This is a genomic window from Mucilaginibacter sp. P4_D1 (genome assembly GCF_056401935.1).
In genome coordinates this window covers 1-57671 of sequence record NZ_JBFUIJ010000031.1, presented here as the reverse complement: position 1 = coordinate 57671, position 57671 = coordinate 1, and the positions used below count along the sequence as shown (strand labels likewise).

At 42.9% G+C, this 57671-nt stretch carries 53 protein-coding genes (1 of these 53 running past the window's edge); 31 read left to right on the top strand and 22 right to left on the bottom strand.

The window, feature by feature from the left end:
- From rlmF to AC1DV1_RS22030, 4 genes are all read left to right on the top strand, one after another.
- Positions 1-345, top strand: partial view of a 23S rRNA (adenine(1618)-N(6))-methyltransferase RlmF gene (gene rlmF, locus AC1DV1_RS22045; RefSeq protein WP_477363507.1) — the final stretch only. The gene continues 615 nt to the left of window position 1, outside the view; the window shows 345 of its 960 coding nt (coding positions 616-960); its start codon lies beyond the left edge, outside the window; its stop codon occupies positions 343-345.
- 755 nt (positions 346-1100) lie between these two features.
- Positions 1101-3191: a hypothetical protein gene (locus tag AC1DV1_RS22040; protein ID WP_477363504.1), complete on the top strand. Its 2091-nt coding sequence runs from the start codon at positions 1101-1103 to the stop codon at positions 3189-3191.
- Between the two features lie 57 nt (positions 3192-3248).
- Positions 3249-4421, top strand: a complete 1173-nt coding sequence (locus AC1DV1_RS22035) for an acyltransferase family protein (protein ID WP_477363501.1) — start codon at positions 3249-3251, stop codon at positions 4419-4421.
- Positions 4422-4612: 191 nt separating this feature from the next.
- Positions 4613-5257 carry an START domain-containing protein gene (locus AC1DV1_RS22030; RefSeq protein ID WP_477363498.1) on the top strand — a complete coding sequence of 215 codons (645 nt, stop codon included), beginning with the start codon at positions 4613-4615 and terminating at the stop codon, positions 5255-5257.
- 170 nt (positions 5258-5427) lie between these two features.
- Here the strand turns inward: AC1DV1_RS22030 and AC1DV1_RS22025 are convergent, their stop codons facing one another.
- Both AC1DV1_RS22025 and AC1DV1_RS22020 read right to left on the bottom strand, forming a co-directional pair.
- Positions 5428-6213 (bottom strand): hypothetical protein, encoded by a 786-nt coding sequence (locus AC1DV1_RS22025; protein WP_477363495.1) that lies wholly within the window; start codon positions 6211-6213, stop codon positions 5428-5430.
- Positions 6214-6374: 161 nt separating this feature from the next.
- Positions 6375-6950 carry a C40 family peptidase gene (locus AC1DV1_RS22020; protein WP_477363492.1) on the bottom strand — a complete coding sequence of 192 codons (576 nt, stop codon included), beginning with the start codon at positions 6948-6950 and terminating at the stop codon, positions 6375-6377.
- A 250-nt stretch (positions 6951-7200) separates the two neighbouring features.
- Here AC1DV1_RS22020 and AC1DV1_RS22015 point away from each other — a divergent pair, with 250 nt between their 5' ends.
- Together AC1DV1_RS22015 and AC1DV1_RS22010 are read left to right on the top strand one after the other, a co-directional pair.
- Positions 7201-7839 carry a TNT domain-containing protein gene (locus AC1DV1_RS22015; RefSeq protein WP_477363489.1) on the top strand — a complete coding sequence of 213 codons (639 nt, stop codon included), beginning with the start codon at positions 7201-7203 and terminating at the stop codon, positions 7837-7839.
- Entirely contained in the window at positions 7836-8195 is a 360-nt protein-coding gene (locus AC1DV1_RS22010) for a hypothetical protein (RefSeq protein WP_477363486.1), read from the top strand. The genes AC1DV1_RS22015 and AC1DV1_RS22010 overlap by 4 nt, the downstream gene beginning before the upstream one ends.
- 272 nt (positions 8196-8467) lie before the next feature.
- Here the strand turns inward: AC1DV1_RS22010 and AC1DV1_RS22005 are convergent, their stop codons facing one another.
- Positions 8468-9019: an inclusion body family protein gene (locus AC1DV1_RS22005; protein WP_477363483.1), complete on the bottom strand. Its 552-nt coding sequence runs from the start codon at positions 9017-9019 to the stop codon at positions 8468-8470.
- A 343-nt stretch (positions 9020-9362) separates the two neighbouring features.
- Between AC1DV1_RS22005 and AC1DV1_RS22000 the strand changes: the two genes are divergently transcribed.
- The 4 genes from AC1DV1_RS22000 to AC1DV1_RS21985 are packed head-to-tail and all read left to right on the top strand — an operon-like array spanning position 9363 to position 12104.
- The gene (locus tag AC1DV1_RS22000; protein WP_477363480.1) at positions 9363-9920 is read left to right on the top strand and encodes a hypothetical protein; all 558 of its coding nucleotides are present in this window, start codon (positions 9363-9365) and stop codon (positions 9918-9920) included.
- A 13-nt stretch (positions 9921-9933) separates the two neighbouring features.
- Entirely contained in the window at positions 9934-10599 is a 666-nt protein-coding gene (locus AC1DV1_RS21995; RefSeq protein WP_477363477.1) for a hypothetical protein, read from the top strand.
- Positions 10583-11392 carry a sensor histidine kinase gene (locus tag AC1DV1_RS21990; RefSeq protein ID WP_477363474.1) on the top strand — a complete coding sequence of 270 codons (810 nt, stop codon included), beginning with the start codon at positions 10583-10585 and terminating at the stop codon, positions 11390-11392. The genes AC1DV1_RS21995 and AC1DV1_RS21990 overlap by 17 nt, the downstream gene beginning before the upstream one ends.
- Positions 11393-11450: 58 nt before the next feature.
- The gene (locus AC1DV1_RS21985; protein WP_477363471.1) at positions 11451-12104 is read left to right on the top strand and encodes a response regulator; all 654 of its coding nucleotides are present in this window, start codon (positions 11451-11453) and stop codon (positions 12102-12104) included.
- 16 nt (positions 12105-12120) lie between these two features.
- Here AC1DV1_RS21985 and AC1DV1_RS21980 read toward each other — a convergent pair whose 3' ends face one another.
- The 6 genes from AC1DV1_RS21980 to AC1DV1_RS21955 form a co-directional block, all read right to left on the bottom strand.
- Positions 12121-13416, bottom strand: a complete 1296-nt coding sequence (locus AC1DV1_RS21980; protein WP_477363468.1) for an NRAMP family divalent metal transporter — start codon at positions 13414-13416, stop codon at positions 12121-12123.
- Positions 13417-13553: 137 nt separating this feature from the next.
- A complete protein-coding gene (gene map, locus AC1DV1_RS21975) occupies positions 13554-14318 on the bottom strand; it encodes a type I methionyl aminopeptidase (protein ID WP_477363464.1) in 765 nt (254 codons plus the stop codon).
- A gap of 151 nt (positions 14319-14469) precedes the next feature.
- Positions 14470-15150: a response regulator gene (locus tag AC1DV1_RS21970; RefSeq protein ID WP_477363461.1), complete on the bottom strand. Its 681-nt coding sequence runs from the start codon at positions 15148-15150 to the stop codon at positions 14470-14472.
- 25 nt (positions 15151-15175) lie between these two features.
- Positions 15176-15838: a sensor histidine kinase gene (locus AC1DV1_RS21965; RefSeq protein WP_477363456.1), complete on the bottom strand. Its 663-nt coding sequence runs from the start codon at positions 15836-15838 to the stop codon at positions 15176-15178.
- A gap of 107 nt (positions 15839-15945) precedes the next feature.
- Positions 15946-16497, bottom strand: coding sequence for a hypothetical protein (locus tag AC1DV1_RS21960; RefSeq protein WP_477363453.1), 552 nt, complete (start codon positions 16495-16497; stop codon positions 15946-15948).
- A gap of 174 nt (positions 16498-16671) precedes the next feature.
- A complete protein-coding gene (locus tag AC1DV1_RS21955; RefSeq protein WP_477363450.1) occupies positions 16672-17121 on the bottom strand; it encodes a hypothetical protein in 450 nt (149 codons plus the stop codon).
- A 227-nt stretch (positions 17122-17348) separates the two neighbouring features.
- Between AC1DV1_RS21955 and AC1DV1_RS21950 the strand changes: the two genes are divergently transcribed.
- The 6 genes from AC1DV1_RS21950 to AC1DV1_RS21925 all read left to right on the top strand — a co-directional run bounded on the left by AC1DV1_RS21950 (position 17349) and on the right by AC1DV1_RS21925 (position 23074).
- The gene (locus tag AC1DV1_RS21950; protein ID WP_477363447.1) at positions 17349-18341 is read left to right on the top strand and encodes a caspase family protein; all 993 of its coding nucleotides are present in this window, start codon (positions 17349-17351) and stop codon (positions 18339-18341) included.
- 102 nt (positions 18342-18443) lie between these two features.
- Positions 18444-18800 carry a hypothetical protein gene (locus AC1DV1_RS21945; RefSeq protein WP_477363444.1) on the top strand — a complete coding sequence of 119 codons (357 nt, stop codon included), beginning with the start codon at positions 18444-18446 and terminating at the stop codon, positions 18798-18800.
- Positions 18801-18848: 48 nt separating this feature from the next.
- Complete coding sequence (locus tag AC1DV1_RS21940) at positions 18849-19814, top strand: STING domain-containing protein (RefSeq protein WP_477363441.1); 966 nt, start codon at positions 18849-18851, stop codon at positions 19812-19814.
- A 150-nt stretch (positions 19815-19964) separates the two neighbouring features.
- Complete coding sequence (locus tag AC1DV1_RS21935) at positions 19965-20384, top strand: hypothetical protein (RefSeq protein WP_477363437.1); 420 nt, start codon at positions 19965-19967, stop codon at positions 20382-20384.
- A gap of 21 nt (positions 20385-20405) precedes the next feature.
- On the top strand, positions 20406-21428 hold the full coding sequence (locus AC1DV1_RS21930; RefSeq protein WP_477363433.1) for a DUF4407 domain-containing protein: 1023 nt from the start codon (positions 20406-20408) through the stop codon (positions 21426-21428).
- Positions 21429-21814: 386 nt separating this feature from the next.
- A complete protein-coding gene (locus AC1DV1_RS21925) occupies positions 21815-23074 on the top strand; it encodes a glycosyltransferase (protein WP_477363430.1) in 1260 nt (419 codons plus the stop codon).
- Positions 23075-23213: 139 nt separating this feature from the next.
- Here AC1DV1_RS21925 and AC1DV1_RS21920 read toward each other — a convergent pair whose 3' ends face one another.
- The 6 genes from AC1DV1_RS21920 to AC1DV1_RS21895 all read right to left on the bottom strand — a co-directional run bounded on the left by AC1DV1_RS21920 (position 23214) and on the right by AC1DV1_RS21895 (position 28653).
- Complete coding sequence (locus tag AC1DV1_RS21920) at positions 23214-24308, bottom strand: bile acid:sodium symporter family protein (protein WP_477363427.1); 1095 nt, start codon at positions 24306-24308, stop codon at positions 23214-23216.
- Positions 24309-24449: 141 nt separating this feature from the next.
- Complete coding sequence (locus AC1DV1_RS21915; protein ID WP_477363424.1) at positions 24450-25379, bottom strand: RraA family protein; 930 nt, start codon at positions 25377-25379, stop codon at positions 24450-24452.
- A 28-nt stretch (positions 25380-25407) separates the two neighbouring features.
- Positions 25408-26700, bottom strand: coding sequence for an amidohydrolase/deacetylase family metallohydrolase (locus tag AC1DV1_RS21910; protein WP_477363421.1), 1293 nt, complete (start codon positions 26698-26700; stop codon positions 25408-25410).
- A gap of 82 nt (positions 26701-26782) precedes the next feature.
- Positions 26783-27988: an aminotransferase class V-fold PLP-dependent enzyme gene (locus AC1DV1_RS21905; RefSeq protein WP_477363418.1), complete on the bottom strand. Its 1206-nt coding sequence runs from the start codon at positions 27986-27988 to the stop codon at positions 26783-26785.
- A gap of 10 nt (positions 27989-27998) precedes the next feature.
- A complete protein-coding gene (locus tag AC1DV1_RS21900; protein WP_477363415.1) occupies positions 27999-28460 on the bottom strand; it encodes a RidA family protein in 462 nt (153 codons plus the stop codon).
- 46 nt (positions 28461-28506) lie between these two features.
- Positions 28507-28653, bottom strand: coding sequence for a hypothetical protein (locus AC1DV1_RS21895; RefSeq protein ID WP_477363411.1), 147 nt, complete (start codon positions 28651-28653; stop codon positions 28507-28509).
- Between the two features lie 282 nt (positions 28654-28935).
- Here AC1DV1_RS21895 and AC1DV1_RS21890 point away from each other — a divergent pair, with 282 nt between their 5' ends.
- The 3 genes from AC1DV1_RS21890 to AC1DV1_RS21880 all read left to right on the top strand — a co-directional run bounded on the left by AC1DV1_RS21890 (position 28936) and on the right by AC1DV1_RS21880 (position 31864).
- Positions 28936-29301, top strand: a complete 366-nt coding sequence (locus AC1DV1_RS21890; RefSeq protein WP_090643767.1) for a GntR family transcriptional regulator — start codon at positions 28936-28938, stop codon at positions 29299-29301.
- Position 29302: 1 nt separating this feature from the next.
- A complete protein-coding gene (locus tag AC1DV1_RS21885; protein WP_477363408.1) occupies positions 29303-30199 on the top strand; it encodes a slipin family protein in 897 nt (298 codons plus the stop codon).
- A 207-nt stretch (positions 30200-30406) separates the two neighbouring features.
- Positions 30407-31864 (top strand): SIR2 family protein, encoded by a 1458-nt coding sequence (locus AC1DV1_RS21880; RefSeq protein WP_477363405.1) that lies wholly within the window; start codon positions 30407-30409, stop codon positions 31862-31864.
- Between the two features lie 139 nt (positions 31865-32003).
- On the opposite strand, the gene AC1DV1_RS21875 is transcribed toward AC1DV1_RS21880, so the two are convergent.
- Positions 32004-32981: a GlxA family transcriptional regulator gene (locus tag AC1DV1_RS21875; protein WP_477363402.1), complete on the bottom strand. Its 978-nt coding sequence runs from the start codon at positions 32979-32981 to the stop codon at positions 32004-32006.
- A 132-nt stretch (positions 32982-33113) separates the two neighbouring features.
- Here AC1DV1_RS21875 and AC1DV1_RS21870 point away from each other — a divergent pair, with 132 nt between their 5' ends.
- Positions 33114-33524, top strand: a complete 411-nt coding sequence (locus AC1DV1_RS21870; protein WP_477363400.1) for a DoxX family protein — start codon at positions 33114-33116, stop codon at positions 33522-33524.
- A gap of 159 nt (positions 33525-33683) precedes the next feature.
- The gene (locus AC1DV1_RS21865; protein WP_477363397.1) at positions 33684-34295 is read left to right on the top strand and encodes a dihydrofolate reductase family protein; all 612 of its coding nucleotides are present in this window, start codon (positions 33684-33686) and stop codon (positions 34293-34295) included.
- Positions 34296-34661: 366 nt separating this feature from the next.
- On the opposite strand, the gene AC1DV1_RS21860 is transcribed toward AC1DV1_RS21865, so the two are convergent.
- The 3 genes from AC1DV1_RS21860 to AC1DV1_RS21850 all read right to left on the bottom strand — a co-directional run bounded on the left by AC1DV1_RS21860 (position 34662) and on the right by AC1DV1_RS21850 (position 39171).
- On the bottom strand, positions 34662-35324 hold the full coding sequence (locus AC1DV1_RS21860) for a hypothetical protein (RefSeq protein WP_477363394.1): 663 nt from the start codon (positions 35322-35324) through the stop codon (positions 34662-34664).
- Between the two features lie 12 nt (positions 35325-35336).
- Entirely contained in the window at positions 35337-37952 is a 2616-nt protein-coding gene (locus AC1DV1_RS21855) for an ATP-binding protein (RefSeq protein WP_477363391.1), read from the bottom strand.
- A gap of 667 nt (positions 37953-38619) precedes the next feature.
- Positions 38620-39171: a dihydrofolate reductase family protein gene (locus AC1DV1_RS21850; protein ID WP_477363388.1), complete on the bottom strand. Its 552-nt coding sequence runs from the start codon at positions 39169-39171 to the stop codon at positions 38620-38622.
- 685 nt (positions 39172-39856) lie between these two features.
- On the opposite strand from AC1DV1_RS21850, the gene AC1DV1_RS21845 reads away from it, so the two are divergent.
- The gene (locus tag AC1DV1_RS21845) at positions 39857-41098 is read left to right on the top strand and encodes a glycoside hydrolase family 76 protein (protein ID WP_477363385.1); all 1242 of its coding nucleotides are present in this window, start codon (positions 39857-39859) and stop codon (positions 41096-41098) included.
- Positions 41099-41872: 774 nt separating this feature from the next.
- Here AC1DV1_RS21845 and AC1DV1_RS21840 read toward each other — a convergent pair.
- Both AC1DV1_RS21840 and AC1DV1_RS21835 read right to left on the bottom strand, forming a co-directional pair.
- Entirely contained in the window at positions 41873-42853 is a 981-nt protein-coding gene (locus tag AC1DV1_RS21840) for a DUF1028 domain-containing protein (protein WP_477363381.1), read from the bottom strand.
- A gap of 318 nt (positions 42854-43171) precedes the next feature.
- Positions 43172-43573, bottom strand: a complete 402-nt coding sequence (locus AC1DV1_RS21835; RefSeq protein WP_477363378.1) for a LiaF transmembrane domain-containing protein — start codon at positions 43571-43573, stop codon at positions 43172-43174.
- Positions 43574-43774: 201 nt separating this feature from the next.
- On the opposite strand from AC1DV1_RS21835, the gene AC1DV1_RS21830 reads away from it, so the two are divergent.
- From AC1DV1_RS21830 to AC1DV1_RS21790, 9 genes are all read left to right on the top strand, one after another.
- Entirely contained in the window at positions 43775-45082 is a 1308-nt protein-coding gene (locus tag AC1DV1_RS21830; RefSeq protein ID WP_477363375.1) for a flavin monoamine oxidase family protein, read from the top strand.
- 105 nt (positions 45083-45187) lie between these two features.
- Positions 45188-45889, top strand: coding sequence for a L,D-transpeptidase family protein (locus AC1DV1_RS21825; RefSeq protein WP_477363372.1), 702 nt, complete (start codon positions 45188-45190; stop codon positions 45887-45889).
- Positions 45890-46075: 186 nt separating this feature from the next.
- Positions 46076-47938 (top strand): alpha-amylase family glycosyl hydrolase, encoded by a 1863-nt coding sequence (locus AC1DV1_RS21820; protein WP_477363369.1) that lies wholly within the window; start codon positions 46076-46078, stop codon positions 47936-47938.
- A 45-nt stretch (positions 47939-47983) separates the two neighbouring features.
- Positions 47984-48631 (top strand): beta-phosphoglucomutase, encoded by a 648-nt coding sequence (pgmB, locus tag AC1DV1_RS21815; RefSeq protein WP_477363366.1) that lies wholly within the window; start codon positions 47984-47986, stop codon positions 48629-48631.
- A 100-nt stretch (positions 48632-48731) separates the two neighbouring features.
- A complete protein-coding gene (locus AC1DV1_RS21810) occupies positions 48732-51041 on the top strand; it encodes a glycoside hydrolase family 65 protein (protein WP_477363363.1) in 2310 nt (769 codons plus the stop codon).
- Complete coding sequence (locus AC1DV1_RS21805; protein WP_477363360.1) at positions 51041-51409, top strand: hypothetical protein; 369 nt, start codon at positions 51041-51043, stop codon at positions 51407-51409. The genes AC1DV1_RS21810 and AC1DV1_RS21805 overlap by 1 nt, the downstream gene beginning before the upstream one ends.
- A complete protein-coding gene (locus AC1DV1_RS21800; RefSeq protein WP_477363357.1) occupies positions 51406-53214 on the top strand; it encodes an alpha-amylase family glycosyl hydrolase in 1809 nt (602 codons plus the stop codon). Before AC1DV1_RS21805 ends, AC1DV1_RS21800 begins: the two co-directional genes overlap by 4 nt.
- 250 nt (positions 53215-53464) lie before the next feature.
- Positions 53465-54826: an MFS transporter gene (locus tag AC1DV1_RS21795; protein ID WP_477363354.1), complete on the top strand. Its 1362-nt coding sequence runs from the start codon at positions 53465-53467 to the stop codon at positions 54824-54826.
- Positions 54827-54938: 112 nt separating this feature from the next.
- Entirely contained in the window at positions 54939-57419 is a 2481-nt protein-coding gene (locus tag AC1DV1_RS21790; protein WP_477363351.1) for a glycoside hydrolase family 31 protein, read from the top strand.
- A 137-nt stretch (positions 57420-57556) separates the two neighbouring features.
- Here the strand turns inward: AC1DV1_RS21790 and AC1DV1_RS21785 are convergent.
- Positions 57557-57671 (bottom strand): transposase (locus tag AC1DV1_RS21785; RefSeq protein WP_477361339.1); only part of this gene is annotated, 115 nt, incomplete at its 5' end.

Here is a 57671-nt window from a genome sequence, read left to right as displayed (position 1 = left end):
GCCGAAGGATCCAAACGCAAATGGAATAACCTTGGCCTTAAAACAGGGAGGGAAGAACCCGTATTGAACTTTGGCGGTCAGAATATGGAGTTATGGTATCCCGGTGGCGAGGCTGCGTTTTTAAAACAAATGGCTACCCAAAGTACCCGTGTTGCCAAACAATGCCTGTGGTTTACCACCCTGGTATCAAAAAAAGAGAACTTGCGTATTTTGTATAACGCCCTGCAAAAAGCCGGCGCAGTTGAGATACAAACCATCAACATGTCGCAAGGCCAAAAGGCCAGTCGCATAATGGCCTGGACTTACTTTACCCCAGAAGAGCAAAAGGAGTGGGTGAAGAAATAGTTCATTGGTACTGTGTTTTGGTTCATTAGTTGAATCGTTCATTATAGTTCACTTGTTTATTGGTTTTTCCTGACGGTTCGTTCTGTAAAGTACAGCGGGCGAAAGACCTACGATGTTTTAAAAACTTAAGTCTGGGATTCCACTATAGCAAAGGGATATTACGACAGATATTTTAATAAGGCAGGCATTTAGCTTGCCTTATTTTATTTTTATGCCATCCTCATACAAATTTGGCGATAAAAAGCAGGTAACTTTAAATATCGTTAACCATGCTTAAACCGTGAAAATATTCCTGCTTACTTTACTCATCTGTTTTGCTTTTGGAGGCAGCCACGCCCAAAGTAAAAAGGTGGTGGCGCATAAGAAGGTAGTTCCAATATCACAGCGACACATTTACGAATCTGTTGAAGAAATGCCAATGCCAGCAGGCGGATTAGATAAACTTATTGGCGCCATTGCCAGGAAGGATAATTATTGCCTTTGTTGTCGAGGCAGACGGAACAATTGATAACGAAACCGTTGTAAGAGATCCCTGCGGTAAAGATCATTTACTTTCGAGCAGATTGTTTGATATAGTCAAAAAAAAAAGTGGACACCTGGCAAGATGAATGGCAAATTTGTAGCTACAAGATATCATCTCCCGATATGCCTCATGCCAAGCTATCGGTAGATGATTAATTTCTCCTCAATTCAGCTTATTTTCTGATATTGCACCATAACGTAAAACGTACAACGTAATACGTATCACTTATAATATGCTATTTCTATTTTCACTTACATGGGGTTCGGTTTCGGGATGGTGGGTGCCCGCCTGTTTGCTGTTAGGAATTGTATATGCCTGGCTGCTTTACCGGCAACCGGTAAACCTTGGTAAATATTTCAGGTATGGGCTGTCGGTTATCCGAATGGTGGTGGTATTTTTTATCGCGATGCTGCTGGTATCTCCATTGGTTAAATCCATCAAATACGATCCTCAGAAACCGTTGGTATTGATAGCGCAGGATAATTCATCATCCGTAAATACATTTAAAGCTCCGGGTTTTAATGCCGGTAAACTGATGACTGATCTTGCAAAACTTAAAGAACAGCTGGGCGATAAATACGATGTGCAGGAGTTTAATTTTGATAAAGACCTGAACAATGGTCTATCCAATAAATTCAACGGTAGGCAAACCGATTTAGCAAATGCCCTGCACCAGCTAAACAACAAATTTGTTAACCAAAACATTGGCGCGCTGGTTTTAGCCACCGATGGTTTATACAACCAGGGTAACGATCCGCAATACGAGGCCAAAAACATCAAGACGAGTATTTATACCATTGCCCTTGGCGATACGGTAGCCAAACGCGACCTGTTGATTGGCAATGTAAACTATAATAAAACCGCCTTTTTAGGTAACGATTTTGAGGTAGAGGTATTAACTGCCGCCTACCAAAGCAAAGGCGAAAACATCCATTTAACCGTTGCCGAAGATGGTAAACAGGTTTTTTCGCAAACTATCCCGGTAACCGGTGCCGATTTTAAAAAGCTTGTACCTGTTAAGTTAACCGCCGATAAAAAAGGCGTTCGTAAATTTACCATCAGCATAGCACCGGTTAAAAACGAACTATCAACCCAAAATAACACCGAAGTTATTTATGTAGATGTTTTGGATGCCCGCCAAAAGGTATTGGTGCTTTATCAAAGTGCGCACCCTGATATAACGGTCATAAAACAAGCCATCGAGACAAATAAAAATTACGAGGTAAAAACAGCGCTGCTGGCCGATATGAGCGGAATTAAATTGCCCGATTACAGCCTTATCGTATTATATCAAATTAGTGCAGGTACCCTTGCGCCGGTGAAAAAAATCGTCGCCCAAAGCAAAACCCCGGTTTGGTATATTTTAGGCTCACAAAGCGACCTGCCTGCATTTAATGCCGAGCAAAGCGTGGTAAAAATAAGCGCCGGCCGTAGTGAAACGCAGGAAGTTTATGCCTTGCCCGAAGCTGGTTTTGCCGCTTTTACTCTGTCCGACTCGTCGCGTAAAAAAATCAGCAATTTGCCGCCATTACTGGCCCCGTTTGGTAGCTACGGAACGGCAGCAGGCACCACCATTTTATTAAAGCAAAAAATTGGCGCCATTGGTACAAGCTACCCCTTATTGGCTTTTGGCGATGAAGGGGGCCACCGCACGGCGGTTTTAACAGGTGAAGGAATCTGGCGCTGGCAGCTATCCGAGTTTCAAAACTTTGGCAACCGTAATGCAACAGATGAGTTGCTGAGCCAAACAGTACAGTATTTAACGGCCAATACCAACCGCCAGCGCTTCCGTGTTTACCTGGCTCGTAATGTGTTTGACGAGGGCGAAAACGTAATCCTGAACGCTGAGTTATACAATGACGCGCTTGAATTGATTAACACCCCCGATGTAAAAATCGACCTGAAAAGCAGCACAGGCAAAAGCTACAGCTTCCTTTTCAGCCGCAGCGGCCCCAGTTACCAATTAGATGCCGGAACCTTACCTGTTGGCGAGTATAGCTATACCGCATCAACCCAAAACGGAAAAAGCCAGTTTAAGGCAGCGGGGCAGCTTACCGTTAAAGCGTTAAACCTGGAAACCCGCCAAAGCGCAGCAAATCATCAGTTGTTAAAAGCACTTGCCCAACAAAGCGGCGGGCAAATGCTGGGACCTGACCAGATCGGCCAGCTTGCAGATATGATCCGCAAGAACGACAATATCAAAACCGTAGTGTATGAAGATAAACACTATAGTGACATCATTGATGTAAAATGGTTGTTTGTACTAACCCTGCTGCTGCTAAGTACCGAATGGTTTTTGAGAAAACGGGAAGGGGAAATATAGAGTCAAGAGGTTAGAGTCAAGAATCAAGATAGAAAAATATAAGGGTAAACGCCACTAATGTCATCTCCCGAAACTATTCCGTTAAATATATCAGATAAGCACAAACTGTTAGGGTTAGATCATTTGAGGGCCCTGGCTATTACCTACGTTTTATTGTTCCATTACCAGATTTTTGCACACCCGGATTGGGTGAACAAAGTGGGCAGTTTCGGCTGGACAGGTGTCGACCTGTTTTTTGTTTTGAGTGGCTTTTTGATAGCAGGACAACTTTTTAGTACAGTTGCAAAAGGGAACGCCATTTCAATGCGGGAGTTTTTTGCCAAACGCTTTTTCAGGATAATCCCGCCTTACCTGTTAATATTGGGCTTGTATGCAGTTTTTCCGGTTTTACGCGAGCGGGAGCAAATGGCGCCGCTTTGGAAATACCTCACTTTTACGTTTAATTTCGGATTAGATTATCGTTACACCGGAACATTTACCCACTCCTGGTCGTTATGTGTTGAGGAGCAATTTTACCTGGTGCTGCCACTAATGTTCTGGTTGTTTGGCTATTTTAAGGGTGGGCAGAAAGCCATATACCTGCTCGCCGCTTTATTTTTGGCGGGTTTCGCTATCCGTTATTTCAATTGGCACTACTTTGTTGAACCAGCATCAACGTCCGATCATTTCGGAGCTTTTTTTAATAAATACATCTATTATTCAACCGTAAACCGGCTGGATGGCTTGCTGGTCGGGGTAAGTATTGCAGGATTGTACACCTTTTATCCAACTGTTAAATCAGCAATAAATAAATATGCTAACATGGTTATGTTGGCAGGGGTATTGGTTTTGGTTGTAGCATATTTTGTTTGCACGCCACAGGCTGCCTTTAGTACCGCCATTTGGGGCTATCCTTTAATTGCCTTAGGATATGGGCTGATAGTGGCGGCCATAGTTTGCCCCGGAAATTTTTTGTACCATGTCAAATCTAAAGTAACATCACAAATTGCAACCTTTTCTTACGGCATATATCTTAGCCATAAATTGATCATACACGCCACCCAGGCCCTTTTGGAGAAGGCTGGAGTGGATAAAAATGGCAACCTGATGATGTTGTGTTGCTTTTGCGCATGTGTTGCCGGGGCTTTGATATTGAGGTATGTTGTTGAAAGGCCATCAATGAGGTTGAGGGATAGCGTGTTGCAGAGATGGAAAACACAGCAAAAAGCACGGGAACGCGCGAGTCCCTAATGAGGGGAGTTTTTAGATGTATTGTTTGCATCATATTTGTTTATCCAATCCTGCTGCCCCGGCCGTGATTAAGCGAATTGCCATCGCAATTTCACATTTATATTAACCCCAAGGCAAATGACCTTGTACTGACAAGCAAAATAAATAAGCCTTATAGTTTTGATGTAACGGATCCTGTAACCCGTAACAGCATGAAAAAAAAATTGACCTTGCTACTTTTGTTGGTTGTGAATTTTGCCTTTGCAAACCCCGACGGTAGTTGGACCCTTGATAAAAACGACGATGGTATTAAAGTTTATACCCGCAACGTTGCTGCTTCAAAAGTTAAAGCTATCAAAGTAGAGTGCAGCCTGGATGCCACCCCATCACAATTGGTGGCGGTTTTAATGGATATCAGCAATGGTGACGGTTGGGTATACCATACTGCTTCCAGCTATGTTATCAAGCAAGTATCGCCGTCTGAGTTATATTATTATTCGCTGGTAAATGTGCCCTGGCCGGTTCATAACCGCGATTTTATTGCCCACATAAAAGTTACGCAAGACCCTGTTACCAAAGTAATAACTGTAGATGCGCCCTGCATAGCCGATATGGTGCCCCGCAAGGCCAATACCGTACGGATAGAAGAATCAACAGGGAAATGGATTATCAGCCCAACCGGCGATGGCAAGGTGAAAATAGAGTACACCCTGCATGCCGATCCCGGAGGCAATATTCCCTCCTGGCTGGTAAATATGTTTGTAACGCAAGGGCCCATAGAAAGCTTCAAAAAGCTGAAGCTGCAACTACAAAAGCCAGCCTACAAAAATGTGAAGCTGGCTTATATAGTTGATTAGATGTGCAGATTTCAGATCTGCAAATTTCAGATGAGTTGATTTTTGAGTAATAGGTAAGTTTTTGGATCGCCAGGTGCGAATAGCTATGGATTTTCTGATTCAAAAAACCTTGATACTTGCGGCCCGCCACTTATTTTCGTAAATCTTGATTCTTAACTCTTGACTCTTCTTTAATTTTTATGCACCCCGTACCCCAAACCCAGCACGAGGGTTAAAAATACCCCGTTTGGTTTGCTGTCGGGGCCGGTTGTAAGTTTGTGGTCGTCTACTTTCCAATCGCTGTTGTTGGCGGCAATGTAGTAGCCGGCGCGGATACCTATCGGGATGGTACGATCGACGGTTACACAATCCATTTGTTTTGATTTGAGGTGTATCACGTAGTCAAAGCCACCGCCAAGCTCGATGCCAAAGGTATGCTGGTTAAGCGTTTTGCTTGACGAGCTTTGGGTAATCTCCTGCCCAAAATCGGTAGTGCTGTTAATATTGGCATTGTCTTTCACCTTCAGAAACGAGTTTTGGAAATTAAGGCCCACAGTGGGGTAAAAACGATAAGCTGTGTTGGTAGATAGGTTGTACCCTGCCCCAATCTGGATTTGTCCTCTGAAAATAGACACCTTTACATCATTAGCCGTTACCGACTCGGGCGCTGTTCCACCAATGCCCAGCGTTGTAATAAAGCGGTTATTATACATCCTGGTCATGGATAGGTTAAACCAGGTGCTGTTATTGGCCAGCAGCGGGAACCCTTTTGGGGCTAAATAGGCATTAATATCACGTACGTTGTTTTTGCGGTACTCGGCTTGCAGTTCAATGCCGCCGGTCATGTCTTTATGCCAGCTGCCTTGTGTCCAGTTTTTAGTTTTTACGGTATCGGCGTTTTGCGCCTTCGCCAGAGTAGGGGCAAGGCAAATGGTAACTAACAGTAGTTGTACTGTTTTAGTAAATATCTTTTTCATAGTTTCAGTATTTTCAATACAAACGTTGTTTTTACATAAATAGTTCTTGCCGGGCAAAAAACTTAACCGAAGTTTAAATTTGTTGAACTGTCGGATGTTTGTACTATTATACTTATAGCCCTATCATATCTTCGAAAAAAAATCTTGGTACTTGCTACTATCTACTTGCTACTATCTTCAAACACCCTGATTGTTTTCAAATACCGGCTATTATAATATGGGCTAAATGGTGTTTCGGTAACGCCCTTAGCTTTGCCCGAGGTGGAATGGATAAACACCACAGGTTGGCCGGGTTTTACAATTAAAATACCCATATGGCCAGGCACACGGTCGGTACTATCGGTACCGGTAAACAACACAAGGTCGCCCGTTTTGGCCTGGCTTAACAGAATCTGGTTGTGCATATGGTCAAAATCCATTGATCGGCGGGGCACCGCTATCTTAAAATGATTAAATACGTAAGTAATAAAACCTGAACAATCAAACCCCTGCGCCGGATCGGTAGAGGCATACAGGTAGGGGACACCCCGAAGGCTTTGGGCAAAAGCCACCAGGCTATCAGCATTCGTACCTACGGTGTTTATCCTGGTAACAAATTCCGCGCTATCCGGGGCCGGCGGCGGCAGCGTATCCCGGCGCAGCAACGTTTGCCCGTTAATTACCACCGCCTCGTGGCTGCAGCCACGGCAACCGCTAAATGTCAATAAGATAAGGAGATACAGAGGGATGGAATACATATACAGTATACATGAGTGGGGCGCAAATGTTTTTGGCAATAAAGGGTTAGTGCAGGTAAGTTAATAGCAAGAATCGGCGCAGTTTGAGATTATTATTTAATTGTTTCGGTTTTGCCGCCTGATTCCAAAATGTACCGCTTTAATATTTTAATTATACCAACATATTATTTAAAATAAATATGCTTGTTTGCATTGATAAAGTATTTACATATATTAACTTTAACCAATAATAAACCAAACATCTTGTCGTATGAAAACAATTAGAATACTGCTGTTGGCAGTACTGCTGCCTTTTGTTGCCAGCGCGCAAACAGAGCACTCCCAAAAACACAAACACGTAGCCGGTTCGGTAAGAGAACATCAAAAAAATGACAGCCTTGTACGCGGTGTTTCGTACAGCGTTTTTGTAGCCTCAGTTGCTGATTTTGCCGACACTACCAAAAAAACGCTTGCTAAAACTGCCTGGCAACTATGGAAGCACGAAAAATGGGCCGAATTGGAACAGTTTTTCAGCACAAACAACCTTAATGGCGGCTGGCCTCCAAACCGCGGCGCCCTTTCGTTAAAAATGATTACGCTGCAGGCCGGCCTGTTGGTTGATAGGTACGGAGGTTATTACGATGCCGATAGTGTTTTCCAGGACAAGGGAACCTTTGTATCATTTGTAGGTGTTCCGTTCCCGCAACGCGCTCTGCCCGATAAAACCTTACAGTCGCCTTATAGGGTTTACAAAATTGTAAAACCCATTGATAGCGTCAAACGCGGACAAATTATCCCCTGGTTTAATAAGCCCGGTTTGGGCATCCAGTTTGAATTGCCTTATAATATCAACGATCTGAAAAAAGGCGGGTATATTGCCGAACAAAAAGATAAAGAACGCCCCAAATGATAACCAATTACAAAAAGGCAAAGTTGCTCATATTTGACGGCCCCGAACAGGATATACTGCACAGCTCATTTGATTTGAACCCTGAAACCGCCCTGGGCGTAGCCATTAAACTGAATGACTTTGCCAATAATACATTTGAAGACCTGCAAGGAATTATCAGTAGCCCCGACTTTGAATTCATAGTAAAATCCGGGGCTTTTGTTACTGATGGCGGCTTCCTGAATTTATATAAGGGCAGCAATAACCTAAGGCTGTATTACCATAAAAAGGGTAACACTATAATTGTTTTTGCCTACGGCGAGTTTCAACCCGGCCGTTATATGCTTTACCTGGAGGGTTTTTGGACAATAGCTTAGCTGTGCACGTAAAGGCAGCGTCACAAAACAAACATTAATCAGGAATCTATAGGTTGGCTTCAATGCTTCAATTGATCCGGTAGCCCAAAAAAATCTTGATACCTGATACTTGCGACTTGATAATATTTGTAAAATAGCCAACCTGTTTTATGCGTAACAATTCACAGGTCGGCTATCTGCGGTTCAACCGCGTAAGGCTTACAAAAGGACAGATAATTTGTAGTGGAAACCACTAAAGTTGTTAACCATGCAGCCTTTTACGGCGCCTTGGTTTAAAACTGAATGGTAAGCGTTGGATCCCACCAAAAGTAGCCGAATAATACCGGCTCTGCCTGGTCCCTCGTGTGGCGGTAAAGTGCAAAACTGATACTGTAATTTTCTGTTCCGCTTTTAAGGATGGTTGCGCTGTTAAACCAGTAATTCTGTAACGAAAATGTAATGGGGAATGTAGTCCTGTCGGTTGGTAAAATGCCTGTTCTGGCAAAAACATTAAAATCAACTGCACTGAATACATCATCGCTGCTGTCATATCTTGCAATTTTGTAAATGGCTACGGCGGTGTCAAAGTTGCCATTTTCAGATACTGCGTACCAACGGACAACATCGCCGGTAATGGCTTTTACGTTAAGGTCTGCCGTTCCTTCAGATTGTGGAGTAAATACATTGCCCCTGGTGGCTACCATGTACATATAATTATGCGCCAGGCCGGTTGGGCTATCTGCATTAGTGCTTGGCGCAGGGTTATCGGCTATAATAGCTTCTGTGTCGATAACTATCTGGATATACACGATTTCATTGGAATCGCTTGCTGGTGAAATTGCCATAAGTAGTAAAATTTAAAAGTTAAATAAATGGTCTCTACTCTTTAAAAGGATTTTCGAGTTAACTCCTGCTCCTGGGGCGTATGACCGAAGCTTCTTAACCGGTATCGTATGCCCTTATTGCGATACAAATATTGCCCTGAAACAGAAATTAGGGAAGAGTAGAAATACCGAAAAAAATAAATAAGTATTTATACGTAGAAATTAGGCGTTTGCGAAAAAAAAATGTATATTATTATATTAATTATTAAAACAATATACTTAACTTAACCTTAGTTAATTTGACCAGCCTTTAAAGTCGTTAACTGTTAAGCTACGCATCGCAAACCTTGTAAATCAATTTATTATGAAACAACAACCCTTTGGCAATTTTACCAGATTGCTTCACCCTGTACTTATTTTTTGTGTATTTTTATTTGTAACAGCCTGTAAGCCATCGGCAGGCGGGGCCATTAAATTTGCCTCGTTAAAATATACTTCGGGGCAGGTTACCCATTGGCTCGATTCGACCAAAACCAACAATTTCGTTTTTCAGTTTTATACACCCGCTGCTGAGAGCGAAAAGCGGCCTTACCAGCTTATCTCGTACATTATTGATACGGCTGGAAATTATTTAAATGCAGCCAGCCCCGATACCTTATTATTGGCAAAAGATAGTTTAACTACGCTAAATGGTAAAGCCATATTGGGTAACTCCTATATTTCCAAAAAAACTATCCTCGATATGTTAAAAGATTCGGGGGGAAAAAAACGGGATTTTGATTATCTTCTCCTTACCCCTATAATACTGCCGGCCAATCAGCATGTGGTGTACCAGGTTCAAATTATTAAAGGGGAGGTTGTTTTAAAATGCGGCACCGGCGATGTAAACTCAAACCCTTCGCCACCGGCCACCATGCAATAAACACATAAAGGCTGTGCAAAATATTCTTAAAAACATTCTCGATTGGTCGGAGGTTTGGGCATTGCTCATACCTTTGACTTTTCTTTACATCCGCAAAAAACAACCGGCCTTTAATAGGCCCGTAGTGATATATGTTTGGATAGCGCTGATACTAAATATTGCTATCGACCTGACCTGGAAATTCAGAACGAAGCTGCCTGTTCAATTTCAGTCGAATAATTATTTGTATAATATCCATTCCATAGTAAGGTTTGTGTTGTTCAGTTCCTATTTTATCCGGCTTAAGCAACCGTTTCTTACCACCACAAAAAAGGTTATTCAACTTGTTTTTGCAGTGTTTGTAATTATAAATTTTAGTATTTATCAGCATTTTTTTGACTATTGGCATTTTAGTAGCCTGTTGTTATCGGTTGAGGCGGCACTGCTGTTGTTTTATTGTATTCAATATTATTTATTCAGGATAAGCGACGACGAAGAAATAAGCAAAAAACAGCCCGATTTATGGATTGTTACCGGCCTGGGGATTTATGTTGCTGTAAATTTTTTCATATTTCTGTTATATAACAAGCTCACGGTGCATTTGCAAAATTTTGCGGTAAGCTTATGGAATATCCATAATATCACCTTTATCATCTTCTGTGTTTTTATAGCCAAAGCCTTTTATGAGTCAGAATTATAAAGAAATAAAGCTTTTTTTGTTTATGGGGATAGCAGTGATGCTTTTTCTGTTTGCGAGTGTTTTATTGATTTTTATATTTTTTCAGCGAAAGAAATTTCAGTACCAAAAAAACATTCAAAATTTACGCGAAAATCAGCAAAACCAGTTAATTGAAGCCGCGGTGCGCAGCGAGGAAGCCGTACGGCACCGCATTGCGGAGGATTTACATGACGAGGTTGGCGCTATATTATCCTCATCAAAACTGCATTTCCAGGGGATAAAAATTAACGTTTTTGACGAAAAAAACAACGAGCTTTATGAAAAAGCTAAAGAGTTACTTGACGAAGCCATTAAACAGGTAAGGGATATCTCGCATAACCTTCACTCGGGGATATTGAAAGAATTGGGCCTGAATACCGCAATCCAGCACTTTGCCGAAAAGATAATCCATAACAGCAATATAATACAGGTTACAACTGCGCTGGCCGACTCATATACCGCCCCAACAACAGAAAATGATATCAGTATTTACAGGATATTTCAGGAGCTTGTAAATAACATCATCAAATACGCCGACGCCAAAACGCTGCATATCAGTTCAGTTTATGAAGATCATGCATTAAGCTTAACCATTTTTCATGATGGTAATGGGCTTACCCAAAAACAGTATGAGGAGTTACGCTTTAAAAAAAACGGACTTGGTTTAAAGAACATACAAAGCCGCATAATTTTGATAAAGGGCCACCTCTCATTTTCGCAGATAGCCGCGGGGTATTGCATTGACATATATGTGAAAGACAACGTAAATTCCTGAAGCAATAACAACATTGGCAAATATTTTACCCGATACATTATTTTAATGAATACAAGCTATGAAGCCCAATAAAATAAAAATAGCGATAGCCGACGACTATACTATATTCAGAGACGGTTTAAAAGTTGGCCTGGCCCAGCACAATGATTTTGAAGTGATTATGGAAGCCAGCAATGGCCAGGAACTGATTGAAGGGATGGAAAAAGAGCTGCCGGATGTTATTATCATGGATTTAAAAATGCCGGTAATGGATGGTATAGAAGCTACCAAACTGGTAAAAAAAAGATTTGGATCGGTTAAAATTTTGGTGGTAACCATGTATGATGATGATAAATTTATTATCCATTTAATGGAGATTGGGGCAAACGGGTATTTATTAAAAAATGCCGACTCGGACGAGATTGGTAAGGCAATTTATGCCGTGCATGAAAATGGTTATTATTTTAACGACATAGTGAGCAAGGCCCTCCTGAAAAAATTAGTAATAAAGGGTAACCTGAAGCCATCATTTAATCAAAACATTGAATTTACCGAACGTGAGCAGGAGGTTTTAAAACTGATATGTGAAGAAAAAACAGCCAACGAAATGGGTAAGCAACTTTTCCTTAGCCCACGCTCAATAGAGGGCATCAGGATAAGGCTGATTGAAAAGGTAGGCGTTCGCAATACCGCCGGTCTGGTAATGTTCGCGGTAAAAAACGGGATAATATAGATGCACTTATCCTGAACTATAATGTAAAAAATAACGCTACTGCCGCGGCGCCCATAATCACAAATGTTGACCATAACAGGGTTTTAGATAACCAGCCGCTTTTGTACACACCCATAATTTGTTCGCTGGCGGCGATGTTTACGATGAGGAACAGTAAAGGAACAGCTGCCACGCCATTTATAACCGCGGTATATACCAGGGCCTTCACCGGATCTATCCCCACAAAATTTATAGCCAGCCCCACCAGCGTAGCAACGGTAATAACGCCATAAAAGCCATAAGCTTTGCGGAATTTCAGGTTCAGGCTGGCACTCCAGTCAAAAGCCTCGGCTACAGCGTAAGCGGCCGAACCTGATAACACCGGTACAGCCAATAAGCCAAGCCCAATGATACCTATAGAAAAAATAAGCTTGGCCAGGAAGCCCGCATGCGGAAACGAGTGTACCAAAGGTTCCAGCGCTTTTGCCGCGTCGGCTGCATTTTTAATATCTGTTACCCCGCTGTTGTGTAAAACCGTAGCCGCCACCAGCAAAATGCACCAGGTGGTAAACTCCGAAACGATCATACCGAAGGTATTATCTTTACGCATGGCATGAATGTGCGGCCAGCCAATCCTGGGTTTGCCGTTGCGTACCAGCCCTTTGGCTTGTTCTTCCTCAACCTCCTGCGAGGCTTCCCAAAAAAACATGTAAGGTGTAATGGTGGTTCCGAATACCCCGGTAATGATAAACAAAAAGGCAAAGCTAAACTCAAAATGCGGCACCAGGCTTGCCCGCAACACTGTTGCCCAGGGCTGATGAACAATAAACACCGTTATAGGATAGGCCAGCAGTGTAAGGGCCAGCCATTTCAATATCCTGGAATACAGCTTATAAGTGGTAAAAATTTCCAGCAGTAAAATGCCCGTAGTAAACAACAGGGTTAAGATGATAAACGGAATAGGTATCAGCAATTGAGCAGCTGCGGCCATGGCGCCAATATCGGCACCGATATTAATAGTATTGGCCACCACTACCAGGCCCACAACTGCGTATAATACCTTACGACTGTAATGTTCCTTCACAACAGCAGCTATGCCTTTGCCGGTAACCAGCCCAATACGTGCACAGGCCTCCTGAACGGCGGTCATAAAGGGCAGCATATAAAGGGCCGTCCACAATTGGCCATAACCAAATTGAGCACCCGTTTGCGAATAAGTTGCTATGCCCGACGGATCGTCGTCTGCCGCGCCGGTAGTTAAACCCGGCCCAAGCAGGCTTAGCCATTTCAGAATTTTTCGTTTACGAAACTTGGGTTTGGGGTTGACAGACATACCTGGTAGACGTTGAAATGAATAAGAGCAATAAGGTACGATATAAAGATTAAATTTCTTTCATGCTAAATAGCTTAACCATCGAATAACCGACGGTTTAGTCGCGAACTTTACCCCGCATGCTGAATGGAACCCGATTACGCCCAAATATCGTTTGCTGCGGTAAGAATGATAGGCATACCGTTAGTTACCATAATGGTGTGCTCATGCTGGGCAACATACCCGCCGCGGTTCCCTATCAAAGTCCAGCCATCTTCCTGCTGATCTGCATAGCTGGAGTGCGTAGCAATAAAAGTTTCAATGGCTACAATCGAATTTTTTTTGAAACGGGCGGTGTTATACTTATCATAACAGTTCAGTATATCATGAGGTTCTTCATGTAAGCTTCGCCCTACACCGTGCCCTGCAAGGTTCTTGATCACTTTATAACCAACTTGTTTGGCCTGCATTTCAATCAGCTTGCCTATATCCGCAATTTTTACACCACCTCTAATCTCACTGATAGCCTTTTTTAAAATTTGTTTGGAAACGTCAACCAGGGGTTGCAGCCGGTTTAAATCGCGGCCAAGTATAAATGAGCCGCCATTATCGGCCCAGAAACCGTTTAGCTCGGCAGACACATCGATATTGACCAGGTCGCCCTCATTCAAAATCCTGGCCTCGGTTGGAATACCATGCGCCACCTCGTTGTTCACACTGATGCAGGTCCAACCCGGAAAACCATAGGTTAGCTTTGGTGCCGACTTAGCACCCATTTGATTCAGGATATTACCCCCAAACTCGTCCAGCTCTTTGGTCGACATACCCGGCACGGCATGCTCACGCATCTGTTTTAACGTTTCGGCAACAGCATTGCTCACCTGTTTCATTCCAAATAATTCTTCCTCAGATGTGATTGACATGGTATTCTTTTTTTGCTCAAATATAGGGGTTTTACGGTAGGTAAGGGGCGTTTTGTGATCGGCAGGTGGCAAGGAATAGCATTGATCTATCTATTTCATGCCGCCATTGAAGTTGTTCCCAAGAGATCTCCCTGAAATTTTGTGGCCCGAATTATTTGTTTACAATGCCATGCTGAACAGCATACATGGCTAAACCTACCCGACTTTTTACCCCTAATTTGCGGAAAAGATTATCGCGGTAACCATCAACTGTTTTGGGGCTGATATTCATTTTATCGGCTATCTGGAGGTAGGTAAGCTCTGTACAGGCAAGTTTAATAAGTTTTAATTCGGTTTCTGTAAACGCTGTTTTGTCTATTTTGGAGGTATTACCTGCATTGGAATTTTTATCGTGTAATTGTTTGGTAATAATGTCTGATACAAAACCCGAATAAAAATACCCTTTATTTACAACAGCTTCAAGGGCTCTGTTTATATCCTCTACTTCAATATCTTTTGATAAATAGCCTTTTATCCCAAGGCGTAGCATCCTCAGCACCCCTTCTTCCTTTTCAAACATTGAAATTATTAAAACGGGTATATCCGGGTAACATTTGTTTAACCACTCAACCGCTTCGTAACCATTCATGTCCGGCATGTCAATGTCCATCAATATGATGTCGGGTAATTCGGCAATATTTATTTTAGATTTCAGATCCTCGCCGCTTTCGGCCTCAAACAAAATTTCATATTTGTTGCCCTTGTCGGCAAGAGTTATCAATTTGATAATGCCTTTACGAAACAGGTTGTGATCGTCTACAATTGCTAACTTGATTTTTTTGTCATACAACATCTGAAAAAGGTTTATGGTAATAGGTTTAAATATAATGGGGTATGTTAATTGCAACCATGCTGCCATCGCCAGGGCCGCTGCTAATTTCAACAGAAGCATTAATAAGCTTTGCTCTTTTGGTTATATTTAATAAGCCGGTACTTTCTTTCTCGGGCCTGTCCTTAAGTACTTCATCAATATTAAAACCAATGCCATTATCGGCAATTTTTAAGTTAAATGTTTCGGGCTGGTAATCAAGCTGTGTAGTTATTGTTGTAGCTTTTGAGTAACTGACTATGTTATTTAAAACTTCCTGGCAAAGGCGGAACAGGATGATTTCATGTTCGGGGCGAATCCTGTACTCTTCGCCTGTTTTTGTAAAAACTACATTGAACTTTTTTGTCTTGGCTATCCTGTTGAGTGCGTTATTTATGGCCGCAGGGAAACCAATATGCATTATATGATCTGTATTAAGGCTTGCGCTAAGTGCCTTTAGTTCAATTAGTAATTGCTTGGCTAAAGATTTTGTTTCCATTATTCCCTCTTTCATATCATCGGAGCTTTGCGGTAGTATAGCTGCAAGGTTTATGTTAATCAGCGATACAAGCTGGCTAAAATTTGCATGTAATTCTTTGGCAATATGGTCAAGCGTTTCTTCCTGAATTTCCAGCTTGGATTGCATCAGGGTTTGATTAAATGAATCTTTCATTTCCTGCATTTCATGTTGATGCCGATACCTTTTTTTTTGAGAAAGGAAAATATAATATATAACCACTGTGCTAAAAACAAATAGCAACAGCGTAGAAATACCTATAGTTAGTAAGCTGATTTCAGAAATTGAGGTTTGCATAGGAATGATATTAGGTAAAATGAATACATGAGCGTATCAAACGCCATATTGATTTTAAATAAAGAAAATGCCAGCGCCGGATTATGGCTGACGAGGTAGGGGAGAAAAATACAGAAAGGAAGAGAAGCAGAATAATAAATGAATGTGCCCAGCGAAATCCAGATTGCCGGATGCGAGTGAAGTACGATGATTTGCTTATCATGTAGCACCTGGTGAAAAAAGACAAGCGCGAAAATCACAAAGGTAAAATAGTAAGGAATTATGCTGTAGCTATTTAGTATGCCGGGGCTTTGAATAAAAAAGAAATTAAAAACGCCGAAACCGGCAAGTGGTAAAATTGCATAACGAATTGCTTTTTTGATTTTGGCGCTGGTAATAAGCCTGTAGTAAAACCCGGTGTAGAATAATAGCTGGACAGTTAAAAAAATATTATAGATCCATAAATTTGATTTTGGGAAATTCCAAAAAATAGTTTGATGAAGCCCCCATTTCCAGCTTATGGCAAGTATTTCAATCATAATGCTTGTTATCAGAAATAATGCGAAATACCGGTATGGTTTAAGCCATGCCAACCTGAAACTTCTCAGGCTGGCAACTACACTTAAGGTTAAAGGGATAAGGTATATATAATTATAACTAAGCAACTTTTGCACATACCAATATACATTATTATAATTTATAAAAAATAACTATTAATCGCAAATTGGCGGGCAGGGACTGCCCAAGTTGAACCCCTTTTGCGGGTTAAATAAGTTTTCGCCCAACGGCAATTCACCTCCCCGGGCCATGGCCGATCTTGTAGAAAATTCCGGCTCATTTTCCAGTATTACATTCTCATGGATAGTAAATTCGCCCGCCTGGATAGCGCGCGTCGGGTTCATGATAAGGCAAAGTTGGTGGGCAAAATTGGGGTGGGTAGCTTCGTACATGCCTAAAAAGATGCGCAGCCCATCGCCGCCGGCAATGTCAATTTCTTCCAATAATCCGGCTATATGATCGCGGGAGTACCATATGCTCCGGGTATCCGGTTTGCCAATAGCATTACTTAACAGGTTGTTTTTTTCGTTTAAAAAAGCCGAAGTTCTTTGGTCTGCCAGTTCCTGGCTGATAAAGAAAAAAGGTAAGGGTTTGTTAGCTTCCATAATTGCTGGGTTTTTGATTAATTAATAAAGTTTTTGCCAAGCTACAGCAAATCAATAATGCTAAATATCCGCTTAAGCAGATTCAGGAAAAAGCAGTTTACAATACAGGGTTTTTCCGGTAGCGTCAAAACGGATTCAGGAATTTTCCCCGGTATTTTCTACTCATAATCAGGTTTTTACCAAGTATTACTTGGTGCAACTTTGTAAAACAAAACCACATCATCACAATGAGCAAGGCACTTGTTATCGGAATTGACAACTATTTAGGCAACCCCCTGCACGGCTGCGTTAACGACGCCGTCGAAATTGCAAATTTAATGCGCAGGAACGCAGACGGTTCGATAAATATGGAGGTTGATTTGCAGGTAAATGTAGCCGCAGCCACCCCCCCGTCTACGTCATCAAGGGCATACCTGTTAAGTTTAATTACCGATCTTTTTCGTGGCAGCCGTTATTTATCGTTGTTATATTTTAGCGGGCATGGCTATGTCAATAACATGGGGGGTTTCCTGGTTACACCCGGTGCCCGTGAGTTTGACGAGGGTATTAAGATGGACGAAATTATACAGCTGGCTAACGCCTCTGAAGCCATGAACCGTGTAATTATACTTGATTGCTGCTTTGCTGGCGCCCTTGCCGAAGGCGATGCAGCTACCGGGATAAATATTTGCATTAAACAAGGAGTTACCATTTTAGCCGCCAGCCGTAAAAATGAAACTGCTATGGAAGCCGGCGGGCACGGCGTTTTTACCAATTTACTTATCCAGGCGCTGGCGGGTGGTGCGGCAGATATTGGCGGATATATTACCCCGGGAAGTATATATGCCTATATTGACCAGGCTTTGGGCGAAACCGGGCAACGCCCTGTTTTTAAAACCAACATTCTCCGTTTTATTTCTTTACGAAAAGTTAAGCCGCAGGTACCGGACGAAGTTTTACAAAAACTCATCGAATATTTCCCGGCATTTAACCAGGAGCACCAGCTAAATCCATCTTATGAGTATACCAATACCGAAAGTTGGGTGCAACTAAAAACACCGCCGTATGCGGATGAAGAAAATGTAAAAAAATTTAAGGCCCTGCAGAAGCTACAAAGCGCCGGTTTGGTAACACCTGTGGATTCGCCACATATGTATTTCGCGGCTATGGAGCATAAAACCTGCAGGCTTACTCCGCTGGGTTATCATTACTGGCGATTGGTGAAGGAGGGGAAGATTTAAGATATCGAAAACTATACTGAATATCTGAGCATGTACGAAATGCTGTTAAACTGCAATTTGCTACCCGATACTAATTATAAACATCTGTTAACCTTTAAAGTTATGCGTTCAAAAAAAGAGAAAGCCCAAATATGGGTGAATGGTTATGCAATAGCTGGGGCTGCCGCTGTTGCGGCAGCAGTATTTCCCGGAACTACTTCGGCTGCATTGATTGCAATTGAAGGCCATATGTGCTATATGATTGGCAAAATATACCGGGGCGACGATTACAGCATGTCTGAGGGAATAGCGGTTGCGGGGGTTATCGGGCTTGCAAGCGTTGGAGCTAAAATAGTTGCCCTTGAGGCATTAAATTTTGTTCCGTTTGCTGGCTGGATTGTGAAAGCTCCTGTTGCGGGAGGGGTAATTAAGGGATTAGGAGAGGTAATTATATCCCATTATGATAAACTGGATAATTAATCATTTGTAAGACAGCTTGTTTATCCGAAAAACTAAAATATCATAAAAATGGATTTTAAACCAAGTGTATTTATTGGCTACGCTGTGGAAGCAAGCGAAACTGCCGTGCTTGTAAAGGCGGGATTGGCTGATATAGCCGATTGTAAAGAGTGGATTCATGATTTTGATTTGGGTAAAAGCAATTATGAAAACCTGGTTACACATATAGCTTATTATGACTACGCCATAATGATTGCCCAGGGAGAAGACGTGATAATTTCACGCAAAAAAGCGGCAAAAGCGACGCGGGATAATGTTCTTTTTGAATTTGGATTATTTGCCGGCGGGTTGGGCCGGTCTAAAGTATTCTTTATCATGGAGCAAGGCACCCGGATCCCAACCGACTTGTACGGTATCTCATTGTCTTTGATACCCAACAAGTCATCACCTGATTTTGAGACGGCGGTAGCGCATAGCATAAGCCGCATAAAAGCCCACATTATTAATAAAGAAAAAACCTTTGATATTGGTTTTTTGCCCTCAACCGCGTTGGCATACGGCTACTTCAGCAATTTTGTACATCGAACAACCGAACGTTTGCTGACAGATAAACAGCAGCACAAGGTATTTACGCTGCAAAGCGGCGTAGATTTTAATATCAACACCATCGAATTTACCATACTGCTGCCCCATGATTTAAGCGACAACATGTTTAATAAAGTAAAAGCCAAAAGGCTGCGGGATAACTGGCAAAAGATGAAGCTTACTTCTGAAGATATCAGGGATTATGATTTTTCTATCGATACCTCAAAAGCGGTGCATGGCAATTTTCACCTGGTGGATATACCTTTCACGTTAAATGCCCTGTATAAGGCGATTGAAATATACTCGGCCAAGGAGCACATAGGCAAAACGGGAAAGGAGAGTATTCTTGAATACCGCGAGATCAGGAACTTTAAAAGAACCCTGGAGTACCTGATAAGTACCCATGCTATTACAACAGGCATAGTGAATATAGAAATTGTAAGTATTTAACTGTTTTATAATCCGATAATTTTTTGTGCCGGAAACTCGAAAAAGCAGGATGGGTTAAAAGCAACGGAACTATGTCGCAGAAGAGGTTGGATTTCCGGAGCTACAATCCGGACTTTAATTAACACACATTAAAAACAAAAAATCATTAAAATGGAAAACTATAACCCCACGCTGCTTGAAATTGTTCAAAAAGAAATTCAAGATTATTGCGCACAATCGTTAGAAATAAAAGGCATTGAAGATGCGGCAAGCAATCCCGATTTATTGAACAGGGACAATAACAAAATGATGATTATTGCCGGTCTTGAAAGTATTATAGATAATTGGCTGCCCAAATTAGAAGAGAAAGTATTGGAATTTGACGGTATAATTAAAATGTACACGGAAGACGGAATGGTTAATACAGCTACGCCATATAGCACTAAAAGGAGTGCCTATGTTAATATGGTTGCTATTCTAAAAGATCTCCTGGAAAATGAAGAATCTATCCTCAAAAAGTTGAAACGTGTTTTGAAAAGTTACGAAATAGGCTTTAACAATGGGTTGCACAACTACACAGAAAAAGTTTAGAACCAGCTAAAATCAGATATTATGGAAAACAAAAACTTGTGGAGCAGATTTGGCTGCTTTTTAACCGGCTATGAAATTAATTTGCTGAATGAGTGCAGTGCCAATAGCAGGGCAGCTGTAGCTAAATATACCTCGGCTTTAATAATAATTTCCTGCATCTGGGCATTTATAGGCTACTCATTTTGTACAAGATATATTGGTTTAGGCATTGTTGGTGGGGTTATCGGGGCCATTATAATGATGGTTTTAATTATACAAATTGAAAGGCAGATTATACTTGCTTTTAAGCCCAATTGGAGGCTTGCTTTTTTCAGGATATTTATCGCCATTTTAATGGCCGCCATTGGGTCTGTTATTACCGATCAGATTGTTTTTAAACAGGATATCGAAAATTTAAAGGCCACTTATGCAAGTATCAATCAATCGCTGAAAAATCAATTTGATGATTTTAAAACAGAAGCAACCAATAAAAAGAAACTGATACTTGACAATAACCTGGCGTTGAAAAAACAGGATTCTGCTGTCGATCTCAAAATTAAACGTACAAGTCCGGTTATAGTAACCGGCAAAACAAAAACAACGGATACCAGTAAAAAAAMGGTTGAACAACAAGTTTACGGAGCTAACCCACAGTTTGATCAGCTGCAAAACCAAAAGAAAAGCATTCATGACGACATCCAAAAAAACCATGATGAAATTAATGCTATAGACGGCTCTCTTGAAGCTAAAAACCTCGACCTAATTAAAAAAATGAAGCCCGACAAAAAAGGTTTTTTGAATGAAATAGACTTGTTATTTAATTTCATTTTTGAAGAGTCCAGTTCAAAAATGCCCATGATTGTTTGGCTTTTCTTTTTGTTGTTTTTTTTAGGAGTTGAGCTATTTGTTCTGCTAACAAAATCGTCAAAAGATAAAAATGATTACGAATTATTGGTTTTATATCAACAAGCAAAGCATGCCGAAGACTTGGAAGAGCGACGGAGATTGGAGCAGGAACGAATTGCTATCCGGAAGAAAAATTCTGATGGTTATAAGGATAATTAAAATATGTTAAATAAGTAGTATTTGATCTCCCGTTGCCGCTCACGCCTTGACCAGGTAACGGATTTGTAAATCCGATATGAGTTTCATTCGCGATTTTGTGCTTTTAAATTAAGCGATAGAGATATGGGTTAACCATTGCAACAATGATCCATCCTAAGGGCATGGTGCGTACTAGCAGCGGACACAAAAGGCTGGAGTTTGCGACAGCGAAGGGCAAACCTTGCAGTAGCAGGCCACCCGTTGCTGCAGAACCGGCTCTGCATGTAAGGAATTAAAAAAACTTTTGCATAGCTATAATGATGACACATGCAGGGGTACAAGAATGAGCTTTGAATTAAACATCCGGAAAATAGTTTTAATTTGCAGCAAATAGTGAACCTAAACAAATGCATTACGCGTTAATTACCTACGGAACAAGGGGAGATGTGCTGCCTTATATAGCCCTATCATTGGGGTTAATGGAAAAAGAGCACCAGGTTACGCTGCTTGCCCCTCAAAATTTCAGGGAACTTGTTGAAAGTTATGGAATTAAATTTCATCCGCTTTATGGTGATGCCGAAAAACTGCTATATACGCCCCAGGCATTAAAGGTGCTTAAATCAGGAAATACGTTTTCGCTAATGCGGTATATGCAAAAGGGCGGGCGCGAAATTCAGGCCGGGGTGAGCCGGGATGTTTTAAAAGGCTGCGAGCAGGCCGATGTTTTAATTTCGAATGTATTATCTATTATTTGGGTGCAGGCAGTTGCAGAAAAATTTAAAAAAAAGTGGGGAATTGTACAGCTTAATCCTCCTTCGGTTCCTACCAAAGCATTTCCGTTTGCCGGGTTTGCTTTATTTGATTTTCCTTATTATAACCAGTTTACGCATCACCTTGTGCGGCATTTTTTCTGGAGATTTAATAAAAAGGACCTGAATGTATTTCGGCAGAGCCTGGGCTTAAAGCCTTGCGAAACATCCCCTCTTGATAAGGTAGTTAAAGACAATATCTTAAACATCCACGGTTTCAGTCCCCGGTTAATTGCCCGGCCTTCAGATTGGAACACCAACAGCCTTGTAATCGGGTTTCTTTTTGTACCAAAAGCAATCAGGGAAAAGCAGGATACCGAAAAAAACCGCGACGAATTAATAAATTGGTTAAATGCCGGCGAAAAACCAATTTATATAAGTTTTGGAAGCATGCCGGTTCCTAACCCCGAGTTGTTAGGTGATATTTTAAATGAAATTATTGCCATTACCGGCTTAAGGGTCATCTTTTGCAAAGGATGGTCGGTTGTGTCAAATCTTAAAGCTCATGCCAACTTATTCGAAGTAAGCTATATTAATCATGAATGGCTTTTTCCTCAATGCAAATGTGCGGTTATTCATGGCGGGGCCGGAACGGTTGCTGCTGCATTAAAAGCAAAGCTGCCGTTAATTATAGTTTCTGTTTTTGGCGACCAACCCTGGTGGGGAAATATCATCGAGAAAAAGCAGTTGGGGATACATATACCTTTTAAGCAACTCACTACTAAAAAACTGTTAAACGCCGTAGAACTTGTTAAACGCCCGGAAGTAATTAAAAATATAGATGCTATTGCCGAAGAAATTAAAAAAGAAGACGGTTTAAAGGCTACCGTAAACGCTATAGAACAATATTTTATTTAAAAGCCCCCGACAGCCTGTAAATAATAATTGGCAGTTTGTACGATGATGCACTTTGCTGCGCTAGAATTAAGTGTGGGATGCCAAATTATTCCGGCATCCCCTCCCAATTGATTCCGCCCACAAAAAATCTTGATACTTGTTACTTGATACTATCCTTCTCCAGCGGTTTGCGATGCCAGTAGTTGGCCAGTAATGATCCGGTGACGTTCATCAGCGGGCCAAATACCGCGGGGGCCAGGCCTACCGTCGCGATTTTCCCCATAGCTTTTGCCAGCCCGGAAGCAAGGCCGGCATTTTGCATGCCTACTTCTATGGCCATGGTACGACAATCGCGTTCGGGCATTTTAAATAACCGGCCCGCCCAATAGCCCAGGGTATAACCCAATAAATTGTGAATAAGCACCAGCAATACCAGCATAGCGCCAATATTTAATAAACTGTTTCGGCCGGCGGCAGTAATAATTACGATAATAAACGCGATGCCAAACATTGATATCAATGGCATCAGCGTTTCCAGCCATGCGGCCCGTTTAAGCAGGTATTTATTAAAAAGAATACCGGCTGCGATAGGTAAAACAACAATTTTTGTAATATCCCACATCATGCCAAGCGTATCTATTTTAATAAACGCGCCGCCAAGCAGTTTCATAAGCAGTGGCGTAAAAAACGGCGCCAGCATGGTAGATACTGCGGTTATGGTAACAGACAACGCCAGGTTGGCCTTTGCCAGGTACGAGATAACATTGGAGGCCGTACCGTTTGGCGAACACCCCACGAGGATTAAGCCTGCGGCAATCTCTGGCGGAAAGCCGCTTAATTTGGCCAGCGTGAAGCCCAGCAGCGGCATTATCAAAAAATGGCTGCCAACACCTATGAATACGCCCTTGGGCATTTTAATAACACCGGCAAAATCTTTAATACCCATAGAGGTGCCCATCCCGAACATAATGAGTTGCAGCAGCGGCGTAATAAGCCCCGACAGCTTAAAGCCTTTTACTTCAACAAAATATTGTGGGTAGTATAATGCCGCAGTAACTGCCGCGAAAATAATAAGCGTAAAGGTGAGTCCCTTTAACAGCTCCCATCCGCGGCATGCTATAGATAGCATGATAAAGAATGCGATAATAAACGGGCCGGCATGCGCAATGCCATCCCGGTAAATTTGCCAGGTTGCAGCAAGCGCACAAAGCACGGCAGTACCCGCAATGAGTTTATAGATAACGATATTTTTCAACTGTTTAAATTTAGTGTTATGTTAATCGAGTAACGATTGATAGTCTTTACTCGAATGGCTTAAGCTCTAAGTTAAAAAGATTAAATCTAACTTTTGACTTAAGACTTAGTACTGCTAACTTGGCATTAGGTTATAATTTGGTTACCAGGTACGTTTTTCCATAAAGGCATCTAATTGCGCCTTGGTCATTTTCATTTTTCCGGGATTTTGATCAAGCCATTTCATAAATGCATCTTTCACCTGGCTGGTCCATTGGCTGTCAATTTCGCCGGTGGCAAACCTGCCCGATTTAAGCATGGCATGTCCAAACTCGTCGCGCAGGGCAATGAATTCGGCAGTAGCCACCACTTTTTCGGCCAAATGCGCCGGAATAAAAAGCACGCCTTCTTTTTCGGAGATAACCAAATCTCCGGGCAGCACTACAGCGCGGCCTATGCGTATGGGCGTGTTAAGCCCCATTAATACCATTTCTTCAAGGTACGATGGATCAAAGTCGCGTACAAAAGCATTAAAGCCATGTATTTCTTTAAGGCCCTGCAAGTCGCGCGCCGAACCATCAAAAATAACACCGTTACCCGATTTGCTGAAAATGGAGTTGCCCAGGTTATCGCCAATAAGCGTGCCCCCTTTAACTTTGCCAAAGCCATCGGCAACATACACATCGCCTTTGGTTAAGGTTTCTATCGGCCAGGCATTGGTATTGCCTTTTCGCCCCTGTTTATTGCCCCGGTCTTTTATGTTTTTTTCTATATCGGGGCGGCTTGGCATAAACATGGCTGTTACGGCCCGGCCAACAACTGGCAAGGTATCGTTAACCAGTTTCCACCCACCTTCAAACTGGTTATTATAACCTTCGTTTTTTAATACCGTCCAGGCTTCCTCAATACCTATTTTTTTTGCTCTTTCTATAATATCATCCGGAATTTTGGGCCGGCCATCGGCAAAGCGCCCGCCTTTCCACTCCGATGTGTAAAACACCAGTTCGTCTTTTGAAATGGTTTGCGCCCGGGCGTTGCTGTAACAGCCTATGCCGACAAAAAGCCCCAGGATTAAAAGTTTACAGTATCTCATAACTTTTATTAAAACAGGATAATATTAATTAATGATTTTCGGTTATTAATACGGTTTGCGGATTTTTGGTATTAATTTTTGGCTGGTATATGGGGGATGCTATCCCGTTAAGGTCATAAACTATTTTACCCGCCCTGATGGTGAGTTCGCACACCAATTTTTTGCTGGCCTCCACCTTGTAACCTGTATAATCAAACAACCCGAATTTGCCATCAACAATACTTAAAATAGCTACATCGGCGCCCGAGCCTACCGATAAATTTCCCAACTCCTCGTGTTTTATCTCTTTCGCAGGGTTTGATGTACATGCCTGTATCACATCGTGCAGTGGCATACCCATAGCTAAAAATTTGGTCATGCAGGTAAGCATATCCTTCATGGCATCATTCATACTGCCCACATGTAAATCGGTGCTGATGGAATTTGGGAAAAATCCCTCTTTGGCGGCTGGCAGCGCCTGCGAATAAGCAAAGCTGATATTGCCGTAGCCCACGTCAAAAGCAATCCCCCGTTTCCGGGCTTCGTATACAAAAGGTTTTACTTTTTTAGTCGCCGGGTCAACAATAGGTTCGCGGTCATTAAACTGGCCGAAGCAATGGGTGAAAATGTCGCCTGGCCTAAGGTGTTTCAAAAATAATTCTTCAATGGGTAGTGGCGGGATGCTGCCGCCAAAATCAATCATCACGGGTATTCCTCTTGCCGCTGTACCGGCCTCTACCGCACGGTCGGTAGGTGTCCAATCATGACCTTCGTAATGGGCCAGTTTGATGCCTACAATGATATCTTTATATCTCCGGGCAACCAAGGCAGTCATCCGCGGATCCATATCATTCAGGTCTTGTTCGTAATCGCCGCGCATGCCTTCGCCAACAATGTTTAAAAACGCCAGCACCCTTGTCCTGGAATTATCAATAGTTTGCGTTTTAAAGGTCGGAAATGTTCGCCAACCCGAGCTGCCTGCATCAACAACCGTAGTTACACCATTCCTGAAAGTAAATCCATCGGGTGCCAGGCCCAGGTTCCCGTTTTCGTATTGATGATCGGGCTGGGTACCGCCAAAATTATGGGTATGGATGTCAATTAATCCGGGCACTACATACATGCCCTTGGCCTCAATTACATCTGCCGCCTGTTTGGCGTCGATATTTTTGGATACCAGCGCTATTTTATTGTTGATAATAGCAATATCCATTACGGCGTCGATATCATTTTTAGGATCAATCACGTGGCCATCCTTAATCACAATATCATACGACTGCGCCATTACCGCCGTGCTTAATACGCTTAACAGCACCAATAATAAGAAGTAGGTTTTTTGCATTTTGGGTTAAGTATTTAAATCATAATAAAGTATTGCAGGTTTAATTTTTGACAGGCCGATGTAGGTTGAGCGGATAATTTTATCAGATGGCTTGCTGCAAAATGGACTTTACTTTTGCAGCTACAATATCAACCTGGTCTGGCCGCAAAAGCACCACGCCGATAGTAAGGCGATTGCCTTGGCCATTGGCTACTATACTTGGCGTGCCATTTTTTAAGGCGATTACTACCTGCTCGGGCGTAATTTTAATTTTGCTGTTGTCCCAGGTAACATTAAGGCTTGGGTAGGCATTAGCCGGGCCGGGGTCAACTACTGTTTCGGTTTTAACACTGTGCAGGGTTTCCAGTTGTGTGCCGATATATTTGGTGCGCTGCATCCAGTCTTCCCACTCTTTTTTATGGTCCCGTTCAAGGTAGGCCTTCAGCGCGGCGTACATGGCAAACATTTCTTCTTTGTTTACTTTCATAGGCCGGCCAATGGGCGCCTCATTAGGGCTGTGGTTAAGGCGGGCGGCTGTAATAAGGTCTTTACGGCCGAAAAGCAAGCCTGCGCTCTGCGGCCCGCGTATCATTTTGCCACCCGAAAAGGTCACGAGGTCGAAACCGATTTTCTGAAACTTAAACAGGTTTTCAACCGGCGGCACATCTGCCGCGGCATCCAAAAAGGTTGGTATGTTGTGCCGTTTGGCGATAGCCACAAAATCGGCGTGCGTAATACTGCTTTTTTCGGCGGCGTTAAAAAACAGGGCCATTACCGTTTTATCATTAACAGCTTTCTCCATTTCGTCCGGGCCTTCAACCTCAATAATTTTGGCGCCGGTGGTGGTTACGGCCTGGTCAAACAGGTACCTGTGCGTTTTTTGCATAATTACCTCGGGCCGCGGCCCTGGCAGGTTAGGCAACAGCTTTATTTTTTCATGATCGGTACCGGTTATGGCAGCCGCAGTACCCAGTAATATGGCACATGCCGCTCCCGATGTAACCATGGCCGACTCTACATGCAGCATTTCGGCAATTTTCGCCCCAACTTTATCCTGTAACTCGTACATGTTGGCAAAATCGTGCGATGTTGAATTGATGGCCTCCAACACTTCCGGCAACATCAGCGAACCGGATAAAAAAGTCATGGTTACGGATGCGTTTATCACCGGTGTAACACCAAGCTCTTTAAACAGATCGCGCACCGGCTTTTTTGCCGGGGAGGAGGGGAGCCTAACGGCTGCCTTGCTAACCAGGCTGCCGGTTAGGGGTAATAGGGTAAGGCCCTTGAGTATGTCTCTGCGTTTCATTTTTTGATTATTATATGTAAGCGATACAATCCATCTCAACAAGCGAGTTGCCCGGCACACCACCCTTAGCTACCGCAACGGTGGTACGTACCGGCGGATTTTTGCCAAAGCGGCCTTTGTAAACCTCGTTCATGCCCTGGTAGTCGGCAATATCATTCAGAAACACGGTTACTTTGAGTACTTTTTCCATCGATGAGCCGGCTTTTATGAGTTCTTTTTCCAGCTCTTTAAGTACAATTTCGGTATGGGCTTTAATCTCGAAGGGCTCAACGTGGGCGCCTTTTCCGGCTATAAAAACCATGTTGCCCAGTTTGGTCGAGCCGGAAAACAAGGGCACATCCTGAAACGATGTTACATTGTTAGCTACCTTTTCATCGGCAGGCGCGGCTATTGCGTCTTTGCTTAATCCGAATACGGATATGCCCACTGCCGAGGCCAGTATCCTTTTTAAAACAGATCTTCTTTTTTCCATGTTATTTTTATTTTGTGTAATGGGGTGTATGTTGTTTTAGTTATTGTTAGCGCGATTTATTTGTGGTTGCCACCATCCAGCCAAATCCCATAAATAAAAACAAAGCCGCCGCACCGGTAAGCTTCAATAAACGCGAGCCAAAATAACGCGAAGCAGCAGCCGAAGCCTTCCCTGTGCCTTTAGTATTATTCATGCAAACAATAAATTTTATGTACAAATCCGGATATACAACGCCTGCTATCAGATAAAACCTGACAATCATCAAGGGGAGTGGCGATTGCCTGGCTTGTATCTGATTATATATTTCCTATTACACATGACTACCGGTAGTTTATCCCTCCGAAAGATTGAAATATTTACGCGCTGCCCGGTTTTTAGTTAAACAGAAGGGCTTTGGAGATATTGAATTAATATTTTGAAAATAAGAAACTTGTTGTATGTTTGTACTATATGTATAGTACAATAGTATTTTAACATGATTAAATTTAAATTAGACCCTAAAACGGGTACCCCGTTTTACCGGCAGATAATTGACCAGATCACGTTTGGCATAGCTGCGGGAAACCTGAAAACAGGCGAACAATTACCCACTGTGCGTTCGTTGGCTGTGGATTTAAAGGTAAACCTGAATACGGTTGCCAAAGCTTACAAAGAGCTGGAAATTCAGGATATTTTAGAAACGCAGCAGGGTACAGGCACATTTATAAGCGAAATAAGGATCCAGATAACTGAAAAGGAGCGAAGCGCCAAATTAAAAGAGATCTGTAACGAATTTTCGTCCATTGCATTCAGCTATGGTTTTTCGACAGACGACATTATTAATCAACTTAAAAAACAATAATATGATAAGTAGTAAAAAGAATACCAAGTTGGGCGTTAACCCAATTGCAGCCGTGATATTTGTTGTATTAACAGCGGGCGCTATTGGTTTGTATTATTTGGAATGCATTAACGCTTTAACCCTGGGGCTGTTGCTGATAGCTTCGTTGTTTTTGGCCAACTCGGTGCATATAGCCGATCAGTGGGAAAAAGCTATTGTTTTACGCATGGGTAAATATACCGGGCTACGTGGCCCGGGCTTATTTTTCACCATTCCACTGGTTGACAAAATAGATAATTATATTGATCAGCGGGTTAGGGTTACCGAGTTTAAAGCCGAGCAAACGCTTACCAAAGATACCGTGCCCGTAAATGTTGATGCCGTAGTGTACTGGACTGTATGGGACGTTGAAAAGGCCGCGCTTGAAGTGCAGGACTACGAGGTGGCTATTGCCTACATAGCGCAAACAGGATTAAGAGATGTAATAGGAAAACATGAATTGGCCGAGCTGTTGCAGGAGCGCGATAAGGTGACGGATTTACTGCAAAGAATACTGGATGAGCATACCAACCCCTGGGGCATAACCTGCCAGAATGTGGGCATCAAAGATATTGTTATCCCTCAGCTATTAGCCGATGCCATGAGCAAGGAAGCCCAGGCCGAAAGAGAACGCAGGGCAAGGGTAATACTGGGCACTGCCGAAGTGGAAATTGCCGAAAAATTTGCGGTGGCAAGTGAACAATATATCAATAACCCGGTGGCCTTACACCTAAGGGGGATGAACATGTTATTTGAGGGCCTGAAAGAAAAAGGATCGATGGTGATAGTGCCAAGCTCGGCATTGGATTCCATGAACCTGGGCGCTATGGGCGGATTGATCTCCTTAGCAAAATCAAACGAACCTAAGCAGGACGTGTAAACTTTCATAAAACTCAATGTTCAGTTAATTCCATAGCTATTACTAATGCAGGCTGGGGGGAGTTTGGGGTTTTGTGCTTTACATGCGGTATTGTGAGTTGTATGCGGGCGCATAGATTTGGGGCCAGCAACTAAGGTTTTGTATTTTTTTCAATTCTATCAATAACTCATTAACCAAATTGTATCTTTAACTATCTAAACTTTATATATGAAACAGGCTGTAAAAATATTTGTAGAAAAATACCTCAACGCTATTAGTGAAAATAATGCAGCTATATTTGCCGGTGCAGGGCTATCGGTACCCGCCGGCTTTGTAAATTGGAAGGAATTACTGAGAAAGATAGCCGAAGAACTGGAGCTTGATATAGATAAGGAGGATGATCTTATTTCAATAGCTCAATATTATGTGAACCAGGCAGGCGGGCAGGGGGCTATTAATCAAACAATTGTAAATGCGTTTAGCAAGGGTGTGGCGCTTACGCCAAATCTGAAATTGTTGGCGAAATTGCCAATAGGCTATTATTGGACAACAAATTATGATGATTTAATAGAACGGGCTTTAGGCGATGCCAATAAATCGGCCGACGTAAAGCTTACGCCCGAAAATTTGGCTATAACGTTGCCGAAAAGGGACGCTATTGTATATAAAATGCATGGCGACAAGAGCCTGCCTGATAAAGCCGTACTTACCAAAGGACATTATGAGGACTACAACGTAACGAGGCAGCTTTTTACTACAGCATTGCAGGGCGATTTAGTTTCGAAAACATTTTTATTTATAGGTTTTAGCTTTGAAGATCCTAACCTGAGTTATATATTGAGCAGGATCAGGATTTTACTCGGGAATAACCAACGTGATCATTATTGTTTTTTTAAACAACCGCAACTTTCAGATTATAAAAAAAAGCTTGGGGAGATAGAAGGCGAAAAGGCCTGGGCATATGACTGTTTAAAATTAAACTACAAGGTGAGGGACCTTACAAGATATTCAATAAAAGCGTTGTTAATTGATGATTATGCCGAAATTACAGACACGCTTACCCTGCTAAATAAAAAACTTAAACGGAAAAAGATTTTTATTTCCGGTGCTGTGGCCAACTATGGAACTTGGGGAAAAGACAGGACAGACAGATTCGTATTCGATTTATCGTATAAAATTGCAGCAAGTAATTACAAAATTATATCTGGTTTCGGCTTGGGTATAGGAGATACGGTAATAAATGGGGCGCTCACATACCTGTATACCACCAAATACCAGCACCTTGATGAGGTAATTGCTATGGTTCCCTTTCCCCGGTTTGCACCGGATGGAGTAGATATTAAAGAATTGAAGCAAAAGCACCGGGAGGAGCTCACCGCGCAATCGGGTATTAGTATATTCATATTCGGCAATAAATATATTGATGGTGTATTGACCGAATCTCCTGGCATGATGATAGAATTTGATGCGGCATGGGAACATGATAAAAACAGGTCGGTGCCCATACCTATTGGTGCAACCGGGAATGCTGCAAAAATAATATGGGATATCGTAAATGCCGATCCAACGACATATGGTTATGATACCCCGGAACTGCTTACTTTGTTACAAAAGCTAAATGACGAGACTGCTACCAGTTTACAGCTGATTGATACGGTAATGGCTGTAATAGGGTTACTTCAATAATTCAACGCAATCATTAAAACAGGTTGAAACGGAGTTTGTAAAAAAGAGCATCTTGGCCGAGGAAACCGAACCATATTTAAAAGTGTTGCCTTACACTTTACTACGCCCTTGTTGGTGTTCCCGACCGGAGGGGTGTTTTTTACGCAGCCGCCTGCCTGTTGTATTTGTGCTTATAATCGGCGGGCGACAAACCGGTGAACTTTTTAAACACCGCCCTGAAAGCCTTAACATCATTATAACCCACCTGGTACATTATCTCGTTTACATTTTTTGATGAGTTTTCCAGCTGCTTTTTAGCCGCTTCTACCTTCACCCGCTGAATGTATTCGGATGGGGTGTTGTTGGTGGCTTTTTTAAAACGGCGTTCAAAATGGCGGCGGCCGATGGCAAACTGGTCGGCCAGGCCATCTACAGAAAGTTTCCCGGTGTAATTATGCTCAATAAATTCCTGTGCAAGCTTAATGGGTTCGTCCTCATGCTTTTTTTGCCCGTTAAACATGACAAATGGCGACTGGCTTTTCCGGTCGATCTCGATAGCGAAAAACTTAGCCGCCATAATGGCCAGTTCCCTGCCGGTATATTTTTCAATAATGTGCAGCAACAGGTTCCAGTAAGAGCTGGCGCCGCCGCTTGAGTAAAGGCCGTCAATTTCGGTAATGATGGTACCATCGGTCATGGCCACTTCCGGGAACATGGCCCTGAACTCGTTGCCCGACATCCAATGGGTAGAGCATGATTTTCCGTTAAGCAACCCGGTAGATGCCAGCAGGAAAGCACCAAGACAAAGAGAAGCCACCTCGGCGCCATTTTTATATTGGTTGATAATCCAGGGCACAAAATCCTTGTTCAGCTCAACCATGGCCTTCATATCGCCCGATAGCGCCGGGATAACCACCAGGTCGGTTTTTTTAAGGTCGCTTATCAGCACATCCGTATTAACCGCGAAAGCGCCGTTGTTGAGCGGTACCTGGGCGGTTAGGCCCACTAATTGAACCTCAAACGCGGGCTGTTTACCGGCGCTAACCAAAAATTGATTAATAGCGGTGAACATATACCGCGGATCGACGATTGCAGACGGGACGGCCTCATAGGGCACCAGTATCGAAATGTGTTTCATGTTGATCAAATCTAAGCAATCAAAAAATAAAAGTCGCATTTACACCCTGCAGATGTCAAATACGTGCAGTACTTATTTGTTTACGCCACACTACCTTTGAATTAACAAAATCACCAACAAAAAAATATCATTATGGAAACCACAGTATCACCAACTACGGCAGCCGCGCCTTCAAAATCATCATTGTTAACCGGGCGTATCATCAGCGTTATCTGCATTTTATTCCTGCTGTTTGATGCTATCGCCAAAATCATAAAAGAAAGCCACTCGGTAAAAGGTACCATTTTTTTGGGCTACGGCGAAAATATGGTACAGGTAATAGGAGCTATACTCCTGGTTTGCACCGTCATCTACATCATTCCGCGTACTGCTGTTTTGGGCGCTATTTTAATTACCGGCTACCTGGGTGGCGCAGTAGCTATCATGATCAGGGTTGGCCAGCCCGCCTATTTCCCTATAGTTTTTGCCATACTGGTATGGCTAAGCCTTTACCTGCGCGATGGAAAAGTAAAAAGCCTGTTCAACTTTGGCGGTAAGTGGTAAATCGGGGAACCGGTTTTAAAATAATTCGGGCAAAGACGCAAAGAAAATGACGCAAAGAAAAATAAGGAGTTGCTTTGCGACGTAGCGTCCTGGCGAGAAAAAATCAAAAAGCGGTTCCCCTAATCATATATGGCCTGTAGATAATAATTATAATAAAAAATGAGGGAGTTGGTGGCATCGGTAAATGTAACTTTAGATGGCTTTATGGCCGGGCCCGATGGCAGCCTTGACTGGCATTTTAAATACTGGGACAGCCAGCTGTGCGAAAGCCTGTGCCGGCAACTGGCCCGGGCAGATACCATTTTATTAGGTGCCCGCACCTATGAAGCCTTCGCCAACTACTGGCCCGCAAAAGCCAACGACCTGCTGATGGCCAAAGAAGATATTGTAATGGCCGAACTGATGAACCGGCACACCAAAGCGGTAGTATCCAAATCAATCCACCTTACCCCCTGGTGCAATACCATCCTGCTAAAAGGAAAGCTAAAAAAAGAGATAGACCAGTTAAAAGCCCAGCCGGGCCGGGATATTATAGTTTTGGGGAGCGGACAGCTGGTATCATCACTCATGAAGCTAAACCTGGTGGATAGGTACGAGCTTTGGGTGCACCCGGTAGTAATTTCTACCGGGAAACGTTTGTTCCCCACCCTTAGCCATAATTTACAAATGCGGTTAACCAACACGCTGGTATTTTCGTCGGGCATTGTGCGGTTGAGCTATGCTTATGAAAAAGCGGGTGAGCAGATGCATGTTGTTGGGTTATCGGCATAAAACTTATTATTTGTATGCAAATCCGGGATGTGCAATTGCATCCGGGTTTTGTATATTTTTGCTAAAGCTATGGGATAACTTGAAACAACAACAAGTCCTAAAAATATTCCGTATACTCAGCATGTGGGCACACAAGCCTGGAGGCAGCGGGAAGTGCTTGCGGCAGCCGGGAGCCTGTTTTATTGAAAAGTTTTATCGAGGAGATTACGAAGACTTTTTGTCATGGCTACTATAATTCCGATACAATAGGCAAATTGTTTTTTATAAGGCAGATGTCAGATTTTTTTTAATTCGATCGCCGTTTATCCCAATATACTTAAACACGTTCCCATAAATTCAGCGCTTGATTAAACACCCCGCTACTTGTCAAATAATTTTAATCCTATTTTTGTATTGTGTGAAACTTGGCATCGAATTCAACACTTCTTTTGTTTTTTCATTCAAAACCCAAATATCAAGTAGCTCTTTTTTTCTAACCAACTCACCAATTATGTTTTGCTTATCAAATCCAAGCAAAGAACCAAAATATTTCGGATTTTCATACTGTTCATAAAGCTTGAAGTTACAATATGTATGCAGGAATCTTATGTATCGAATAGGAAATATCGAATTAGGATACTCTAAAAGTTCAATAAAAATAGCCCTTTTTCTATATGGCGAAAATTTATTTTCGATTTTTTTGAATGCCAATTTAKCGGTATAGGCCTCTTGTTCCATGTCTTGCCACGAATCCCGCATGCAACATCCGCAAAAATCAAGTTCAGGTGAGATAAAAGGTGTGAAGGCAAATGAATTAGGATTAGGAACCGTATATTTTTGATTGCAATGCTCACACGTGAAATTATCATAAATGGCAAAAAGTGGAAGCTTGATAACATTTTTACAAGTTTTGCAACTATATACTCCCAAGTTAACAAAAAGGAATTTTGTATTGCATTTTGGGCACATTATTAATTGATCTGTATCTTGGTAGGTAACTTGGATAGTTTGATTGCAAGAGTTATTACTGCAACGTATTATTTTCCTCATAACATTTGCCTATCATTTATTTAGTAAATCAGCAATTTCATCTTTTATAAGTACAACCGCGGCTTCCCTTATATTGGTTCTTTTAGAAACTTCAAAATTATCAGCCTCAAGAAAATCTTCTATAGTTTTAAAATTTTTAAGCAAATTCTTTGCTTCTTCTTCTTTAAATTTGACCCCAAGTTTTATCAGTAAACTTGMATTTAACGCTTTACAAGTTCTTTTTTGTATTAACTTTAGAATTTCGCTGCTCGATGGATTCCCGTTTTTTTCAATGGCTTTTCTGATTTTATCTGTAATACTTAGAATATCATCATTAATACTTCCATACTCGATATAAATATTGTCATTAAAATCGCTTGGTATATTTTTTGCTTCATTATTTCGAAGTGCAAATACTGGTTTCTCCTCTTCATTTGTAAAATGGACAGCACCTAGTTCCATCATTACATTTTCGTTTAACTCACTAATCTCGGATATAAATGCATCCGCCAGTTTTATGTGTGATTTAATACTTTTTACCTTTTTATTATCAAGCATAACATCTCTTGCAAGTGTTACTTCAAAAAAGTAGGGCTCGGCTTCAAAGATACTTTTAACGGCTAATTCTATTTTTCTATATTCTTCTTTGAAAGGCGTCATCATAAAGAGCCTTATGGGGAGACATTTATTTGCCGCTACTTCAATAGGTTGAGATATATCCTGCGATAGTATACCAAGTGGTTGTATAGTAATATTAATTAAACTCTTAAGAACGGTAGTAATTGAATTGAAAATTAGATGTGTTTCAGATTTTCCTAAGGTAGGCATAGCCGACATGTAAGAAATATGGAAAAGAGCAGAACATATTAGAGTTTGAGTTTCAAACGGAGTTTGAGCCAACATTTGTACAAGGTCGCTTGAAGCATTCAAATAGAATGAAACACCTGCATTTGCGACGTTGCCACTTCTCAGCATTTTTTCGATACCTTCGAGGTCGTAATCGTCGAAATCTTTTATGCCAAAATCTTTCATCTTTTTAACTTTCCGCAATAGGCCTTCTCTTAACTCGTTAATATTGTCATTTTCTACTAACATGGCTGGAATATGAGATGGCTCATAATTTCTTATTTCTGCCTTGATGTTATTAAGAGCACAAGCCTTTATAAGGCTATCGAAATTTATACTATCATCGGGGATTTTAAATATGTGATCAGCAAGCTCATTGAAGTTTTTTAATTGATAAGGTTTAATGTCACAGACAGCTTTTATGAACAAATAATCTTGTCTAGAGCAAAGAGAAAGGACTGGTACACCAGTAGAATCTGAAACTTGGTTTGCAGAAAATTCTTGATGTGATTTGTCATAATAAAACAGAGTATTTTTAAGTCCGGTATATTTTTCAATAATTTTCAAGTACTGAACAATTGTATATTTTCCATTTCGTACTCTTATATATAGTTTATCCCAAACGGACTCTAAAAACAATGGGTATTCAGCGGCAGATTCTTTTATCGTGTCATCATGAGGACCTATGATTTTCCAATAGTTTTCGTCCGTAAAATTATGAAGCTCATGAAATTCATCAATTATTTTATTAGCAATGAATTCTTTTACATCGGCGCTGTTAGTATCGACCTTAAAAACATTTCCAGAAACGATTCGTCTAATTTTATTCGAATTGATTACGCCATTAATGAATTTTGCCCATTCTGGTAATAATTGATTGAAATCTTCCATAACAAACATTCTTTTTACGTAAATTTCAATTGAAGAATGTTCTTGGATAAATGATCTTGGCGGTATCCATAGCACCCCTTGTAAATCTAATTTATCAGGTGGACTATAAATTGGAATGACTAGTAAAGGCTTGTAATCGGATTTATTTTTAACATATTCTTCCCAATCATTTTTTTTGCTCGTCCCAGGTTCGTCCCATGCTTTAAATTTACATGACAATAACTCATTCTCGAAATAAACATGAATTGGTAAGATACTTGCATATTTAACGACGCTGTTTCTAATTGATTCCGAATCGATATAATAAGAAGCTACCGTTTCTGTCTTTAAAACACAAGTTAAAATTGTTCCGCTATTACTTTCAGGTAGATTCCATTTTAATTGAGCATTTTTATATTCTAAAGAAGTAACGGTATTGATGGTAGCTATAGATTCTCCATTTTTATATCTCCAACACAATGGAACCTGGTCTTTTTTCTTACTCCATATTGTAACATCGTCTCCTGCAGCTAAAGCTGATAAAAAGCCCACGCCATATTCACCTATAACTTGTAAATTTCTAGGATTCCCAATTTCATCCCGATTGACAACTTGTTTTTGTAAATCCCTTTTTCTTGATTTAGCGAAATTATTAAGTTCATTGATTAAATCATTTTTATCCATTCCCACCCCAGTATCAAATACCACTAAAGATCGAGTGTTTTGATCGAACTTTACGATGATCTTGTCTTTGAAAATGTCGATTTCGCCAGCTTCAACATGTTTTTTTGTTATGGCGTCATGAGCATTTTGGATCAACTCTTTTACCGTCGCACCAAATTCGTCATATAAAGCTTCTCCAAATATTTCTATTAATCCAGCTATATCAACATTTAATTGAACATTTTGGACTTGGTCATTTTTATTAGACATATAATTTTTATTTGGGTTTGTCGACAGTGTAACAACAAACTAATCAAGAAGTTAAATTATAATAAAAATTGCATATTTACAATCGAGGCCCATAATAAAAAAATAATTATTTTTACGAGCCGCCGGAAAAGGAAGATGTCAACTTTATTATTCGGATATATGTTTGAAAACTATATGGCAGTTATTTTCAAGGTATTCAAACGCTTTTGTTATTCTTAAGCTTCTTTTCAATATACTTCAAATAAGTTCTTAAATAGCTTTGATAGAAACAAGTAAATATCTTGTTAATAAAGGATTTGAACTGTTGCAAAAAGTTGTGTAGTCATATTTAAAATAATAAGATATTTTAAGTTCTGCTAGCGTGTGGCTGGTAGTACCATCCCATATATCTCAGATTAAAGTAGCTAGTTTCTTAATTAGTAAGGTTTAAGCGTATCTTTAGGAGTCGAGATTATAGCACTGTTACATGCTTAGATAGCGAAAGCTGTCGCTTTGTATCTTGCATCCAAAGAACGCCCTGTGAGCTATCAGTCAGTTTAGTATCAAGAAGGAGAAAAACAGACGAGGAATTTAGTATCATGTATACAAATTTTAGCCCGGATTTTATTTGCCAAAGTCCGAAAGTCAAAAAATCTTGCTCCAAAGTCCATTAGTCCCAAAGCCGCCCTTACCCCTTCAAATAATGCAACCCCACGCATCCCGATTTAAAAACTTTGGAATCCACCAGTTTCCAGTTTAGCTTTTCCGGCAGCGGGAAGTCTTCCATCAACTTTTTTCCTTCGCCAATAATTACCGGGTGAATTACAATATGAATTTCATCAACCAGGCCAAGCGCCATGAGTTGCGAACGCAGGCTTACGCCGGCGATGGAGATTTTTTTGCCGGGCTGCTGTTTCAGGTACAGGATTTCGGCTTCCAGGTTGTCGCGCACAATGCGTGTATTACCTTCCACGCTTTGGAGGGTGCGCGAAAAAACAATTTTATCAATGTCGACAACCGTTTGCGCAAACGCATTGCCCGCTGCCGTGCCCGACTGGGTTTTGGCCACCTCGGTCCAATACGGAACCATCAAATCGTACATTTTACGTCCGTATACCACCAGGTCTACATCGTGCGCCAGGTCGGCAAAATATTGGTGAATTTCCTCATCGCCATTAAATTTGGTGTGTTCGTAACAGCCATCTATACTGATATTGATGCCAAAAGTTACAGTTCTCATGGGGTTGGTTTTAGTGTTGATTTTTATTGACCGGTTTGCTAAATAAATATCAAAAATAAAATACGGCATTCATAGCAATGAGGGCCAGGTGCGACAAATAAAGGGCGTTTAAGTCGGGAGTCTGAAGCCTTTAGTCGGAAGTCTGATTTTTCAGGACTTAAGACTCAAGGCTCCCCCCGGTGCATAGTTGATAAGCGATTTAGTTGAAAGACAAAATTTATACAAAACTTAAAAAACTTCCCCGCCGCTTGGGGGCTGAGCCCTGCCGGCAGCATCTTACTATTATAAACCAATTGAAAAACAATACCATAAGCCGGGCAGCCGGGCGCCTTTAGCGTTTGCAGCAGCCGGGGTAAACCAACATTCGTGATTTTTTTTAGGACGGCAGTTTTTTACAGGCTGGGCGGGGGCATGGCGTATAGGGCATGGTGGAGAAGACTCACCCCGGCTACGCTGCGCTGGCCAACCCTCTCTCCGGCTGCGCCGCAAAGAGGGTGGAAACTCATTTTTCTTTTTTTAGCCCCTCTATGCGCGAAGCGGAGAGAGGGGCAGACGGGCTTAAGCCTCGTCGGGGTGAGTCGTGGCCGGCGTTCAAATTTGAGCCGGAAAAATCACACGGAGTAGTAAAATAATGCAACAAACAGGGGCAGGCTTTATATAAACCAATTAAACAAAATCAATTTCTATGAAAATTATGAAAAACAATGTTAAACAAACCGGCGGCGCATTGGGCGTGCTGCGTGCTTTTAAATTGATGGGCCGGGCCGGGTACGGCCTGCTGCTGTCGGCGATGGGCTGTATGGCGGTGGCATCGGGCTGTAAAAAGGAAGGGCAGTTGGCGGCTGGGTCGCCGGCGGCTTCGGCAGCGGTGGCCGGTCGTAAGCTGGTAACCAATGCAACCCTGCCCACCCGTGCCGAAGCGCTGGTGGCCATGCAGGTGTACAACAATACTTTTTACAACCAGTACGGCACTTACGGCCCCAGCTTTAAGGCCTACTACTGGAAAGACCAGAACCACACCACCCGCATGGACTTCTGGACGCAGGCCGAGGCTATAGAAACCCTCATTGACGCTTACAATATAAACCCGAACGTGGATTTGAAGAACAAAATTAGCTACCTGTACAACGGTATGCGCGATGGTTACGGCCTTACCTGGGAAAGCAACATTTATAATGATGATATTATTTGGGGCAGCCTGATGTGCGTGCGCGCCTATGCCATTACCAATGATGGCGGCATGCTGGATATGGCCAAAAACAACTTCGCCATTGTATGGAACCGCGCCTATGATACCGCCCTGGGCGGCGGCCTGTGGTGGACTACCGCCAAGCAAACCAAAAACGCCTGCGTAAACGCCCCGGCCATCATCTGCGCCATGAAATTGTACGCTGCCACTGGTGATGCCAGCTACCAAACCAAGGCCAAGCTGCTGATGGATTGGATGGTGGCCACCCTGTACACCAGCAGCGGCGAAGTTAAGGGCGCCATAAACGCGGCCGGCACCATTACCGAAGGCAGCCGCTCGTACACGCAAGGCACGTTCATAGGCGCCTGCGATGCCCTGCGCTTGCAATACCCCGCCCTAAACTACGCCGCCATGGCCAACAACGTAATGAACTACAGCAAAAACAACATGTGCCAAACCCCCGGCGGCATTTTGCTGGACGAGTACGACACGGCCGATACCCAGGGCTTTAAGGGCATATTTGCCCGCTGGGCCTGTATTTATGTGCACTCGGCCGGGTTGCAAAGCACCTATGGCAACTGGCTGGATGCCAACGCCACGCAGGCATGGTCGATACGTAATAGTAGCGGACTCATGTGGGGTAAATGGGCCACCCGCACCCCCGACGGCACCATCCTGAACGCTTTTGAAACCACCCCCGGCGTAGCCATGGTGAACGGTATTTACTGGTACCGCTAAATTAATTTAGCCTGCCCCTGTTTGTTTTTATAAATTTTGGTTGATGATGCTTTTGATGCTCCGAAAGACTATATGCTGGCGAATCAGAATTTTTGGTTGCAAGTAATTGTCTGAATCAGAATTTGCGGAATTTGAGAATTAGCAGAATTTTTAGCTGCAGATAATTGTCTGAATCAGAATTTGCGGAATTTGAGAATTAGCAGAATTTTTAGCTGCAGATAATTGTCTGAACCGGAATTTATTGAATTAAGGAATTAGCAGAATTTTTAGCTGCAAATTTCATTACAGAAAAAACACCTTGCGATCCCAAAAGTGTCAGCAGAGGGAGCTTCGGGCGAAAACGGCCAAAACGATGATAGGTGGTGCTGTTGCAGGGCATAGGAAGTTTTGCCAGAAGGGGGGGCTTGTGCGGGCAAAGCAAGGGGGCAAATAATTCTGGCCCAGGTTTTGGCCGTTTTGCAGCGCAGAGGCTTTGAGCGTAAAGAAGCATTTCTGCTGACGGCGGTTTTGGTTCCTTTTGACAAGACAAAAGGAACTAGGCCCTCCCGCGGCCATGAGCGGGCCGATGTCGTAGTTTCTACAAAATAATGTTGTTCCCCAAAAACGATTTAGTCGATTAAAACAAAATATGGTAATACCCGTAAACCGGCATGGCATATAAGATCCCTCTTTCGCACCCACACACAATCACCACAGCCCTATCGGGATGACATTTTCGTTTTCACGATAGTTGCCAACCACCCGCACCGGCAACAGACCTCACACCTCCGATCCCTACTTCACCAACTCCTTCAATTCCTCCGCACTTACCGTCAATTGCCCAGCCTTTGGCAACCTGCGGGTCAATTCCCGCCAGTTGGCATCTTTGGCGTAAATTTTTTGCAGCATGGGGGCAGCCTCTTTTACGTGCTTGTTATTGGCCAGTGTAATGGCGTGCCAGTATTGCATCTCCAGGTTAGTGGGGAACATGCGCTCGGCGGCGGTGTATTCGGCCATGGCCTGGGGCATATTGTTTTTCTCCACCAGCAGGTCGCCATTGTTCATGTGTTCGTAGGCCCGTTCCAGTTTCAGCAGGCGGTCAAGCTCGGGAATGGGGTTGGGGTTATCATCAACCCGCAGGTCAATCAGTTTATCATTCCAGCTCTCCTTAACCGCCGTACCCGCTACCACAATAATGGCCGCCGACTGACGCCCGCGAATATCGCCGCCTGCGGCCTGCGCGGCTTTAAGGCAGGCCAGCACCCGCTCGGCAAGCGGCAGTTTGGTGTTGGTTAAAAAGGCGTGTTCCATGGCGGCGCAAACTTTGTCGGTAAGCATCATATTGCTCTGTACCGAGTAGTTGGCGCCGTGGCGGTCGGTAGCGTAGGCAATACATTTGCTGCCGGTGTATACAGCCGTTTGGCCTTTGGTATCCAGGAACGCCACCTGGCGTACGTCGCGGCCGGGGTCTTGCTTAATCAGCTGGTCAAGCGCTTGCCGGGGCGTTTTGCCCCCCTGCATCAGCCAAAGCCCCTGCGGCCCGTACGATTTTTTAATAAACGACTGCGTGGCTACCACCCCCACACCCGATTTACCCCAGATAACCGAGGTGCCCACACTAAACCAATGACTTTGCACGGCAGCCGCCATTTGCCCGGTAGCCGGGTCGCGCGCCACGATAGAGAAGGTATGCGCCAACGGTTCGGTAGCCTTATAAACCTGCTGCCCAAAAGCCGGCACAGTAAACAATAACAAAATCGGAAAAAGTTTTTTCATGAGTGGGATAGTATAAATCCGAAGCTACGGATTTTGAGATGAAGCAACAAATACTTCCCGACTTCCCGGACTTCCCCGAGTTAATTTAATCGCCTTAATATTTGTATCAAAAAATGTATAATTCTTTCATTGCTGATATTAAAAAGCCAGCCTTTTTTATATTTTTTGTCTTAATTCTTGACGCTTAAATGCCGGTTATTTCCCGGTATTCCAATATCATTAAGTCCAGTTTAAAAAAAACAGAAAACCGAACACCTGCAAAAAAGGGAGAACCTGTACAGGCCCTCCCTCAAATCAAAACTATTAAATCAAAATGTGTTATACTTCGGGCCCGGCAGGCTTATCAAAATGGAAAGGCTGTTTGGGCTGGGTAAAAATATGTTCTTCGGTGTGTTTGCGTGGTTTAACTACCATCCAGGCGCCAAAGGCCATAATAGCCAGTGGCCATACTATGCGGTCGGCATCGGGGATGTTTTCGTTGAGCAAAAAGGCAACGCCAATCAGGGTAACAATTATCCATGATGGTTTCCTGAAATTATATTTGGCACCCATGTAAGTACCCCAGGCAATCATCCACATTGGCCAGCTAAACAGCCAGTCGGGTATAAAAAACAAATCGAATTGGTTTATCAGTAAAAGGCTGCCTGCTACTAATAAAATTGCCCCTGCGGCTACTTTGCTGTTGTTTGGGGTGTTCAGGGTGTTTATATCGTTGTTCATCGTCGTAAGTTTTAAATTATACCCTAAAAGTACTGCGCTATATAAGGCACAGCAAGGCAATATTGGCGAACAGGGTATAACAACCCGGTAAGCAAGTATATTTTGTCGGTGAATGAGGCTACCGTTTTCGCCGGAAATTTTGACAAACAAATGCCGCATAGTATCATTACAATAATTACATTGCCCTACCATAATAACACCATGGAAGATACCGATATATTGATCATAGGCGCAGGTGCGGCGGGTTTAATGGCTGCGCGTACGCTGGCAAAAGCCGGTAAAAAAGTTACCGTACTGGAGGCCCGCGACCGCATTGGCGGCCGCATTCACACACTCGAAACTGCATCGGGCCAACAACCGCTTGAACTGGGTGCCGAGTTCATACACGGCGATTTGCCGCTCACAAAATCGTTATTGGACCAGGCAGGCATTGCCTATGAACACTCCGGCGCATCCATGTGGCGGTACGAGGATGGCGAGTTTAAACAGAACGAATCTTTTGTTGAACATTGGGACGCCTTCCTTAATAAACTGGGCGAATTGGAGCAGGATATGAGCATCAACTGTTTCCTGCTTCGCGAATTTAAAGGCGAAAAATACCGGCGTTTAAGGGAGTCGGTACGCCAGTTTGTATCCGGATATGACAATGCCGACCCCAAAAAAGCAAGTTCGTTTTCGCTGCGCCGCGAATGGCAATCTGAAGACGATGGCGCACAATACCGGGTAGGAGGTGGTTATATCAATTTGGTCCGTTTTTTAGCCGGAGAGATAGTTGCTGCCGGTGGGCAGATACAACTAAACGCGGTAGTAAAGAAAATATCTTGGCAACAACATTGCGTAAAAGTGGTTAGCAGCGTTGGTTGTACGCATTCGGCAAAGCAAATAATTGTGGCCTTACCGCTTGGCGTTCTGCAGGTTAACGCAGGCGATTCCGGGGCGATCAGTTTTATTCCCGAGATTTCTGACTATCTCAAAGCTATCAACGCCTTAGGCTTTGGGGCGGTGATAAAAATCCTGCTGGAGTTTGATGAAGCTTTTTGGGAAGACAAGCAAACCGAAATACTGGCCGGTAAAAGCCTCAGTAACATGGGCTATTTATTTAGCACCGAGGAAATCCCCACCTGGTGGACACAGGCACCCCGGCATACCAATATGCTAACCGGCTGGATAGGCGGCCCCGAAGCTGCCGAAAAAGCGGATACCCATAACACCGAAATAATAAAGCAAAGCCTGCAATCATTAGCCATTATTTTTAACCGCGATGAGCAACAACTCAATCAAAAGCTTCTTAACTACCACATAGTAAACTGGACGGCCGACGAATTTTCCCGCGGCTCTTACGCTTATGATACGGTAGAAGCCAACCAGGCACGCCATGTTTTGAGCGGACCGATCCAGGATACTATTTTTTTCGCTGGCGAATATTTGTACAACGGCACCGCCATGGGTACTGTTGAAGCTGCACTTGATAGCGGGTTACGCGCCGCTGAGCGGATTAAACAGCTATAGAAAAGACCTTTTTTTTAACTTTTAAGCAGCCTATATTTAATATTTTTAATTAGGGATACGATATTAACTAAATCTTTCGTTATTGGCGGATAAGTACCTTATCCAATGTCCAGATTATTCCTGACCCTACTATTTTCCTATTTTATTGTTTTAAACCCGCGGCCCAAATTGCCGGATAGCAAACGGGCCGGTGCCGTGCGTGCTACCGTATGGCCCCCATTGCAAAGAGAATTGAACGATAAGGGTTTTAAAGGGGAAGCCCCCATTTACATCCGTATTTTTAAAGACCAGGATGCGCTGGAAGTTTGGAAAAAGGCAGGCAATAAATATAAGTTGTTTAAAACTTATGAAATTTGTTACTACTCTGGCAACCTGGGCACCAAAACCAAAAAAGGCGATAATAAAAGCCCCGAAGGCTTTTACACCATCCAACCCAAACAGCTTAACCCGGTGAGTAATTACTACCTGGCTATTAATGTAGGCTACCCAAACAAGGTTGAGCAGTTAAAAGGTTACACCGGCGATGCTATTATGATACATGGGCATTGTGCATCTATTGGTTGCTACGCCATGACCGATGCGCGGATTGAAGAAATTTATACCTTGGTTTACAAAGCTTTTGAAGCGGGCCAGCAAAAAATAAATCTGGATATATTTCCATTCAGAATGGATAAAGCGCACATGGATTTTTACAGCCACCAATCCTATATGGCTTTCTGGAAAACGTTAAAGCCCGGATATGAAAAGTTTGAAAAAACACGCCTTCCGGTTAACTATTTTATCAAAGGGAAGGACTATGCTTTTTGAAGATTGAAAAACAAATAAGTTCATCAATAATGATTTTGGCAAAGAAGGTTTTTCAACCCCTTATTCGGCTTATCAATAATTATTAAAATTTCCATACAACAAATCAATTTTATTATAAATTTGGAACGCGGATAGTGCCTGATAGCAGGCCGCAGCCAATTATACTTTTTTGACCTGTTTTACAATATGAAGAAAACTTTACTTTTTGCCTTATGCAGCCTTGCGCTTGCGTTGGGCGCATCGGCGCAAATGCCTGCTTTAGAGCGCGTTGAGCCTATGTCATGGTGGGTGGGCATGAGCAACCCTAACCTGCAATTAATAGTACATGGCAATAACATTGCAGGCCGTAATGTGGTACTTAATTACCCTGGCGTAAAGCTAAAAGCAGTACATAAAGTTGAAAACTCCAATTATTTATTCCTCGATTTGCAGCTTTTTTCATCGGTAGTTCCGGGAACGTTCCCGATAAAATTTACAAAGGCCGGTCAAAAGGACCTGGTTTATCAATATACGCTTAATAAACGCGACAAATCTGCCGGTCGCATACAGGGCGTAACCAACAAGGATTTGATATACCTTATCATGCCCGATCGTTTCAGCAACGGTGATGAAAGCAACGATTCTTTTGACAATATGCGCGAGAAAGGCGTTCACCGCGATTCGATGTATAGCCGCCACGGCGGTGATATTCAGGGAGTGATGAACCACCTTGATTATTTAAAAGCCTTAGGCGTTACTGCTATCTGGATGACCCCCGAAATTGAGAACGACGAGCCGCATGCATCATACCATGGCTATGCAGTTACCGACTATTATAAAATAGACCCCCGCTATGGCACCAACGAGCTTTACAAAAAATTTGTTGAGAAATGCCACAGCATGGGCCTGAAGGTAATTAAAGACCTGGTGCACAACCACGCCGGTACCGAAGGCTATACCATTTTGGATATGCCCATGAAAAGTTGGGTACACCAGTGGCCAAAATACACCAAATCAAACTTTAGGGATGCCGCGGTGATGGATCCGCATGCCTCGCCAATGGATAAGAAACTGATGGCCGATGGATGGTTTGATCATCGGATGGCCGATATGAACCAGAATAATACTTACGTACAAAACTACCTTACCCAAAACCATATTTGGTGGGTGGAGTATGCTGGTATCGATGGCTTCCGCTTAGATACTTACCCGTATAACGATCCGGCATATATGGCCAAATGGGCGCAGGATGTTAAGGCCGAATTTCCGAAGCTTTCCATTTTTGGCGAAACGCTGGTATGGTCGGCGGCAAACCAGGCATTTTTCACCCAGGGTAATACGGTTAACCGTGGTATGGATACCCACTTGCCAGGCGTAACCGATGGCGTATTAAAAGATGCCATTTATGAAGCGCTGAACGGCAATGACGGGTGGACGGATGGCGTTGGTCGCCTTTATTCGGTCATAGCGCAAGACTTTTTATACCAGGATGCTACCCGCAACACCATATTTATGGATAACCATGATATGAGCCGCCTGCTATCTATGGTTAAAGAAGATTTTACCAAATACAAATCGGCCATGGCCATGTTGTTGACCATGCGTGGCGTTCCCCAGTTATATTATGGCGACGAGATCCTGATGAAAAACTATAGCGATCCGGATGGATTGGTACGCGAGGATTTTGCCGGTGGCTGGAAAGGCGATAAAGAGAACAAGTTTACCGCCGACGGCCGCAGCAAAAAAGAAAACGAGGCCTTTAACTATGTAAGCAAGCTGGCCAACTACCGCAAAGGCACAACCGCCCTGCAAACCGGTAAAATGATGCAGTTTGTACCCGAAAAAGGGATTTATGTATACTTCAGGTACAATGCTGCCAAAACGGTAATGATTATTTTCAACAGCAGCGATAAGGATCAAACTACAACAACAGACCGGTATTTTGAACGAATTGGCGATGCCAAAAAAGCCCGTAACGTGATAACCGACGAGCCCGTTGACCTGGCGCAGGTGAACATACCTGGCAAAACTGCTTTGGTGCTCGAAATATTACCCGGCGGTACTCATTAAAAATTATATCTTAGTGGCTTTGAGCCACGTATCTAAAAAGTTACAATGAACAATATTAAAGCATGTATTTTCGATCTGGATGGTGTAATTGTTGATACAGCCGTTTATCACTATAAAGCCTGGAAAAGATTGGCCAACTCATTAGGGTTCGATTTTACAGAGCACCAGAACGAACAACTCAAAGGCGTAAGCAGAGTACGTTCGCTCGAGCTTATTTTAGGCTGGGGAGGCGTAACCAAAACTGCCGAGGAGCAGGAGGTTTTAGCCACCCAGAAAAATACCTGGTACATGGAAATGGTTAACCAGATGAAACCCGATGAAATACTGCCCGGAGCAAAGGAGTTTGTAGAAGTCTGCCGCAAAGCAGGTATCAAAATAGCCTTAGGCTCGGCCAGTAAAAACTCGATGACCATCCTCAACAAAATTGGCATTACCAATCTTTTCGATGCGGTAATTGATGGTAACAAAGTAAGTAAAGCCAAACCCGATCCGGAAGTATTTTTGGAAGGGGCCAAAGCACTAAGTGTCGAACCCGAAGAATGTGTAGTATTTGAAGATGCCATTGCCGGGGTAGAGGCAGCTAAAGCCGGCGGTATGAAGGTAGTTGGCATAGGCCAGCCCGGCGTACTGGATGCCGATTTGGTAATCAGCGGGTTAGATAAAATGACGTTAGATAAATTATTTAAATTATAAAGTTTCACCCAACCCTCTCCAAAGGAGAGGGCTTTAAAAGATTCTTGAAGCCCCTCTCCTTTGGAGAGGGGTTTGGGGTGAGGCTAAACGGTTAGTTAAAATGAAAAATTATATTAAAGTTGATGAGTGGAAGATAATTGAAGAAGGCTTTGACGCACATCATCACCAGGTATCTGAGAGCATATTTAGTTTGGGTAATGGCCGCATGGGGCAGCGGGCCAACTTTGAGGAGGCATACAGCGGCGAAACGCTGCTGGGCAACTATGTTGCCGGGGTTTACTATCCCGATAAAACCCGTGTAGGCTGGTGGAAAAATGGCTACCCGGAATACTTTGCCAAAGTGCTGAATGCCGCTAACTGGACAATTATTGATATATTTTTAGATGGCGAACAACTGGATTTGGCCAAATGCGAGGTCACCGGCTTCCGCCGTGAATTGAACATGAAGGAAGGCTATCTGAAACGTACCTTTACAGCCAAAACCGCATCTGGCAAAGAGGTATCTGTTGAAGCCTGCCGCTTTTGCAGCATGGTTGATGATGAAACTGCAGCTATCAAATATTCCGTTACTCCCTTAAACTTTAGCGGTACCATCACTATTACCCCAGCCATTGATGGCGATGTGGTGAACAAGGATTCCAACTACGACGAGAAGTTTTGGGACGAATTGGGCAAAGCCAATGAGCCTGATGGTGGTTACATTGTAATGCGTACCAAAAAAACCGGCTTTGAAGTAGCTACCGGCATGAAGTTCAGTATTTCGCAAAATGGCGAAACTATCCACCCAAAAACAGAAGCGATATCGAAAGAAAAATACATAGCATCAAAAATTGAATTACAGGCACAACAGGGCCAAAGCATCAGCATTATTAAATACGTTGCTAACCTGTCGTCGCAAAATCATAAACCCGAAGACCTGGTTGCCTCGTTGGCAGCTACTTTAGATCGCATCAGCCTCAAAGGCTTTGACACCATGCTGGCCGAGCAAGCCGCTGCCTGGGCTGAAAAATGGAAACACAATGATATCATCATCGAAGGTGATGAATCGGCTCAGCAAGCTATCCGCTTTAATATTTTTCAGCTTAACCAAACTTATACCGGCGAAGACGATCGCCTGAACATAGGCCCCAAAGGTTTTACCGGCGAAAAATACGGAGGCTCAACCTATTGGGACACCGAGGCTTATTGTGTGCCCTTTTACCTGGCCACCGCACCACAAAAAGTTACCCGCAACCTGTTGCTTTACCGTTATAAACAATTAGGCAAAGCTATCGAGAATGCCGCCTTATTAGGTTTTAAAAACGGCGCCGCATTGTACCCCATGGTTACTATGGATGGTACCGAATGCCATAACGAGTGGGAGATCACTTTTGAAGAGATTCATCGTAACGGCGCTATTGCCTATGCTATTTTTAACTACGTGCGTTATACCGCCGATGAAGCATACCTGGCCGATTATGGCTTTGAAGTGCTGATAGCGATAGCCAGGTTCTGGTCGCAAAGGGTAAGCTGGTCGCAGGATAAACAACAATATGTAATGCTGGGTGTAACCGGGCCAAACGAGTACGAGAATAACGTAAACAATAACTGGTATACCAGCATGCTGGCCGTTTGGTGTATGAAGTATACCATGGAAGTTGCCGGAAAAATTAAAATTGCCGATAACGCTAAATACGATGCCCTGGCGACGAGGATCGGCCTGGATGAAGCTACAGAGTTTAGCCGTTTTGGCCATATTGTCGAAAATATGTACCTGGGTCATGATGATAAACAAGGCATATTTTTACAGCAGGACGGTTACCTGGATAAAGAACAGATATTAGTAAAAGACCTGCCGGCTACAGACCGCCCGTTGAACCAGAAATGGAGCTGGGACAGGATATTACGCTCCTGCTACATTAAACAGGCCGACGTATTGCAGGGTATTTACTTTTTTGAAGATGATTACGATATAGATACCATCCGCAGAAACTTTGACTACTATGAGCCACGCACGGTGCATGAGTCGTCATTATCGCCATGTGTACACGCTATTTTAGCAGCCAAATTGGGTGATGAAGCGCGCGCATATGAATTTTACCTGCGCACTGCCCGTTTGGATTTGGACGATTACAATAACGATACCGAAGATGGCTGCCACATCACCTCGATGGCCGGCACATGGATGGCTGTTGTGGAAGGCTTTGGCGGTATGCGCGTGAGGGATGGCAAACTGCTGTTTCAACCGTTTATTCCCGAAAAATGGGCATCTTTTTCATTCCATATCGGTTTCCGTGGCGCATTGCTAAACATCAAAGTAAGCAAGGAAGGCGTGCAGATCAAAAACCTGTCGGATGTGGCAACCACGATATTTGTTTATGGTAAAGATCAGCTGGTAAATGCCAACGACGAATTATTGGTAGAGGCATAATGAAAAACTTAGCGTTGATAATTATCATGATTGGCTTTTTAACAGGAGGTTGTTTCCTGTTAAACCAGTTTTTGCAATTATCAATCGAGAATATCATCGCTATAATTTTAATTGTGCTGTTATCAATTGCGATACCATCGGCAACAGGCTTCCTGGTTATGTATTTAATTGAGCGTAAGAAAATATGTAATACGCACAAGGCTATATTATTCCCCTGGATTTTTTTGCCAATCCCCGTTGTTATATTGGCCATTTTAAGACTAAACATTTTTAGCAACCCCATAGTTGAGTTGCCTTTAATATTGGTGTTTTTAAGTGCAGGCGGCCTTTTAGCACGCCGGTGGAGGCTAAACAAAATATCTGTATGAAAATAAAGTTTATCCCTGTTTTGGCAGCCTTGTTTATCTTTAACACAGGATATGCACAAAAACATCACCCCAAAAAAACAAAAATGGAACAAACCGCAGCCAATCATAAACTGATCATATACCAACTATTGCCACGGCTTTTTGGCAATACCAAAACGCTGAACAAAACCAATGGCTCAATTGAAGAGAATGGCGTTGGCAAGCTGAACGATATTAATGATAAAGCCTTGCAAGAGATAAAAAAAATGGGCTTTACCTATGTTTGGTATACCGGTGTTATTGAGCATGCCACCATGACCGATTATTCGGCTTTTGGCATTAAGGCCGATGATCCGGATATTGTGAAGGGCAGGGCTGGTTCGCCTTATGCCATAAAAGATTATTATGATATCGACCCCGATTTAGCTGTAGATGTAAAAAATCGAATTGGTGAGTATGAAGACTTAATTAAACGTACCCATGGCAATGGGCTAAAAGTATTGATGGACCTGGTACCTAACCACGTGGCCCGTACTTATGCATCGGATGTAAAACCGGCCGGCGTACGCGATTTTGGTCAGGATGATGATAAAAGCAAAGGCTTTAGCCCGCAAAATGACTTTTACTATATGCCAGGGCAACCATTTACGGTTCCCGCCGGGTATAATCCGGGTGGAGATGAATTTAAAAGCCCGCTGAAAGACGGCAAATTCGACGAAAACCCGGCTAAGGCAACCGGTAATGACGTTTTCAGCGCATCACCATCTATCAATGATTGGTTCGAGACGATGAAGCTAAATTATGGTGTTGATTACATGGATCATCGCCGCGGCCATTTCGACCCGATACCGCCGCTTTGGAACAAGGTTTATGATATTTTAAAATACTGGACTGCCAAAGGTGTCGACGGTTTTCGCTGCGATATGGTAGAAATGGTACCCATCGAATTCTGGGCCTGGGTGATCCCGAAAATGAAAGCCGAACATCCTGGTATCGTTTTCATCGGCGAAGCTTATGATAAAGGCAAATACAGCGATTATATATTTAAAGGACATTTTGATTACCTGTACGATAAGGTTGGCCTTTATGATACCATCAGAAATTTAACCCGCAACGATTACCACACCAATACCTGGGGCATCAACGCCGTGTGGAACCACGATAGCAAAGGTATAGACGAACATATGCTGCGCTTTATGGAAAACCATGACGAGCAACGTATTGCATCGCCTGATTTTGCCGGCAATCCGTGGCTGGCCGTGCCGGGTATGATTATCACAGCAACGCTAAACACCGGGCCGGTAATGATCTATTTTGGCCAGGAAGTTGGCGAACCTGGTACAGGTAGTGAAGGCTTTAGCGGTAACGATGGCCGCAGTTCGATATTTGACTATTGGGGTGTACCCGAACACCAGAAATGGCTTAACGGCGGTGCTTATGATGGCAGTAAATTATCTGGCGATCAAAAAAAACTGCGCGGCTTTTATAGTACCCTGCTTAATGCCGTGCACAACAGCGAAGCCATTAAAACGGGCGCTTTTTATGAACTGATGATGACCAATGAACATCAGCCGGGTTTTGATACTAAAATGTACATATACCTGCGTTATACCAATAATCAGCGTATATTAGTGATAACCAATTTTAACCGGGATGCCCGCAAATTAAGCGTAAAACTTCCGGATGACCTGTTACATAAACTAAATATAAACGGCAAGCAACAATTTACCGATCTGCTCAGCGGCAGCAAGTTCGGCACCAGTGATATTAAAAATGGTGTTCAAGTAACTGTAGGGGCCAGTAGCGGGTTGATGCTGGAGTTCTGAACCGGAATTCATCGAATTACGGAATTAACAGAATGGAAAACTTGTCGGCAGTGTTGAACACTTGTAGAATTACGAAGTCATAGAAACTTGTAAGTCCGGCCTGTACAATTGCTGCCGCTATGTGAGGTGTTTAAGCTCGCGTTGTTTGCTCTGCAATTCTGAAAATTCCTTAATTCGATGAATTCCGGTTCAGACAACACCATCCAAGACCAATGAATTAATGAACCAGTGAACCAATGAACCAAAAAAGATGAATAAAGTATTACAAAAGCCAAGATTAAGTTTCTGGCAAATCTGGAACATGAGCTTTGGCTTTTTGGGTATCCAGTTTGGCTTCGCGCTGCAAACCGGGTATGCAAGCCGCATATTGCAAACCTTTGGCGCCGATGTGGGTAATTTGTCGTTTTTTTGGTTGGCAGCCCCACTTACCGGGATGATCATTCAGCCAATTATCGGCCATTATAGTGATCGTACCTGGAACCGTTTGGGCCGTCGTCGCCCTTATTTTTTAACCGGGGCTTTGTTGTCTGGTTTAGCGCTTTGCTTTTTGCCCAACTCATCCGGGCTGGCATTTTTAATACCGCCGATAATTGTTGGTGCCGGTATGCTGATGCTGATGGATGCATCCTTTAACGTTGCTATGGAGCCCTTCAGGGCATTGGTTGCCGATAACCTGCCCGATAGTCAGCATACAGCTGGCTTTTCGATGCAGACTTGTTTGATAGGCGTGGGTGCCATCATAGGTTCGGTATTGCCATCTATTTTAACCAATTGGTTTAAAGTAAAATCGGATGCTGCCCCTGGTATTGTACCTAATAATCTGCTTTACTCGTTTTACGCAGGTGGCTTAATCCTGATAGGTTGTATACTATGGACTGTGGTAAAAACCAAAGAATATCCCCCCGAAGAATACGCCAAATTTCATGAGCCTGATATAGAAACCACCAAACGAAGCGGCTTTATGGAGTTTATAAACGATTTGGTGCACATGCCAAAAACCATGAAGCAATTAGGTGTAGTGCAATTTTTCTCGTGGTTTGCGCTATTTTCTATGTGGGTTTGGACAACTCCTGCCATCGCCACACACGTTTATCACCTGGCCGATAACGATACTACCTCAAAATCGTTTAATGATGCCAGCAGTTGGGTAGGCATTATGTTTGGTGTTTATAACGGCGTATCGGCATTATACGCCTTGTCGCTACCATTTATTGTAAAAAAACTAAGCCGTAAGGCAACGCATGCTTTTTCATTGGCAATGGGCGGGCTGGGCTTAATATCAATATTCTTTATTCAAAACCACTACCTTTTGTTGCTGCCTATGGTAGGTATAGGTTTGGCCTGGGGCAGTATACTGGCTATGCCTTACGCCATATTATCAAGCTCGATACCCGCCAAAAAAATCGGGATTTACATGGGCTTGTTTAACTTTTTTATCACATTCCCACAAATAGTAAGCAGCCTTACCAGCAGCCTTATTATCAAACATTTGTTTAATAGCGAGTCGATTTACGGTTTAATCATGGGCGGGGTATTTATGTTTATCGCATCTATATCGGTGTTTTTTGTACAAGATGGTAAGAGAATTCAAATAATAGAGGCTTCCAATTGAAGAAAACGTTAAAAACAAACACGCTTAATGATTTTTCCTCAAATCAAATGTTGTATATTGCGTAGTAAGTACACATTATACATATTTGCAGAAACCCCGTTAAATAATTTGAATGGAAAGTAACACACCCAATCCGGAAGAGCTAACCAGTAAGATAGTTGAAATTAAAAACTTGCTGGAAGAAGAAGAGGAAGAGGAGTTTCATCACCTTAATAATCCCGCCGATGGCATAAAACCCATCATCAAAAAATACCTTGGCGTGCCAAACCATGCCGACCAGATAGGCAACAAATTTTACTTTACCGATGGCGATGCCAAAGTAGAAGTTGTTGTTGTTACCGACGACATTATTCGTGTAAGATTGGCGCCCCACAGCGTTTTCCTTGAAGAATTCTCATACGCCGTTCCTAAGCTGGAGCATAAAGCCGCAGCCTTCACCCTTTACGAGGATGATAACGAGTTTCGTGTAGCAACTAAATCGATAAATTGCCATATCCGTAAAAAGGATTTCTTCATTTCGTTTTCTGATAGCAATAACCACGTAACCAGTTCAGATGCCGTGCCTATGCACTGGGAAGAGAACGTACAGTTTGGCGGTTATTACGTGTTTTGTACCAAAACCTGCGCTAAAGACGAAAGCTTTTTTGGCCTTGGCGATAAGCCTACTGAGCTTAACCTGCGCGGCAAAAGGCTGAAGAACTGGAACACCGACGCCTACTCTTTTGCCTGGAATCAGGATCCGCTTTATCGCAGCATCCCTTTTTATATCAGCGTAAATGAAGGCATAGCACACGGTATATTTTTTGATAATACGTTTAAAGCACAGTTTGATTTTGGCGCCGAAGATAAAACCAAAACCAGTTTTTGGGCTGATGGCGGCGAATTGCAGTACTATTATATCCACGGCCCGCACATGATGGATGTAGTAAAAAGCTACCACATTTTAACCGGAACGCACCCTATGCCGCCACTTTGGGCACTGGGTTATCACCAGTGCCGCTGGAGTTATTATCCCGAAGCCAAGGTGCGTAAAATTGCCAAAGGCTTCCGCGAAAACAAAATTCCTTGCGATGGTATCTATTTAGATATAGACTATATGGACGGCTACCGCTGCTTTACCTGGAACCGGAAATACTTTCCAGATCCGAAGAAGATGATTAGCGAACTGGCTGCAGATGGCTTTAAAACGGTGGTGATAATTGACCCGGGCATCCGCGTTGACGATAATTACTGGGTATTTAAAGAAGGTAAAGAAAAAAGATATTTTTGCCGCCGCAGCGACGATTACTTTATGGAAGGCCACGTATGGCCGGGCCGTTGCCAGTTTCCTGATTTTACCAATCCCGAAGTACGCGAATGGTGGGGAGGCTTGTTTGACGAGCTGGTAGAGATGGGCGTGGCCGGTGTTTGGAATGACATGAACGAGCCTGCCGTATTTGGAGCAGGTACCTTCCCCGACGATGTTCGTCATCAATATGATGGGCACCGCGGGTCGCATCGTAAGGCGCACAACGTTTATGGCATGCAAATGGTACGCTCCACCTACGAAGGCCTGCGTAAGATCATGAAAAATAAACGCCCTTTTACCATTACCCGGGCGGGCTATTCGGGCGTACAGCGTTACTCATCCGTATGGACGGGCGATAACGTAGCCTCATGGGAGCACCTTAAATTAGGTAATATTCAATGCCAGCGCCTGTCGGTATCGGGCATCCCTTTTTGCGGTACAGATATAGGTGGTTTTAGCGGCGAGCCTGACGGCGAGCTGTTTACCCGCTGGATACAGTTAGGTACTTTCTCGCCGTTTATGCGGGCGCACTCGGCAGGCGATACCAAAGAGCGTGAACCATGGAGCTTTGGTGAGCCGTTTACCGAAATCAACCGTAAGTTTATCGAGCTGCGTTACAGGCTTATCCCATACTTATACTCTACTTTTTGGGAGCACCATCGCTACGGTTTCCCTATTTTAAGGCCTGTGGTAATGCATGAGCAGGATGTGTTGTTAAACCACTTCCGCCAGGATGAATTTACTTATGGCGATAAAATTTTGGTTTGCCCGGTAATGGAGCCAGGCCAGATTAAACGTAACGTGTACCTGCCAAAAGGTAAATGGTTTAATTACTGGACATTTGAAGTGCTGGATGGCGGTAAAGAAGTAACCGTTGACACGCCTTTGCAAACCATGCCGCTGTTTGTAAAAGCCGGATCGGTAATACCCGAATACCCGGTAATGCAATACATAGGCGAAAAAGAAATTGAAGAAGTTAAACTGAATATTTACTATACCGATTACGAAGTAAACTCCTTCCTGTTTGAAGATTACGGCGAAACTTTTGCCTACGAGCAGGATATTTACCTCGAGAAAAAATTTGTGGTAAATGGTAATTCAAAAAAACTAACCATAGGTCAAAGCATGGAAGGGCTGTATACCCCACGCTATGAGGGCTACCACTTTAACGTTATAGGCTTACCTTTTAAGCCGCACAAAATAGTGGTCGACGGTAAAACTGTAACCGATTTCATCCTCAACGATGATGGCACCATGGAGTTTAAATACAGTAAAAAGTTTAAGCAGATAGAAATCAGCAAATAATATAAAAGAGGCCGTATCATAAATCAAATGATGCGGTCTTTTTATTTTACGGCGGATAAATCGATTTCAAGTAGTTTTTTGATGTTGATTTCGAACTAACGAATATTATTGATTAAGAACGAGTGAAAAGAAGGCCTTTAGGCAGCTTTTTTTCTTAGGTTTTGTGCGATTGAAAGTAAGCCCCATTCTATCGCTACTTTTTCTTTCCCACGGAGCATGAAGCGTCGGAACCCGTGGTTCTGTTTGATATTT

Coding starts and splice junctions, on each gene's coding strand:
- AC1DV1_RS22030 (WP_477363498.1), top strand. CDS start 4,613: ATGAAAAAAAAATTGACCTTGCTACTTTTGTTGGTTGTGAATTTTGCC.
- AC1DV1_RS22015 (WP_477363489.1), top strand. CDS start 7,201: ATGAAAACAATTAGAATACTGCTGTTGGCAGTACTGCTGCCTTTTGTT.
- AC1DV1_RS21935 (WP_477363437.1), top strand. CDS start 19,965: ATGGAAAACTATAACCCCACGCTGCTTGAAATTGTTCAAAAAGAAATT.
- map (WP_477363464.1), bottom strand. CDS start 14,318: ATGTCAATCACATCTGAGGAAGAATTATTTGGAATGAAACAGGTGAGC.
- AC1DV1_RS21865 (WP_477363397.1), top strand. CDS start 33,684: ATGAGGGAGTTGGTGGCATCGGTAAATGTAACTTTAGATGGCTTTATG.
- AC1DV1_RS22025 (WP_477363495.1), bottom strand. CDS start 6,213: ATGAAAAAGATATTTACTAAAACAGTACAACTACTGTTAGTTACCATT.
- AC1DV1_RS21835 (WP_477363378.1), bottom strand. CDS start 43,573: ATGAACAACGATATAAACACCCTGAACACCCCAAACAACAGCAAAGTA.
- AC1DV1_RS21820 (WP_477363369.1), top strand. CDS start 46,076: ATGAAGAAAACTTTACTTTTTGCCTTATGCAGCCTTGCGCTTGCGTTG.
- AC1DV1_RS21795 (WP_477363354.1), top strand. CDS start 53,465: ATGAATAAAGTATTACAAAAGCCAAGATTAAGTTTCTGGCAAATCTGG.
- AC1DV1_RS21955 (WP_477363450.1), bottom strand. CDS start 17,121: ATGGAAGCTAACAAACCCTTACCTTTTTTCTTTATCAGCCAGGAACTG.
- pgmB (WP_477363366.1), top strand. CDS start 47,984: ATGAACAATATTAAAGCATGTATTTTCGATCTGGATGGTGTAATTGTT.
- AC1DV1_RS21805 (WP_477363360.1), top strand. CDS start 51,041: ATGAAAAACTTAGCGTTGATAATTATCATGATTGGCTTTTTAACAGGA.
- AC1DV1_RS21810 (WP_477363363.1), top strand. CDS start 48,732: ATGAAAAATTATATTAAAGTTGATGAGTGGAAGATAATTGAAGAAGGC.
- AC1DV1_RS21845 (WP_477363385.1), top strand. CDS start 39,857: ATGAAAATTATGAAAAACAATGTTAAACAAACCGGCGGCGCATTGGGC.
- AC1DV1_RS22000 (WP_477363480.1), top strand. CDS start 9,363: ATGAAACAACAACCCTTTGGCAATTTTACCAGATTGCTTCACCCTGTA.
- AC1DV1_RS21970 (WP_477363461.1), bottom strand. CDS start 15,150: ATGTTGTATGACAAAAAAATCAAGTTAGCAATTGTAGACGATCACAAC.
- AC1DV1_RS21870 (WP_477363400.1), top strand. CDS start 33,114: ATGGAAACCACAGTATCACCAACTACGGCAGCCGCGCCTTCAAAATCA.
- AC1DV1_RS22035 (WP_477363501.1), top strand. CDS start 3,249: ATGTCATCTCCCGAAACTATTCCGTTAAATATATCAGATAAGCACAAA.
- AC1DV1_RS21875 (WP_477363402.1), bottom strand. CDS start 32,981: ATGAAACACATTTCGATACTGGTGCCCTATGAGGCCGTCCCGTCTGCA.
- AC1DV1_RS21980 (WP_477363468.1), bottom strand. CDS start 13,416: ATGTCTGTCAACCCCAAACCCAAGTTTCGTAAACGAAAAATTCTGAAA.
- AC1DV1_RS21895 (WP_477363411.1), bottom strand. CDS start 28,653: ATGAATAATACTAAAGGCACAGGGAAGGCTTCGGCTGCTGCTTCGCGT.
- AC1DV1_RS21945 (WP_477363444.1), top strand. CDS start 18,444: ATGCGTTCAAAAAAAGAGAAAGCCCAAATATGGGTGAATGGTTATGCA.
- AC1DV1_RS21790 (WP_477363351.1), top strand. CDS start 54,939: ATGGAAAGTAACACACCCAATCCGGAAGAGCTAACCAGTAAGATAGTT.
- AC1DV1_RS21850 (WP_477363388.1), bottom strand. CDS start 39,171: ATGAGAACTGTAACTTTTGGCATCAATATCAGTATAGATGGCTGTTAC.
- AC1DV1_RS22010 (WP_477363486.1), top strand. CDS start 7,836: ATGATAACCAATTACAAAAAGGCAAAGTTGCTCATATTTGACGGCCCC.
- AC1DV1_RS22020 (WP_477363492.1), bottom strand. CDS start 6,950: ATGTATTCCATCCCTCTGTATCTCCTTATCTTATTGACATTTAGCGGT.
- AC1DV1_RS21915 (WP_477363424.1), bottom strand. CDS start 25,379: ATGAGATACTGTAAACTTTTAATCCTGGGGCTTTTTGTCGGCATAGGC.
- AC1DV1_RS21985 (WP_477363471.1), top strand. CDS start 11,451: ATGAAGCCCAATAAAATAAAAATAGCGATAGCCGACGACTATACTATA.
- AC1DV1_RS21830 (WP_477363375.1), top strand. CDS start 43,775: ATGGAAGATACCGATATATTGATCATAGGCGCAGGTGCGGCGGGTTTA.
- AC1DV1_RS21840 (WP_477363381.1), bottom strand. CDS start 42,853: ATGAAAAAACTTTTTCCGATTTTGTTATTGTTTACTGTGCCGGCTTTT.
- AC1DV1_RS21825 (WP_477363372.1), top strand. CDS start 45,188: ATGTCCAGATTATTCCTGACCCTACTATTTTCCTATTTTATTGTTTTA.
- AC1DV1_RS21910 (WP_477363421.1), bottom strand. CDS start 26,700: ATGCAAAAAACCTACTTCTTATTATTGGTGCTGTTAAGCGTATTAAGC.
- AC1DV1_RS21940 (WP_477363441.1), top strand. CDS start 18,849: ATGGATTTTAAACCAAGTGTATTTATTGGCTACGCTGTGGAAGCAAGC.
- AC1DV1_RS21965 (WP_477363456.1), bottom strand. CDS start 15,838: ATGAAAGATTCATTTAATCAAACCCTGATGCAATCCAAGCTGGAAATT.
- AC1DV1_RS22005 (WP_477363483.1), bottom strand. CDS start 9,019: ATGGCAATTTCACCAGCAAGCGATTCCAATGAAATCGTGTATATCCAG.
- AC1DV1_RS21925 (WP_477363430.1), top strand. CDS start 21,815: ATGCATTACGCGTTAATTACCTACGGAACAAGGGGAGATGTGCTGCCT.
- AC1DV1_RS22040 (WP_477363504.1), top strand. CDS start 1,101: ATGCTATTTCTATTTTCACTTACATGGGGTTCGGTTTCGGGATGGTGG.
- AC1DV1_RS21960 (WP_477363453.1), bottom strand. CDS start 16,497: ATGATTGAAATACTTGCCATAAGCTGGAAATGGGGGCTTCATCAAACT.
- AC1DV1_RS21880 (WP_477363405.1), top strand. CDS start 30,407: ATGAAACAGGCTGTAAAAATATTTGTAGAAAAATACCTCAACGCTATT.
- AC1DV1_RS21900 (WP_477363415.1), bottom strand. CDS start 28,460: ATGGAAAAAAGAAGATCTGTTTTAAAAAGGATACTGGCCTCGGCAGTG.
- AC1DV1_RS21905 (WP_477363418.1), bottom strand. CDS start 27,988: ATGAAACGCAGAGACATACTCAAGGGCCTTACCCTATTACCCCTAACC.
- AC1DV1_RS21800 (WP_477363357.1), top strand. CDS start 51,406: ATGAAAATAAAGTTTATCCCTGTTTTGGCAGCCTTGTTTATCTTTAAC.
- AC1DV1_RS21885 (WP_477363408.1), top strand. CDS start 29,303: ATGATAAGTAGTAAAAAGAATACCAAGTTGGGCGTTAACCCAATTGCA.
- AC1DV1_RS21990 (WP_477363474.1), top strand. CDS start 10,583: ATGAGTCAGAATTATAAAGAAATAAAGCTTTTTTTGTTTATGGGGATA.
- AC1DV1_RS21950 (WP_477363447.1), top strand. CDS start 17,349: ATGAGCAAGGCACTTGTTATCGGAATTGACAACTATTTAGGCAACCCC.
- AC1DV1_RS21890 (WP_090643767.1), top strand. CDS start 28,936: ATGATTAAATTTAAATTAGACCCTAAAACGGGTACCCCGTTTTACCGG.